This window comes from Candidatus Thorarchaeota archaeon (assembly GCA_021498125.1).
Classification (GTDB): Archaea; Asgardarchaeota; Thorarchaeia; order Thorarchaeales; family Thorarchaeaceae; genus B65-G9.
The window spans coordinates 115344-173014 of sequence record JAIZWL010000004.1 but is presented as its reverse complement, the minus strand read 5'-3'; the positions used below and the strand labels follow the sequence as shown (position 1 = coordinate 173014).

Here is a 57671-nt window from a genome sequence, read left to right as displayed (position 1 = left end):
AGGCACTAGGTCCCTTTGGTCTTATCCGAGAGGTGGCATACCGTGTCAATACACGCGGAATTGATTTCTTACAGGCCACCCGCGAGGCCCGTGATCTTCAGATAGAGATGACCGATCTTCTTCAAACGAGGACTGCTCGTGATATTGCGCGTGAGCTGAACGCCTCCATGGACTCGATCTACTCGTTGATTGAGAAGTGGGACGACCTATCGTTTCTTGATATCCAGAGATAGAAGATTTTTATTATTGTTTTGACAGGAACGAGTCTACGTGCTCGTTGAATTCTTCATGATGGTCAACTATGACGAGGTGTCCTGCTCCCTTTACAATGACTATCTCCGAATTTGGTAGCCACTCGTGCAGCATCTCCGAGGCCCACACAGGGGTCGTGATGTCTTTCTCTCCAACAATTAGAAGAGTTGGTACTGTTAAGGATCGTAGCCGCTCACAGATGTTGAAACCTGCTGAGGCCGCTGTTGCATATAGTGCATCCTTTGTCGTCAAGTGATCGGTCACCATTTTTGCAAGCCATTTCGATGCCTCTTCATCATACGGTGAGAGTCCTCTCTTTCCGATCCCAAAGGCGAATTTGTCAAGCGGATTACCCTTCACTCTTCCCAACACATCAGTCATGGCCTCGTTGCTCACAAAGCAGTACGAGCTTGCAGCAACCAACTTGTTTACTTGCGTGGCATTTTCCAGTGCGTACACAAGTGCGACCATCCCCCCAAGTGAGTGGCCTACGATGTTCAGGTCACTGGTCCAATTCAGGTGCTCCAACAGGAGTTTCATGTCATCAACATAGTTGCGGATCGTGAACCGCTTTTTGGGAATGATTGACCTTCCGTGGCCATGAAGATCAAATCGCAATATCCGATACTTGGACTCAAAATGTGCAAGTTGATATCTCCAACAGTCCGCGTTGAGAAAGAGGCCGTGGATCAGAATCAGTCGGGGGCCCTCTTCAACACCTGTTATCTCGTACGCGATGCGAGTCCCGTTTTCTTCAAGGATCTCCACGATTTACCACCATCTCACAGTCTGTCAGATCTGCCTTTAAATTGAATGACCGTTCAAGCCTTTTCGATGTATTAAAGTAGGAGAATGTCTGTATTAGTAGTTCGTATCTATTTGCCTGAGGTGAAAACTATGGCATTAGCAGGAGATAAGGTGGGCGTACCGGAAGTAGATGAAGCTCCGGTAGTCGTTCTCCCACGTTGGAAGCAACCTATAGCAGGTGTTGTGTCACTCCTCTTGACTTTTATTATTGCAATTGGAGTCTGGCTGATCCCTGGTATGAATCTTCTAGGTTCCCTATTAGGCGGCTTTGGTCTAATGTCAGTTCTCTTTTCTATCTGGTTTGAGAATTGGCCGTTCTATCAAAAGCTGCGTACGCCTTGGAAAGTGGGCCTAGCAGCAACAGTGGTTAATGTGATCGTGGCTTTCCTATTGTTCTATATCGCCACTATGTTCGGTGCGATGTACGGAATGTCCCTTGGCATTGCTGATCCACTAACGGCCACAGCAGTCGGATGGGCCATATTTGGTGCTCTGTCCGCATCATGTTTCTCCTTTGCAGTATTGTGGTTGGCTGGGACTATGTACTGGCCCTGGTTTGATAAGAAGCAGCCGGGCCGTGGTGCTCGGGTATTCTTGGTCGGGATCATTCTCACATTCATCGTTTGGTATTTCCTCTTCTACCCCTACGGAAATCCCGCCGCCACACTTGGCGACCCTCTCTCATGGGTCCTTCCCATGTACGGGATTAATATGGCTTGGACACAGTGGACTATCTTCTTCTCTCTGCTAACCTTGATGGTCTTTGAGTATTCCCCATGGAATAAGGCTGGTAGACAACCACTTATCGGAATTATTGCCTTTGTCGGTTGTGTGATCCTTGGTCTGGTCTGGGTGTTTGTGGCCGGACTGGTCGGGTTTAGTCTGACCCTTCCAATCTTTCTGATGTTCTATCCCGATCCAGGGGATTCTGCCTATGTCGGTGCTGTCGGGATCTGGAATGTCGCCTATGCCGACTGGTTGATCGCTGCTGTCATTATCGTTGCACTCTTCTTTGACAATTGGCCGAAGAGTCACAGTCAGGGAGTGAACTTCTTTATTCGTCTATTTGTCGTTCTCTTCCTTGGGACTCTCTTCTTCTTCGGGTTCTATCTCATCGCACCGTTCATCAATCTTGGCAGTAGTCCTTTCACTGTTAATCCAACTCCCTTCCTCCTCGTCCTTCTATGGGTCGAACTGGTGTTCGCGTATCTGTGGCGCAAATGGCCCGTCTATACAACAATGGAGTAATTGGAGTGGGCGATCGCCCCTCCTCCTCCTCCTCTTTTTTTCACTTTTTCACATCGTTAGTCTTATATGCTATATATCTCATTGAATATATCGTGCTGGATACATCGCCATCTTTATAACAAAAGTTAACCATTGTGAACTAAAGGAGCGAAAGAAATGACGAAGGATCCGAAAAGAGCCGAGCGGATGTCCCTGCGAATTGAGGGGATGCATTGTGCGTCTTGTGTGGCATCGATTGAAAAATCCCTGCTGGATAAGGATGGCGTTATTCATGCGACAGTGAGCCTGCTTGATGGTAAGGCAGTAGTAGAGTATGATGCGAGTAAGGTCAAGCGTGAAGATCTGGAAGAGGCTGTTGAGGCAACAGGCTATCGGCCTCGGCGGCCGACGATGGCCCTGACAGTAACTCCCTCTCCAAAAGAGTCGGATTGGAAAATGATTGAGACCGACGTGGAGCGGATCAAGGGCGTAATTACTGCGAGAGGTTTTACGGAACTTTCTCGTCTCATTGTTGAGTATGATGACGATCTTGTCACTTTCACCATGCTCAGGCGACGACTCAGAGAGCTTGGATTTGATGCAACCACGGAGAGTGAATCGGGTGACCGTGAGGCGTTATCACGAACTCGCGAGATAAAATACTATACACGTCTTCTTGTATTCTCCACCATTCTGACGATTCCTATTGTATTGATCGCATTTGGTGTCTTGACCCCGCTGCTCCCTGTCGGGGTATCGCCTGATGTTATCATGTTCCTTCTTGCCACGCCTATTCAGTTCATTGCGGCATATCCGTTTTACAGGTCCAGTCTTCGTGTCATGCGTCATGGAAAGATGAACATGGACACGCTCATTATGCTCGGCACCAGCGCAGCATACTTCTACTCAGTCGCCACGACCTTCATTCTGACCGAGTATGCGAGCTTTTATGACACCTCTGCACTCCTCATCACGTTCATACTCTTGGGCCGATCACTGGAAGCGATTGCGAAGGGTCGAACATCCAATGCGATCCGGGCCTTGATGGATCTTCAAGCCAAGGTTGCAATTGTAGTGCGTGACGGAGAGGAGCTTGTCATCCCCATTGAGGATGTGGAAGTTGGTGATGTGGTCCTTGTAAAACCCGGTGATAAGATTCCAGTTGATGGTACTGTCATCGATGGTCGATCTACCGTTGATGAGTCTATGGTGACCGGTGAACCTCTCCCTGTGAAAAAGAGACCCGGCGATAGTGTCATAGGTGCGACCATCAACAAGAATGGAATGCTCAGAGTCCGTGCCGAGAAGGTCGGGCAAGATACGGTTCTCTCACAGATCGTCAAGCTTGTAGAGTCAGCCCAGACCAGCAAGCCACCAATTCAGCGGAAGGCTGATGCGATTGCTGAGGTCTTCACGCCATTTGTGATCTCTATCGCTGCACTGACATTTATTGTATGGTTGGTCTTTGGAAGCGCACATTGGACACACTCTCTGAGCTTTATGATAGCAGTCCTAGTAGCAGCCTGTCCCTGCGCGTTAGGACTTGCCACACCTACCGCTATTATGGTTGGGCTCGGTAAGGGTGCACAATATGGTGTGCTGATCAAAAATGGTGAGGCGCTGGAATCAGTCCCATTGATCGATACAGTCGTCTTTGATAAGACCGGAACGTTGACCATCGGCCATCCTACTGTCACAGATGTTATCGCTGCGCGCGAGACCTCTGATGATGAACTGATACGCATGGTTGCGGCTGTGGAAAAGAATAGTGAGCATCCGCTGGCCGAGGCTGTGGTCCACTATGCTGAAGATTTGAATCTTCAACTTGGAGCATGCACTGAGTTCGACTCGGTCTCTGGAATGGGCGTCCGTGGACTTGTAGAGGGCCATTTGCTATTTGTCGGGAAGGTTGACTATCTTAGAGCTCAGGGGATTGATACGACCGAACTCGAAGTTCATGGTCCGATGCTTGAGTTACAGGGTAAGACTGTGATTTATGCAGCCATGGATGGGCGTGCCTTGGGTCTGCTGGGTATTGCTGATAAACTGAAGGACGGGTCAGCCGCCGCTGTTGATGCTCTGAAATCAGAAGGTATCGATGTGTGGATGATCACTGGTGATCGAGCGACCACCGCACAGGCCATAGCGCGTAGTATCGGTATTGATAATGTGCTTGCAGAAGTGATGCCTGCGGACAAGGCCTCTAAGGTTGTAGAGCTTCAGGAGCAAGGGCGCAGAGTTGCGATGGTGGGTGACGGAGTTAACGATGCACCAGCAATCGCTCAGTCAGATGTGGGTATCGCTCTGGGCTCCGGAACAGATGTGTCGGTCGAGACCGGTGATATTGTATTAGTACGTGATGACATACGTGATGTGGTCACTGCTATTGAGCTTGGTCGCAAGACCATGTCCAAGATCAAACAAGGTTTCTTCTGGGCTCTCATCTATAACATGATTCTGCTTCCATTTGCCGCAGGGCTTCTCTATCCCTTCACGGGATGGGCGCTGAGACCTGAATGGGCCGGACTTGCAATGGCTCTTTCGTCGGTGAGCGTAGTAACGAATGCTCTCTTTCTCAACAGATTCAGGCCAACAAAAATTGATGTTGCGGTGCCTGTTGAGACTGCCGTTCGAGCAGTTGCAGTCGATCCAATTTGCAAGATGGATGTTGATATAGCGACGGCTGGGCTCTACTCTGACTATAAGGGGAAGCGCTATTACTTCTGCAATCCGTACTGCAAAGAACAGTTTGATAGTGACCCTGCAAAATATGAAGACCAAGATGTGCGAGATGTGCCCTCAGCATCGACCCCCTAGACTATAGAAATATTAGTGGCTCTTCATCAATTTATACGAATCACAATGAAAGATGTCATTGTCATTGGTGGAGGCCCTGCTGGAAGCGCCACCGCATTTCATGCCTCTCGGTTAGGAATGGATGTTGTTCTTCTTGATAAGGCCAAGTTCCCACGCTTCAAGTCTTGTGGAGGGGCACTCTCACACAAGGCACTTCCTCTGATTGGTCCTAAGGCTAAGAAGGCCATTAATACGCAAGGCAAGGGTCTCGTAGTCTATTCCCCTAAATTGAAGAGTGTTCGTTGGGAGTCGCCGCAGAGTGTGAACCTTGTCGTGCGAACGAAATGGGATCACCAGTTTCTCTTGGACGCTGCTGATGCAGGTACAGAAGTTCACGAAGAGAGCATGGTCACTACGGTTGAATCCCGAGGTGATCATGTTACCGTTGAGTCAAGAAATGGGCTCTCTTTCGATGCGCGCTATGTTGTTATTGCAGATGGTGCAGGTCTACGATCCTATAAGAAGAAACTTGGCTTCACCCAGCCCTACGACCATATGGCACGTACTGTGTGCTGTGAAGTTCCAATGGATGATGATCTCATTGATGTATATTTGGGGTCCGGTCGTGAGATACACATCTTCTTTGGAGTTGTTCCTCGTGGTTATGGTTGGGTGTTCCCAAAGCGCGGGTATCTCAATGTGGGAATTGGGTTTGGAAATGAGGCCCATCCGGATAGAAACCAGTTTGAAATCTTTGATGATTTTGTGAAGACTCTCAAGGAGCGGAAGATTATACCCGAGTCTTTTGATGGCACAACACGAAAGCCTGCTGCAATACCTTTCAAAAAGCCCTTCACCCCGATTGGCCGAGATAATATCTTGCTGGCTGGAGATGCAGGCGGTTTTGTCTCCCCTGTCACTGGTGAGGGTATTTACTACGGTATTGTCTCAGGGCAACAGGCTGCCGAGACGTTCCATGATGATATGGATGGCAATCTGGAGCAGGACATTGTCAGTTCTTACACTCAACGATGGATGGAGATCTTCGGTGATGATATGATTAATCACGGTCTCCCACTTGCCAATATGATCTACAAATCGCTTCGCAGAATGGAACTCGTGGTACGGCTCATGGGTGCTGATGAACAGACGCGGGATGCCGCCTCAAGGATGATTCTTGGTCTTGAAACCTACAAGGCTGCAACATCCAAGATCTTCAGACGCGCCCCATTATCTGTTCTCAAATCGTTACGTGGTTAGTAGTCTACAAATCCCAGCTGGAGATCCTCAAAGAGTTCAGGCATATGCTCCTTGAGCACTTCCAGTGGGGTTTCTTTTTTTACCAACACGAGGACGTATTCACAGGCATCGGCGCCTTGTGCCTTGCATTTTACTTCCCTACTAAGAACATGATATGCTCCATCGTTCATTAGGGCCGACCATGTCTGGGCCGCTCCTTGAAACGCTCCTGCTGGAAATGCACAGAACTTTTTTGGAAACTGAATATTTCTGCAGAACGGACAGTCGTCATCAGCCCAGCGGTAGATCCATACCTTATGACCATCGAATTCTGTCTTCTCCCACTTTTGCCATGTTGGTGCCTTCCCGGCAAACAGGAGCCATGCCGCCTCACCATATGCTGGCACGGTTTCAATGTCGTTAATGAGATGTGCTGAGAGTTCCATCATGAATTCATTTCCTAGCTTCATTCCACCTTTAAACACTCTCTGGATGGTTTCTTCTTCTCCAGCCATCTCCGTCAAATTTTCAATAAGAAGTTCATTGAGTTTTGTAATCGTCAATGAGAGGACCTTTTCTGATGTGTACTTCTTTAATTTTGATCCTTGGATGATCAACCAATTCTTCACCATTATTCCATCACCACTTTGATTTTATCTAATTTTTTAAGTCTGACCAGTTGTTCACAGACAATCTTCACTCTCATTGCTGGGACCCCCAATATGCTCGCTAGCTCCTCGACGCTTGTACTGCCATCTGCGAGAGCAAGAATTTTCAGTTGCACTGGATCGAGTCCTTTCAGATTAGGAATTTGCGTCTTTGGGACTGGCACGTACCTTCTTGTGAGAGGCTTTTGTTTTGCCCGAGTTTCAGCGATTCTTTGTACTATGTTTGCACCGCTCACTGCTCGAACATGGTACTCCTTGTCTATAAACACGGTGAGAGCGTGTTCAGGGCTTCCGTGTGTGAATACGATTGGGACTGGATTGCGAATCGAGCTCTGAATCTTCTCCTCGTCAATTTTGATTTCCACATTCTTTGAGCAGACTGGGCAGTCCACATGAATTAGCACCATGAGCAATTCACCCCAATGATCAGACCTTTACGTATTGCCACAGACACCGTTTCCTTTAAGTGATTCCCAAAGGATATTCTCAAGTTCCTTAATACCTTTCCCGGTCACGCAACTGGTCCGGATTACGGGGAGGTTGTATTTTTTTGAAAATTCTTGGATGTCCTCTTCAGAAACAATGCTGGAAATATCCGCCTTGTTGGCAACTAATACCCTACAGTTCTCAGGGATATCTTGTACGAATTCCATCCACTCTTCGAGCTCAAGAAATGATTCGTATCTGGAAACATCAAACACTATTATTGCAAATTGCGCCCCCTTGACAAGTTCTTGCTGAAAAAATCTGAATTGCTCTTGGCCTCCCAGATCAAACGACACTATCTTAATGGAGGTCTTCTTGGTAGAATCCTCTACAGTCCATGTGTCAACATTAAGTCCCACTGTCATTGTGGTTTCGACATACGCCCCAGTTATCAGACGTGTCGCAAGTGTCGTCTTGCCGACTGCGCCAGATCCCACAAGAATCACTTTCCTTAACGGTACGTTGTTGTTTTCGCTACCGGTCACTAATTGCACTCCAATAATTCAACTCACTTTTTATTTGATATGGGCGGCGGATAAATATTATGCCTATATAGTCACTTATACGAATGATTGTTTAATGGAGAATATTGTACATTCTATTTGTTCGCATCCGTGGCCGCCATGCGGATTACTATTGGATAAATTAGAAAAATAATACTATTTTATTAATCTACTAGTTTCAGAACAATTTAAGATATGGTTTGCGAATCGACTTCCCACTGTTATCAAGAAGGCAATACCTCATGCTTACACGATTCCAGAAGATCTACTTCGGAATGGCCCGACTTGGTCCGAGCATGATGCTGGACTTTATCTCTCTTGCTACTGCTCTTTTCTATTATTCACTGAATGATCTACCAGGCATCTATACTGGGATCTCGCTGGCCATTAGTTACATTGTCATCGCAATTATCCAATTTGGATTTGGGTATCTAAGTGATCGTACGCCCACGGAACGGTTCGGACGGAGAAAACCGTATGTGATTATCGGTGCACCATTGATGGCACTCTCGTTCCTTTTTGTGTTTACTCCAAGTTGGTTCATTAACCCCAGCGACACTATTGGTCTCTTTATCTATGCCACGCTCACTCTAAGTATGTTCAAGGTATTTTATGGCATGGTGACCACGCCGTTCCAGTCGTGGATGCCTGAGCTGACCGAGCCCGAGGAGCGACCCTCTGTATCAAGTTGGCAGAATGTGGCCAACTTTCTTGCCTTTATCATAGGAACTCTTGTCACTTCATTGCTTGCCGGTCTTTCTATCGGTTGGGGATTGCCACCAATTATTCTCGACATCATCATTATCATGATGATCATTGAGATCGTTGGCTTCCTTCCTCCACTCATCGGTCTTCACAAGGAAGGGAAATTCATTCCACAGCCAAGCATGCGAAAGGAACTGGGTATCGTTCTACGTAATCGTGACTTTGTTGGCTGGCTCGTCGCACAGGGCCTATTGTCCATTGGCTTTGCCATGGTCTCTTCAATGGCATTCCCGTACGTAAATGACTTTCTTGCTTTCAATCTTACCGATCTGGTCATCTTCGGTGTCGAGCTGCTGGTCGTAGTGTTCTCGTTCTTTCTGGTCTGGATGTGGGGAATCCGGCGTTTCGGAAAACGATACACCTTACAGGCAGCAATGGGTCTGGCAGTCGCGGTTCTCCCCTTCACGCTCTTTGTGGCTAGCAAGACTGCGGGATTCATATTGATTGCGCTCTTGGCCGCTGCAATCGCGGGGTACTTCCTCTTCCCGTATATCATCTATGCTGACTTTGCGCATAAAGATGAACTGATCACAGGTGAAGGCCGTGCAGGTGTCTATACAGGATTTCCAGCAATTCCCCTTAATATCTGTCAAGCATTATCTGCACTGATAATGGGGTATATTCTCGATCTACCTAAAGTGCTAGAGGTGATCGGTACACCCGGCAAGTATGTGACCATTGGCTATCAGTACTGGGGACCAGTCGCGGCCATATTCATCCTGCTTGCAATACTGGTGCTCGTGAAGGTGGATCTCGATCCGGACTTTGAAGCACTTGCAAAAGAGCATGCGTCCTCGGACGAACCTCTAAGCGGGGCTGCCAGCGATCTCCCACCCCTCCCTCAATCTTCCGAGGAACCTGATGAGTAGTTTCTTACCACTCTTCACGCCACACAGCTTCACTCGGCTGTGTGGTCCATTTTTATTTCTCATCAAGTGACGTAAAATGAGTCTGTGACAAATTGCAAGTGGTAGAACAGTTGTTTATCCTTTCTCCTATGACAACAATTAGTGATTTATTTGGTGTATGTTCAAAGATATTATATATGCCCTTTTTGTTTTACTAACACTCTGGTTGTCTAGTTCCATGAGAGATGCGACGCAAATTGACACAAAATCTCTCGAGGCAGCACTCGAGTCAATTGACACAGGAATCATCTTCTTAGACTCGAATCTAAATGTTCTCTATGCCAATGCTTTCAGCAGGCATATTGTGGGGGAGGATGCTATTGGTCGTCCTCTTACCGAGCTCTTTGATGGCCTGCATCGCAGTGATTTTGAGACATCTGTGGGCACTACGATTATTGTCAATAAGAGGGATGATACAACAGTACAGTTTAGCGTCGTGATCCGGGCAATAGCGGATACTCCTACTGTTCGATACTTGGTTCAAGTCAACACATTTACTAGTGAACGTGTCTCTCTAAGTGTTGACAAGTTCGAAGGATCTCTTGCATTCGCCTTCAAGACCGCCCAGGCTGCTCTCTGGAGTTGGGATCTTCAAAGCAACTCGTTGGAAATCGATTCGCGATTCAGTGATATATTTAATATTGATATGCAAGAGCGTGTCACCGAGTTTGGGCGATTAATTCAAATAATTCATGTTGAAGATGTGACTCGCATTGAGCAGGCGATGAATGAATATCTCTCTGGTAAGACATCCGAATTTCAGGTAGAGTTCAGGCTTCTGACGGGTGGGAATGAGTGGCGATGGGTCAGGGGAAATGCTCAGATACTTGAGCGTGACTCCGATGGTCGTCCGCTGAAATTGGTCGGTCTACTTCTGGACATTGATGACCTAAAACATGTAGAGGCGGAATACAAACGCATTGCTTCATATCTTGATCGCATAATCAATACCATACCGTCCATGATCTTGATAGCCGATGAACAAATGGAAATTCAGAGATGCAATCGTGCTGCCATTGAGGCTCTTGGATACACTGAGGGTGAATTGAAAGGATTACCATTATACAGTCTTTTTGCACGAAACACATCTCGAGAAGAGGTGGATGCAAGGGCGCAATTGCTGGGTCGAGAAGGCATGCTTCGGAATATTGATCTTCTGCTGCGAAGAAAAGATGGTTCCACTTTTCCAGCTCTTGTGACCTATGTCAAGCTAGTCACTGAAGAGGGCAAGGCCGATGGAATTCTGTTCAGTGCTTTGGATGTTAGTGAGCGAGAGGAGGCATTGAAGACTCTTCGGAACTCCCAGGAGGCTCTGCGTGCAGAGCGTGATCGGATTAAGATGTACTTTGAGTTGTCACAGGTCTTTCTGATTGCACTTGATGTAAATGGGACGATCATACTGATTAATCGTGAGGGTTCTGAGCTCCTCGGAAAGACCCCGGAAGAGCTGGTTGGCACATCTTGGTTTGAATTCGTACCTGAACGAGAGCGTAAAATTGTGCGTGAACGATTTCAGAAACTGGTTCGTGGCGAGATAAAAAAAATTGATGGAGTTCTCCGCCCCGTTATCACAACAGATGGCGAAGAACGGATAATTCGCTGGCGAACGACGGTGACCTTTGATGCGGAAGGGAATATCAATGGCATCCTCAGTTCCGGTGTAGATGTAACAGAGCAACTTAGGATCGAAATGGTGCTCAAACGTGAGCGCTCCGCTTTTCGTACAGTGGCCGAGGTGGCCATCGAAGAGAAGCTCACACCTGCGTCAATCACAAAGAAACTACTAGATACACTCTCACATGCACTAGGATTTTCTGTGGGGGTCATAGGTCTGTACAATCCAGAAGATAATGTTCTGAGCTATACTGCTCTTGTAGGAGTCGATCCACAAGATTTCCCCCTAACTCTTCATCTGACCCCTGAAACAGCTCGTCACTATCTTGTAGCCCGTGCGGCTCTCACCCGCGAACCTATAGTGTGTTCAGATATTCGCTCCTGCGAGCCTTATTCCAAGTATCGGAGCAAAATCGGCAATCTCGATTTGCGTGCTATGGTTATCCTTCCAATAGTTGATAGTACAGGCTTGCTTCTTGGAGTGATCTCCTTCACTTCATCAAAACCCATCCGTCATCTTGAAGAGGACTTTCTGTTCTTTAAGACTCTCTCAGGAATGATTGCGACCGTTATCGAGCGGGCTAAGTCATTAGAGGCACTACAACGTTCTGAGCAAAAATTCCGATCTCTCATTCTTGAGATGCCTGAGGGAATTGGTTCTACTGATTTTGACAATCATTTTGTATTGGTGAATAAAGCATTTGCCGACATGCTAGGTTACACTCCTGAGGAAATGATTGGGACTAGTGTCTTTGATTACGTGAAACCTGACGATCTCGAACTTGTCACTATGGAGTCTAAAAAGCGGAGGCAGGGTAAGACTTCAACTTATCTTCTTAGACTGCGTCATAAGGACGGTAGTTATCGAGTTATTCGAGTATCAGCAATTCCTTCTCGTGATCAATCTGGGAAGATTGATGGCACCATTGCGGTTCTTGTTGATGTCACTGAGCAGATCAAGGTCCAAGATAATCTACGTGCCTCTGAAGAGACGTGGCGCTCCCTTGTAGAGAATGCACCAAATGTGATTGCAACTCTCGACTTCGAAGGCCGGTTCCAATTTGTCAATCGACGATTTATGGGTCTTGAGCCAGCAGAACTCATTAGCAAAAAGGTCACAGACACGCTTCCCTCAGACATTGCGGATACGATCATTACTGTGATCACCGAGATCGAACAGACGGGTGCGACCTTGGTCTTTCTTAGTTCCTACACTGATGCGAGCGATGGTTCAACAAAATGGTATCGTATCACAGCAGCACCAATTTTTCATGGGACAACGCCTAAGGAGATTCTGATGATTAGTACGGACGTTACTGACATCAAACGTGCGGAGGATGAAGTCAGGCGTCTGAACGAGGACCTCTCGCGTTTAGTCGATGCTCGAACAGCAGAGCTTCAGGCCACAAATAAGGAATTGGAGGCCTTTGTCTATTCTGTGTCTCATGATCTGCGGGCGCCACTTCGAAGTATTATCGGATTCAGTCAGGCTCTTCTTGAAGACCATCGAGAGTCTCTTGATGATGAGGGCACTGATTTTTTGGCCCGAATTGTCAAGGCGTCTAATCGAATGGCGCGACTGATTGATGACCTGCTCAAGCTATCACGAATAACTCGGCGGACCTTGGATCGTAAGGTTATTGATTTGAGTGCTATTGCAACAGAAATTATTGACGATTTAAGAGCGCAGGAGCCTAAACGGAAAGTTCGTTTCACTATCCAGAAGAACCTGCTTGCATGGTGTGATGAACGGGCATTCAGAATTGTTCTTCAAAATCTTTTGTCAAATGCTTGGAAGTTTACTAGCAAGACATCCAATGCGCGAATTGAATTCTCTTCGCAGATTATTGACAACGAACAAGTATTTTTAGTCCGTGATAATGGTGCAGGGTTTGATATGCATCTCTCCGCAAAATTATTCCAACCATTTCAACGATTACACCGTTCGGAGGACTTCGAGGGGTATGGTATCGGTCTAGCCACAGTAAAACGATTGATTGAAAAGCACGGTGGTAGGATATGGGCTGAAGCCGAAATTGGTAAAGGCGCAACTTTCTATTTCACAATTCCAAAGGGGGCGAGCCAAAGTGGATAAAACAAAGGTGATTCTACTTGTTGAGGACAATGAAGATGATGTCATTTTGACACAGCGTGCACTGAAGAAGGCAAATATCCTAAATGATATTGTTGTAGTGGGCGATGGGATCGAAGCATTACAGTATCTTCGATGTGAGGGTCCGTTTAAGGATCGGGATTCTAACGCACTCCCTGTAGTGATACTTCTCGATCTCAATATGCCTAGGATGAACGGACTCGAATTCTTGCGCGAATTGCGATCCGACGAGGCCCTGCGACTTCTTCCTGTTGTAATGCTCACTTCTTCTGCTGAGGAGCAGGATGTTCTCAAGAGCTACGACTTGGGCGCCAACAGTTTTGTGAGAAAACCAGTTGATTTCAATCAATTTGTTGACAGTGTCAGAACTTTGGGGCTCTTTTGGGTATTACTGAACATTGCCCCCACTGGAGGGACATGAGAGTGCGTTCGATACGTGTCTTGCTTATCGAGGACTCGGAAGATGATGCTTTACTTATTGAGCGCAATCTGAAAAAGGGGGGTCTAGATCCAGAGATATTCCGAGTCGCAGATGCAGATGCGTTATCCGCTGCTCTTGATGATGGTTCATGGGATGTGATCCTCTGTGATTATATGATGCCCGGTTTTTCAGCGGACTATGCTTTTGAAATAATCAAGTCCCACGGTCTGGATATCCCCTTCATCTTAGTGTCCGGAACTATTCCTGACGAGGTCGCAGTGAAATTGATGCGTCGGGGTGTTCATGACTATATCCTGAAAGAAAATCTCGCGCGGCTCCCACCAGCCATCATTCGTGAGATCGATGAGGCACAGGAACGATTACGAAAACGACAGGCCGAAGCGGCGTTGAAGGAGAGTGAGCAGCGGTATCGTCTTCTCGTTCATTCAATAACTGATACTGTTCTCATTCTTGATGATACCGGACACGTTAAAGAGATTTATTCCAAGGGGACTATCATACCTCAGACCGAAGGTCCTGCTGATACCCACCTCTCTGACCTTTTTTCCGCAGACCTCTATGACAATCTACAATCCCTAGTCGACCAAGTTCAGAAGAATCGTTCTGACGTCTCCATAGAATTTGTCACTTCGGTCCAGCGCAGTCCCCGGTGGATCTTGGCGATAGGAATCCCCTATGAGGACGAAAAGCATATCGTTGTATTTCTTCGAGATATGACAGAGCTGCGAAAGATCGAAGCCCAGAAGCGTGCTGCTGATCGAAGTGCCTCTCTGTATCTTGATCTTCTCAGTCATGATATTCGGAATCATCTTCAGGCTATCCTCATCAATGCAGAATTACTCGAAGATGATTTTCACGACCCTAAGGTCCTTGATGTTGTGAAAGGGATTCGTGACTCGATCAACAAATGTACCGAACTCATTGACAGTGTTCAATCCTCTGAAACACTTCTTGAGGCCCCTCTGCAAGAAATCGAGATCAATCCGATTCTTGTCGAATGCATGGAACAGATTGCCACAACAAATGAAAATGTGATAATCGAGAGCCATATTCTTGTATCTCATGCTCGTATTCAGGCTGACTCTTTTATCAAGACCGCCTTCATGAATATCATTGATAATGCAGTTCGGCATAATCCAAAGGATAATCCGCGAGTGTGGGTTTCGTTGCGCGAACTCCGTGATGGGTTTGAAGTAACGATCTCTGATAACGGTTCTGGAATTCCCGATGAGCAGAAGAATCTCATATTTGATCCCTCTGCGCGGTCTAGTGGTGTCGGTATTCATCAGGCTGTTCAGATCATTGAGAAATATGGTGGGCGAATTGAGGTCCTTGATCGGGTACAAGGTGACTATACTCAGGGGTGTGCTTTCCGTATCTGGTTGCCCAAGATCAGCTCAGGTTCTTTATAACACACATGTGATTTTCGGCACAGCATGCATTTGCACGTATGATCGGACGATTGGTCTAGGGCCCACCGAATCAATTACGAAATAATCCTCTTATCATTGGTAATATTTTCGTTAAATCATCCGTGTGATTTTTATCTTAGTTTGCAGACCAAGGAGGTATCGTACTGACCTTGTGGTCAGTCCGCGTGGTGTAACTTCCAATGAACCGTAAATTGGTCCTACTATCGGCCTGTTTTTTGGTGATGTTCGCCACTGCTCTGTTACCTAATGTTGTGACTGCAGTTCCGACAAATTCTGTCGGTCAAAAGACAGTGACATATCAAGTAACGCGAACAGTGGAATCATATGTGGTCGAGTCAGAACATCCTTACTCGAACAATTTTGATTATACTTGGACGATCACCAAGACAGGAGCCTCTCAGATACGCGTGCACTTTTCAAAGATTGATGTTGAAAACAACTACGATTTTGTCTACGTGTATGACTATGCTGGGAGTCAACTCCACAAACTCACTGGTCTCTATTCAGATGGTGGATGGTCTTCGTGGAGCAACGGCGACACGATCAAAGTCCGCTTGGACACGGATTACTCTGTGACCAAATGGGGTTTTGCAATCGACCAGATTGAATATGAAAGCGGCGGTGGCGGTGGCGGTGGCACTGGTGATCATGTGCTCACTAGTGGTGAGACCGCAACTGGAAGCCTTTCCGCTGCTGGAGAGACCGAGATGTGGACAATCGAGGTTGAAGCGAACGCTGAGAGCATGCATTCCGTGCTCACCTGTGGTTCTGCTGACTTCGATCTCTATGGAAGACTCGGTGCTGAACCAACTACTAGCACGTATGACTGGCGTGGGTACACGTCTGGTGGCGAGGATGTCACTTATGACAATCCTGGTGCCGGAACGTGGTACATCATGGTCCGCGACTACAGTGGCTCTGGTTCTTATGAGCTCACAGTCACGATCACCTATGGTGGTGGCGGTGGCGGTGGTGGCGGCAGCGGTGATGGGGTTGTTCACAGATGGGCAGTCATTGTTGGTATTAGTGATTACAAGTCGATTAGCGATCTCTCCTATTGTGATGAGGACGCGACTGACTGGTACAACTACCTGACAAATGTCATGGGCTACGACTATGTCCGTGTGCTCGGTGATACCCATTCATCGAATTACCCGTCATACTATGCATTGGCTAAGGAATCAAACGTCAAGGCCGCCTTGAACTGGCTTGGTGGTGCTGATGCCGACGATCAAGTTGCCTTCATCACATCTGGTCATGGTTCAGGTGATGGCCAAGGCTCTTCTTACCTGTGCATGTGGGACTGCAGCAGTGGTGAGGACAATGAGGACGGCAATCTGTATGATACAGAACTTGCTGCGATTGTTGGCACTTGGGCTGCTGACAAGATCTTCATCTTTGTGGATCATTGTTACAGTGGTGGTCTGATTCCTGAAATCCAGGCATTGTCAAATGCAGCTCACGTCTACATGACGACGACATGCACTGACAACGGCTACGGATATGATGACTCCACTCATCAGAATGGAGCATGGACCTACTACTTCTTGGAGTACGGTCTCATCAATCATTACGGCAGCAGCACAAGCACACTCATGGAGGACTGCTTCGACTATGCGGTAGCGGCATATCCACACAGTGGTGGTGACACTCCGCAAGAGTTCGATGGCAATACCAGTGTTGGATTCACACTGTAAGGTTTTTTCCCGTTTCTTCCAGCGGGCCTTCGGGCCCGCACCCACGCGGCAATTATTATTTTTCTGGAATCTCTACAGTCTAATCATCCGCTGCTTTTGTTGGTGTAACTATGTATTTGCCATTTCTCCTGAGAATAACAAATCTGATGATTGCTGTAGGTATCACAATAGTCAGCCAGATTATGATGTCGCCGACTGTTGCCAGTAGAAAACTGGTCCCTGATGGATCGAGCCACATCTGTCCGAGTTTTGCCATCTTGATCAGTGGAAAGACCAGTACAAGTCCAAAGATCTGTTTGAGACGCACCGCATCGATCCGGCAGGCTACCTTCGAACCGATCTGACCACCAGCAATCATCCCAATACCCAGAAGAACCCCATAGAGGATGTCAACCTGTCCGTAGTAAAGATTCAGTGCGGTTCCTGCGGTAGTGGTAAACATCATTGTAAACATAGAGGTTGCAACTGCTGCATGCATTGGTAGTGCCATGATCACACTCAACACAGGTACGACGATTACGCCACCCCCTAGACCAAGTAATCCTGCAGCTACTCCTCCTACAAATGCACCGCCTAGCGCCGCGCCTAATCGTCTTCTGGAGAGTGAGTCAAAGTCAAACGAGAGGATCTGTGAGGCCATGTCCGTTTTTCCTTTGCGACGGGCATTGAGCATCTTGAGTGCTATGGGGAAGAGGAGGATAGCGAAGATGTACCGTAACAACATGTCGTCCGTGATGACTCCCTTTAACCAGACTCCCGTGAGAGATCCCGGAATTGTTGTCATTGCCAAAAACAGACCCGCCTTGTATTGAGTGGGTCGCGGTTTTTGTCTATAATATGATATGCTGCTGGATATAGCTACAAAGAACGCAGCGACAAGCGCAGTGGCTGAGGCCTCTCTTGGTCCAAACATGAATATAATCACAAGCAGTGGTGTGTTGATGATACCACCACCTATCCCAAGCATCGAGGCTATGATTCCAACAAGTAGTGCGAAAATAATAATTGTAATTGCGAGGGTGGGGTCCATTACAAATTGCATAGTCTTCGCCTGCCGATGCGCTCCTCTCTCCTCATGGGCCTTAAAAGATGTGTTCTCTGTGCCATGTGTCAGTTCATTTTATGATGACGCTGTAAGATGTGTAGATGTGAGATCCGATATCTTTATCACCATTACGCAGGTTATAATTATATTATATGGCGTGTCATTTTTAGGCCATCTCTTAATAATTTATATTGTTTCAGGTGTGATGATATGAACGAGCTAGTTCTTGTGCGGCATGGAGAAGCGGAACACCTCACGAAAGGTATTATTGGTGGATGGACCGACCTACCATTAACAGATCGAGGAAGGAAACAAGTCGAGGTCACCGCCAGACGGCTCAAAGAGATACTTGGGGACAGGATTGAGATCATTTACACAAGTGATCTGAAACGGGCCTATGAATCTGCAAAGATTATTCGTGACGAACTCGATGTACCGCTTGTCGTGGAACCTCAGCTGAGGGAGATGAACATGGGCGTTTCACAAGGCAAGACCCGAGAAGAGGCTGCGAAATTTTGGAATCCTCCCTCTGAGCCTTTACTTGATTATATTCCATATCCCGAAGCAGAGAGCTGGCGAATGCTACGGAAGCGAGCTGCATTGCTGATGGACCGTCTAGACAAAAAATCTGAAGAAGTTGTTCTTATTGTCGCACATGGGAACATAAACGCAACAATCATCGAATGGTGGTTTCGACCTGATAAGTCTGCTCTGACCTATTATCGCTGTCATGCAGCCAGTATCTCGTGGTTAGGAATAAGTGATTGGGGAACTCGTGAATTGAGGAAGTTGAACGAAACCGCACATTTGGCACCTATGGGACTTGATGACTCTGTGATTGGCCGATAAATTATTCCATTCATTCGTACTGAGGTACAAGTTTACACTACTAGGAACAGGGATTGTTGTATATTTATAATATTTGATCCTTATATTGGCAACTCACTATCTATGGTGTTGGTTTCCTTCCGACATAGTAACATCCGAATAAGATAGTGGTCATTCCCATTAGTAGAGTGTAATAAAATACCAATTCCAACTCATACCGTCCACTTCCTAGAAGAAATGGACGCAAGATACTTACAACAATGATAGCGACGAAACCAACAAGAGCAGCCGCGATTCCCGGACGTGAGTCGTATTCCATGAACTCGAGTGGTATCTCCTCGTGATGTATCGACGAGATGAGACTGTCTATCTGCCTGAAGAAACGTGTTCCATCATCAGAGATATGGCCTTTGAGAATGCCTTCTTGTATCATCTCTTGGATGATCTGGGTGACCTCTTCCTCAGGCAGACTCATATCTTCACTCGATAATTGAATTGCACTGATCTTCTTGATACCGATTAGTTATTTCAACTTCTCTTGAATCTCATTTAAGAGCAATCGCCGTGTTTCAAGGGCAAAAAGTGCCCTTAAGCCTAGCGAATCAATCATTCCTTGGTGAGAGTTTCCGTGACCTGTTCGATCGCCAGTGCCGTTTGTTCAATGTCCTGCTTGGAGTGAGCAAAAGACAACGCACCGAGACCATGATATCCGAAGACTCCCTGTTCCATCAGGAGAGCTTGGAACAGATTCTGTTTCTGATGGTCGGTGGCCTCATTGAGTTTGAAGCTTGTGAATGGTTTCTCGATCGTGTGCTTGAGCCACGTGATGAAGATGATTGACCCCGTACCAGTTGCCAGTGCTGGTGCTTTTGCGTCTTCGAAGATCTTGTTGATGCGCTCACGGAGAGCATTACCTGCATCATTCAGACCCGAATACATGAGGTCTCGTAAGGCATCCATGACGGCAGCCCCTGCGACCATGGTGAGAGGGTGGCTGGAAAATGTACCGCCTCCGACCCAGCGGCCGCCTTTGGCTCCGGGACGGGCCAAGTCCATGATGTCTTCACGCCCACCGTAGGCACCAAGAGGCATGCCTCCGGCTGCGATCTTTCCAAGAGTGATGAGATCCGGTTCTACTCCAAAGACCCCTTTGCCCGCCGAGCCATAACAGAGTCGAAAGCCGGTTATGATCTCGTCAAAGATCAAGAGAATGTCCCGTGCCTCGGTCTCTTCTCTCAGGTAGGGGAGATAGTCCGGTTCCGGCGCGAGACCGCCTCCTGCTCCAAGCACTGGTTCGATGATTAGCGCGGCGATCTCTTTCCCATGCTCTCTTAGAACCTTATCGACGCTCTCTCTGTCATTGTAATCGAATGAGACCCCATTATAGAACGGATCATCGCTATAGGGATACTGCACATGAAACCCTAATGCATCATTGCCGCCATGCCAGCCGCCTCTCGCCTTTGCTATCAGCCGCCTCCCCGTGAAGAGTCTTGCTAGACGTGATGAGTACATGGTCGCTTCGCTGCCAGTTGTGCAAAATCTCATCTTTTTCATGAACGGGATCGCAGCCTGTATCCTCTCTGCAAAGAGCACTTGGGCCTCGTTAAGGGTGCCGAGATGGATGCCTCTTGAAAGCTGCTCGCCGACAGCGTTTATCACACCGGGTCTGCGATGTCCAAGGATCTTCGAAAAATGAGTCATCCACCAGTCGACATACCTGTTACCATCAACATCCCAGACATAGGCCCCATCTCCGGCAGCCATGAAGGGTGGGTAGATCCCAACCCGATCAAGTCCAAAGGTGCGGATATTATGGTTCACGCCACCCGGAAACACTCGTTTAGCACGCTCAAAGAGTTCCTTGGACTTGGGCGTCTTCTTCTTGAATTTCTCAAACATATTCTCTATCTCCTACCTCTCACTCATCGCGCCAGAGTCGTTCGGTGTTTCTGGGACACGGGAGATCCTTCATGGTGTAGAGACCGGGTGCGGCTCTGATGACCAGCGGGATCATGTTCAGTGCCATTGCTATCGTACCGTTATCCCCGTGGACTCCGCCCTCGATCCGTTGAGTGATGCTTGGTTCCCCGTTGATCTCAACAGCGTCATACTCGGGTTCAGCCCCTGCATGCGCAGTAAAATCGAGAGTCACAATGGTCTCACCATTTCTCTTTCCAAGACCAACACTCTTGAGTCCAATGACATCTCCCTTCTTGACCGACACGATTGGCGTGGTGACCTCTTTCTCCGTGAGCACGGGCTCTGGTGGGATCTCCACGATCTCATCAAGTCCAAGATTCAATGCCGCATTTACCATCCAGAGCGATTCACTGAGACCTACATGTCCCGTTATCTTCCCGGTGCTAATGGCATCACGAAACTGTTCGACCGTCATACCCGTGCCGATCTTCAGCTGGAATGATTTTCTTCTCTTGCTAGAGTTGATGACTCGTGTCACTCTAATTGAATCGACATGCTTGATAGGTGCAGATAGTAGAATTGGAAGCGTGTCCATGAGAAATCCGGGATTGATTCCGGTCCCAAGGACCGATCTCTCTGTTTTCTTTGCGGTCTCGTCCAAGTCCTTTGAGATCTCAGGGTATCGCGTATGTGGGAATGAGAGCTGTTCGCAGATCGATACAACATCCATTCCGGCCTCGAGGCAGGTCTTAATCGTGGGGGCCACAGTCTTCAATGATGATGAAGTCGCAACTAATGCTGCATCAACAGGGCCAATGGCATCGATCGCCTCTTGGAGGTCTCCATAGATGGGTGTCCTTGTGTCCTCTTGGATCGAGAGTAGGCCTTCAACGGTCTGTCCTCTCAGATCCGGACTTATATCGACTACTGCCTTGAGTTCTAGATTCTCTCTTCTAATGATGTTCTCCGCGATCTTGACACCTATTGAGCCAAGACCAACCTGCAAGACTCTAAATGGTTCTCCCATGAGTGTGACCTCTAAATTCTATATGCCGTTAAGACTATGTATCTCCTACTTGAATCAATGGGATGCACGCAATATGCTCTCATTCTTCATGGCCAAGATTTGCATGTCTGCTCATCACAAACAGAAGATCCGAGAGTCTGTTCAGGTATTTGATGATCTCTTGATTGATCTTGTAGTCTTTCCTCATGGCAACTACTCGACGTTCTGCTCTTCTGCAAACAGTCCTTGCTTGATGGAGAAATGACGCAGCTTTGGTCCCACCGGGGATGATGAACTTGGAGAGTGGCGGTAATTCCTCGGACAGTTCATCAGCAATATGTTCCAGTTCCTCAACATCTTCTGCCGAGATTCTGGGGATCTTTGAGAGGATGTCCGTTCCAGTTGTTGGATCCACTGCCAGTTCGGCTGCTATGTTTGAGAGACTTGCTTGGATAGACTGAATATAGTCCGCAAGCCGTTTCTGTGCAAATACTTTTGCGACACCAAGGACCGCCATGAGTTCATCCACGGTTCCGTATGCTTCAACGTGGACACTATCCTTTGCGATCTCTTCTCCCGAGAGAAGTCTTGTAGTCCCGTCATCACCATTGCGTGTGTAAATTCGCCTTGCCATAGTTTTCATCGTCCGTACTAGTTCTGTTGATGTATCCCTTAATGATTTACGTCCTGTCCTTGGGGACACGAACTGAATAAACTCCCTCTTCTGCGTTTCTCATCATCCTCATCATACTGATTCCCACACCGAACACATGGATTTTCTCGATTGGCCTGACCCTGATAAAGACCGCATTCATCTCGTTTTCCTCGCCCATCTTGATGTTACCTCGCAGAATCCATTTTGTTGAGAACGCTCTTCTTGCAGCCTCATCATTCGGAGGCAAGATCTCCGCAATTCCCTGAAAAAAGATCATTGATGCTGGCACAAACCAGAGTGCGTGATGTGGGAACGGTATTGCAAACGACACATTATGATTTTGTCGAATGTTCCTTGTCTTCTTGTATGCGGCTCCCGTCGCAACGTAGATAGCAAACGGCTCACTCGGATGTGATACGCCATAGAGTACTCCTGTTGTATGAGGTCTATTTTTTTCATCGACAGTGCCAATGATCCCAAATGTCTTCTTCCGAATTTGTTTCTCTATGTACTTGAAGTCCCGTGTCATACGATCTCCTTGCCTTATTTATAAGTGCGACAGGCCTTATCTCTATTGTCCAAAAGAGCGTCTAACCAAACACAGAAATGACTTTTCACTTTCTCACAAAAGTTATAAAGATTCGTTACGTATGAAAAACTGGTGCAACATTGTGGGAAACGCCGCGCTTCACGGGATTACCATAGACACAGTGCTATTGGTGTTCCTCTCTCTGATCGTTATTACACTTTCAGAGGCGCTTCTGTTTTTCTATTTAGGAGTCGGTCTCGTTCTTATCACATCCTTGCTGGCAGTGTCCAAAACCATTGTAGAATCTCGCATATTTTCGGTCCCTATTTTTGCACGCCAGTTGACTGAGACCTCCTATACATCTTGTAATCTAATACCCACCACAGAGAAAGGCCCTCTGAGTGTTTATCGTGATGAATGTCTTTCAATGTTGCACCGTACTATTGCTTATCATCTGATCAACGACGAGTCTTCTGTCAATGATAATGAAAACACGATCTCTCAAGAGAATGTCCGCAGGTCTATTTGGAGAATTACCGATGGGCGAGAGAAGGTCACCACCAATTCTCTACTCTCATCACCCTTGGGGAACGCATCAATTGGTTCAGAGGAGGAGATATGGCCGGACTTGTTTGTAGGACCATTTGAGACCGTCTATTCTGGTCGTAGCCAAGAGGTAGAGTGCTATGACTAATATGGGAGGCAGTCGTGGGCGGGGCCTATTTTCCCCGCCCTTTTTTACTATTTTATGGCAGAAGGATTTTGTCTTTGGACTTGATGTTAAACACACTTGGCAGAGGTTGGACCGAAGCCCGATTATCAACCATTCACCTCTACGCATAGATGCACAGCGATTTTCTCCAATCGTTTACATTGACCCATTTGCTCTCCACAACACCACATTATTTTTCTGGTTGAACTTTCATAAAAGAGGTATTGATTTGAGATAATGTAAGAAAGGAGAAAGAGTACTTTGGGGAAGAACTTCATCTATGGAATAGGATCACTATTGTGCATACTTGGTTTTGTCACAATAATTATAGCAGGCGTCTTGAAAAATAGTCCACTTGGATATCTAAGTGTTGGATTATTGATTTTTTCGTCCATGCTGATCTGCGTTAATGCAACCTCTGATCATCTGACCAATGCGGTTCGCATTCGGCAAACGGTGTATTACCGATATAGTAGATTAGGTCACTTTGATGTTGATGAAGCTCTGGACGAGCAAATGGACAAATCTCCGGAGGGAGCTTATCACAGTGTTGACACTTCTACAATCCATCGTGTGATTGTCGATCCCGCAACGAAAGAGGAGATAGTGGTTCATGGACGTGATAATACAACATTTCGGGATGCGGTTCGAAAGTATTGGGGTTTCTCTCAGATTGACCGAGGATCAAACTGGATCATCACAGATGAACGTGGGAATGACATCTCCGATTCATCACTCTCGCTCTTTGACGGGATTGCGAAAATTCGTATAGTAGGCGATCTACCTGTTGATACACCGGAGTCGAGTGAAGCGGACTATTCCAGTCTTGATTCAAGTGTCGAGTACTATGATTAGCCGGGAAGCAGTTCCCGGCACGGTTTTTTTTCTAATGCCTAGTGATCAAGAACTTGGTAAAACCTTGGCTGATTACGAGTAGTATCGTATACGGTGGTGCAATCGTTGTCGGAAACCTTCGAGTATGATGCGACTTGCATTGCTATGATGCTTTCCCCACTTGTTATTCTGATAGCTTTGGCATTCATAGTTAGTGGTTCGAATATTAACCTGGGCATCTTAATCGCGCTTGTTATTGGTTATTTTACAGTTCTTGAATTGTTTCTGGAGTTTTTTTACGACGTAGATTCTCGATATATTACATCCACGCCACCGATAGAAGTGGATGTGGATCGGGAATATGTCCATGAGTTTCTCAAGTTCCCAGAAATGGACATGTCAGTTCTGCACCGTTTTGTTATTGACAAAGTCTCTGGGGATGAGATTCTTATCCACGGTTCACCCGAGACGACTTTTCGTGAGGCGCTCTTGGAGTATTGGACTTTTTCCAGAATTGCTCGTCATGCACATTGGAACGTCTATGATGCTCATGGTGAGAATATCACAAATGCGCCATTGGCATCATATGATGGTCCCGCATATATTACTTTAATATAAATATCGGGCAGTCTGATCAAGTTCGGCAACTCTGATCATATGTGATGATACTGCTTAGTAGATTGGTCAGTGGAGTGGGGACGGGAAGACAAGTCTCCCCGTCACAGTAGAGAAACTACTTGCCTTACATTTCCCAGAGGTACTTGCCTTTGGAGTAGATCACTTCGTCGCCAGCGATGACCTCGCCTTCTTTCATGCTCTTTATCATGTCAACATGTACGGCACTCTCATTACGGCCGTTGCATTCTTTGTATGCATTGCCGAGTGCACAATGAATAGTGTCACCGATCTTCTCATCAAAGAGCATGTTAAGGGTGTACTTCTGGATTCCTCGGTTAGTCCCTATTGCCATCTCACCGAGTCTACGGGATCCCTCATCGGTCTCGATGATCGATTTCAAGGTGGCCTCTTCTTTTTCTGCTGAGAAATCGACAACCTCTCCCTTCTCAAATGTCAGGCGGACTCCCTGAATGACCTTGCCCCTCTGCATGAATGGGATATCGAAAAAGATCTTGCCTTCCACGGTGTCCTCTATAGGTGCGGTGAAGACCTCACCACTTGGAAGGTTGTGTTTGCCGTCAGACGCGATCCAAATCCTGCCTTCGGTCTTTGCATAGAGATCGGTTTCAGGGCCGACGAATCTGACATCGCTGTGGCGCTCCAAATGTTCCTTGAGGACATACATCAATTTGCTCTCTTCTTTCCAATCAAGGAGAGTGGCACCGTATACGAAGTCCCTGTATTCTTCAAGGCTCATGTTGGCCTGTTGTGCAAGAGAGTTGCATGGGTGGACAGTCACGGTCCATCGTTTAGAGAGAATGACGTTGGACATCGGTCGCATCGCTTTACTGAGAGTGACCAATTTTCTCTGATCTGCTCCAGCCATCGCTCTTGTATTGGCCGGGGATCGGATCATGACAATCGCATCGCTATTCTCGTATAGAGCCTTTACATGGTCTGGTATTTCTTGAAGGGTCTCTTCACTTGCTGCATCAATATATGCTCTTGATGCCTCTTCCAACTCCATTAATGTTACAGGATGCGCTCCTACCCGTGCGAGCTCACGGTTCAGTGCGACAACCAGTTCTTGAGTTTCAGGAGTGGCTCGGATGATGACCTTATCGCCTTTCTTGATCTCAGCGCTCCACTCAACAATTATCCTTGCATGTTCGGCAACTCGTGGGTCCATTTTCAAAATTCGCCTCAAATGGACACAAATGCTTCCACCTAATAATTCATCGCTTCGGTATAATATGGTTCAGAGGAATAAGGTGATAGAGTCAACTTGCTGAACTATTGAAGCAGCAGCTGTTATGCTGGCTGGCCAATACGGCTCCAGTTTCGCTATTTTTGATGAAATGATCCGATTTTGCCTCCGTCCTATAGTCTATAACACTAGAATACTACTGTTTTCATAGAAGATTTATCAAATGCGTAAATTACAATCACTTGTCGGTGTTTCTCTCTTAGGTATTATTTTTAGTATATTCTCTATCCTTTTCTTCATTCCAGAGTTTTTCGTTAGCTCCATTGCGGCAATGCTGTTTTACCCTGTCGTATTGGCTGCTACGATCTCCCTGTTTGTGTTGCTTGAGCGTGGTCCTCTACATGGGAAGGTATATGGCCCCGATCGCGCTTTCAGATTCCACAATCCTGCGATATCTGTTCGTGCGATATTTGACCAAAATTCAGGCGAGCAACGCATAGTCCGTGGATCCCCGGAATTGACCTATCACGACACACTGGAACGTGGTTGGCCATTTGCAGACCGCCCGGTGGATTCGGAATGGCTTCTTGTTGATGAACACGGGAGCGATATTTCACAGCGCACTCTAGCCTCCTATGATGGGCCGGTCTATATCATCGCGCAAGAGGATCGCTCGTAGGTCCGTCGAATTGCCCATTTTGGGCGTCCGAATTACAAATAAGGCAAAAAGTCCATACCACAAATAACATATTGGGACACCCTCCGGCACGGCTCACCGGAGTACCAATGTGTGAGGCATAAAATTGAGTGGAGCACTCTCCCAACTGACCTCGCTCTTAGATGATGAGAATCTCGACAAGATTCGTCGGATTAGACATCCTAAGGCACATGAGTTCTTGATTGACGCAATTAGGCTTTGCGAGCCTGACTCGGTCTTTGTTGTGACCGATGATCCTGTTGATATTGAACGAGTTCGTCAACGGGCTATTGAGACAGGTGAGGAAATCCCCCTGAAGCTCGACGGCCACACTGTTCATTTTGACGGATACTATGATCAGGCACGCGATGTTGAGCATACTCGTTATCTTGTTCCAAGCGGTGAATCTCTTGATCGGAACCTCCGACAACTGAACCGTGAGGAGGGTATTGCTGAAATCCGTGAGATCCTCAAGGGGAGTATGCACGGAAAAGAGATGATCGTGCGGTTCTTTTCTCTGGGGCCGACAAATTCTCCGTTCTCTATCCTTACTATGCAGATCACAGACTCGTATTATGTGGCTCACAGTCTGGATTTATTGTATCGTTCAGCATACAAGCAATTTGTTGAGCAAAATGATGTTGATGATTGTTTCTTGATTCTGCACTCTGCTGGTCGCACTGAGAATATGATCCCCGTAGATATAGACAAACGGAGAATCTACATCGACTATACTCGGAACACTGTGTATAGTGCCAACACGACCTATGCAGGGAACACGGTGGGCCTCAAAAAACTGGCCTTCAGGCTGGCCATCAGAAAGGCTGATCGTGAAGGTTGGCTTGCTGAGCACATGTTCATCATGGCTGTTCATGGGCCGAATAATCGAAAGACCTACCTTGCGGGTGCCTTTCCGTCTGGCTGTGGAAAGACGAGTACTGCAATGGTGACTGGTGAGACCATTGTCGGTGATGACCTGGCATATCTGAAGAGATTTGGTGACGAGGTACGCACGGCGAATGTTGAGTCCGGGATATTTGGCATCATTCGTGGTGTCAATGAGAAAGACGATCCTGTCATCTTCAAGTGCCTCACGACCCCGGGTGAGGTCATCTTTTCAAACGTTCTCGTCAGCTATGGAATCCCGTACTGGCTAGGTGACGAGCGCGAGCATCCCCGTCATGGTATCAATCACGCTGGCGAGTGGCACAAGGGCATGCTCGGTCCTGATGGAAAGGAAGTCCCCGAGTCCCATAGAAACGCCCGATATACGCTTCGGTTGTCATCGATCAATAACCTTGACACTGCCGCTGATGATCCCTCTGGCGTGCCACTTGGCGGCATTATCTATGGCGGACGTGATCCTGATACCTCAGTCCCCGTCTGGGAGTCATTTAATTGGGATCACGGAGTTGCGACTATAGGTGCAAGTCTCGAGTCCGAGACCACTGCGGCCACTCTTGGTCAAGAGGGGGTTCTCAAGTTCCAAGCATTTTCCAATCTCGACTTTATCTCAATTCCTCTTGGCAAGTATATCCAGAACCACTTTGATTTCGTCAAGGACCTCTCTAACCCTCCAAAGATCTTCGGGGTTAATTATTTCCTGAGAGGCGATGACGGAGAGTATCTGAACAGTAAGCAGGCAAAGCGGGTCTGGTTGAAGTGGATCGAACGGAGAATCAATGGTGACGTGGAAGCATTGCGTACACCTCTAGGCCTTATTCCACGGTATGAGGATCTAAGGGCATTGTTCCGCGAGGTCCTTGATCGAGAGTATACGCTGGACGACTACATGGAGCAGTTCACAATTCGAATTGAGAAGCTTATTCCAAAGTACGAGCGGATTCTAAAGATCTATCGGGAGGAGGCCGAAGAGACCCCTCAGCACCTCCTTGATATTCTGGAGGATCAGCTCTACCATCTCAAAGAAACTCGTAAGCGCTATGGGGATCGGGTCGCGCCTGATCAGTTCTCCATTTGATCTATCGCTGGGATAGTCTACAGATAGAACCGCATTGCGATACAGTGCGTATCGTGACTGGCCGTAGTATGATGATTGTTGGTCGCATCTGATACTACGGCCGAGACCCGCTGATGATTCCTGTAGTGAGTTTAAGGTATTGTTCATCCAATTATGCTGTGGTAACTTGGTCAAAATACCTATATGGTAGTTTGTTTCCATATCATACTGGTGTAGCGGTTGAGAAGGCAAAAACGACTCGTACTCTCTATCATTTTGCTGTTCGTGATCTTCGCGTTCTCCTCACCCGTCCAACCAGTTGTTGCATTTTCGTCTGGCGGTACCAACCAAGTAAGCAATCTCGGGCTCCTTCCTGGGGACATAATCATACTTGGAACTCCTGGTTCCTTGACTGACTATCTGATTCCTGGCGACTTCTCTCACTCCGAGATGTATTGTGGTCTGGTCAAACCCGGCGAGTTAATCTGGGATCGAACGCACAAGAACTACATGCCAGTGAACACACCCTACGTCATTCATTCGACAAAGAGTGCTGAACAAGGGAATGGACTTGGCTATGATACTTGGGCGACTGCGGTCAATGAACATGCTGAGAATGTGCTTGTGTTGCGAGTACTGAAAGGAAACGGTGTTCCACTCTCTTCATCCGAGCGGGAAGCAGTTGTTAACTTTCTAAAGTCGCAGCTCTCAGGTGGGACTGACGGTTATCCCGTAGGACCAGCGTATGATTGGGGCTGGACCTCAAAACAGGTCTACGCAAGTGAGACTAACCCTCTCTCGGGCGTCAAGGGATACTATTGCTCAGAGGCTGTCTGGGCTGCCTACTATCACGTCCTAGGAATTGATCTTGATAGCGATACAAGCACGCTTGGTCTTGGTGTGTCACCTGATGACCTGTGGCACAGTCAATACACTTCTGTGATTGCAGGTGAAGTGGGGACTACGACGTGGTCAGCCTCGGCTGGGCTCTACAAGCTCACCGTGTTTGTTGACGAGATCTATTATGACAACGACTATGATCCGTGGCCGAAAGGCGCAGGTGAAGAATACATCAAGAGTTTCAGTGGAGATGGTGTGTATCCAACTGCACAAGGCTATCCCGGTAATGGGAAGATCGGTGACTCACCTGATGGCTATTGGCATCGCAGTGGAAGTGGTGCTCTCGATTGGAACAAGTACTTCTACACTGTTATTAACTACAACCGATATACGAAGATCCGAATAGAGGCATGGGAGCAAGATAGCGTGGACTCGGATGATCAGTATCCAGTCTGGCAATGGTACTGGAGCCCCTCAACATGGCATCAGTATCTCAACCATGGTTGGTATTGGTCTGGTTACCGAGTAGATTTGGGAGATTGTCGATACACTGTCTACTTTCGTATCGATTCGGTGGCCTGGTGATGATCCAGGCCGCCTGTTTTTTATTTTTATACGGTCTTAGTCCTCATACACTTCAAAGTGAAATCCTTTCTCCTGAAGTGCAGCAAGTAACTTCTTCAATGTTGCTGGTTCGGGAATCTCAAGCACCATAATAAGCTCGGCCTTGTTCGGTGCAATATCTGGGTCGGCTCTATCATGAACGATCTCTATGACGCTGACACCCGAACCTGAGACCACCTCAATGATCTGGTTGAGTACACCCACCCTGTCGAGAATGGTACCACGGATTCTGACTGAACGACCGAGTCTGAACAGCTCCTTGTTGATTACTCGCGTGAGGAAGCTCATGTCGATGTTACCACCCGACAAGACTGCAACAGCCTTCTTACCCTTGGCATCGATTTTGCCGTACTGGTAGGCACAGAGCCCTACGGTTCCAGCAGGCTCAACAACGCTCTTTGCACGTTCAAGCAAGAGAAAGAGCGTTCTTGTCACTTCGAGTTCCTCAACAGTCACGACACCCGTCAGTTTGTCCTTGGCAATAGCGTAGGTCAGTTTGCCGGGTTGTTTCACAGCAATTCCATCGCAGACCGTATCCAAGCGTTCTGCCTTTACGAGATGTCCTGCAGCGAGAGAACTTCGCATTGCATCTGCGCTTGCAGCTTCTACCCCATACACTTCGACTTCGGGATTGATGTGTTTGGCAGCAATGGCGATACCTGTTGAGAGACCTCCACCACCTACAGGAACTGCAATGACCTCAACATCCGGGAGCGCATCCATGATCTCAAGCCCGATTGTGCCCTGTCCTGCAATCACATCTTCATTGTTGAATGGGTGGAGGAACGTTGCGCCGGTTTCTTCGGCGAGTTCTTTAGCCCTTGCCAATGCGTCATCAAAAGCTACACCATGAAGAACCACGTTTGCACCGTAACCTTTTGTCGCATGGATCTTTGCGATTGGAGAGAATATCGGCATGACAATCGTCGACTTGATTCCAAGTCTAGTTGCCGCATAGGCCACGCCCTGTGCATGGTTCCCTGCCGAGGCTGCGATCACTCCTGCTTTTTTCTCATCGTCGTCTAACTGGGACATAGCATAAGCCGCGCCTCTGACCTTGAAGGAACCCGTCTTCTGTAGGTTCTCTAGCTTCAGATAGATCTCGCCACCGGTCATCTTACTGAAGGTGGTTGATCTGTCCAGAGGTGTGATGCGTGCGATTCCCTTGAGGACTCTTCGTGCGTCCTCTATCTTCTCATACATCTTTTCATAGTCTACCATTATTGCCGCCTGTCTTGACACGAGGCACCATTGACGTTTATGCCTTTGCCTCATCAATCGATCAGTAGACACGCTTGCTGATGTCAATGCCTCGTTGTTCGAGACCGAGAATGAACGGTTCCGGCGGTATCGATCTCTCCGGTGGTAATACCCCTTTCTCGGAGATTGTTCCATCAACCATCATGACTGCTGCCAGTGCTGCTGGGAATGACGTTGTTCTCATCATCGAGGTAAGCCCTGTCGCGTCATCATAATAGTCTATCATCTCATACTCGATGGTCCGCGACTCGGTGCCCTTCCAGCCTTCAATAATAGTACGCATCAGCGTGACATCCTTTCCGGAGGGCGGGAGATTTCTTTCAAGCAGTCGTTCCAGTACGGTTCGAGGGGCTATTTTGACCCCATCAAACTCTTGCTCCTCCTGATTCATGAGACCGAGCTTCATCAACGTCCACATCTTGTGACCATGACCGGGATATCGGATGGTCTTGTAATCTAGGTTCTTGACCTTGCCCTCGTATGTGAGCGGAAGCGTGGATGTTCCACCGCTTGTATTGAATGCCTCAAGTTTGCCAAAGGGTTCAGGGAACTCGATCTGTTCGAAACCAATTAATGGTTCTTCGTAGGTGATCTTCCCATCGCGCAGAACCATGCAGGGCTCCACATACTCGTTGATGAGACCCTCGACACTGAAGATGAGTGCATAATTCAATGGCGGATGTGGTTTTTGTTGGAGACCCCCTACACGGATCTTCACAGACTCTACACTGTCGAGATAATCAATACCTGCACGGGCAATGACACTGACCATACCCGGTGCAAGACCGCAATCTGGAATGACCGTGATTCCGGCATCACGTGCCTTGTCATGAAGTTCTAATTGTTTCTTGACAATATCCAAGTTGCCTCCAAGATCGCACATGTGAGTCCCAGTGGCAATGGCCACCTCCGTATGTAGGATATTGACCTTGTAACTGACACAGCTAATCACCGCATCTACTTCTGAAAATGCCTTTTCTAGACTTGCACGATTAGAGGCATCCAATTGGCGACCAATTACTTTTGGTCCCATATCGTCTGCTAATTTTTTCGCTTGCTTCTCGTCGATATCGCCAACAATGACCTGTTCCACGGCATCATTTCGTGCAAGATCAAAGGCGGCGCCACGACCCATCTTTCCGGCTCCGACTACGAGTATCTTCACGTGAGCAACCCCATGCTAACCTTCAAGACATATATGCAAAACGCGAATATTAATAGTTCCGACCAGCGCTGTGAGATGCAGATAGGTGTTTTAGGAATTGGAGTCCGTGAGGTCTCTCTCAAATGTGTATTCGATACAGTATGCACGGATCACGTTCCGTGGCCTTTAGTGCTTTAACCAATATCTTATCAGCCGTATTGCTTATGGAACTGGTATGAAAGAATACGATCTTATTGTGCTTGGTTCTGGTGCTGGAATGAATCTGGCATCCACGGCTTTTGAGCAAGGGCTAAAGGTTGCAGTTGTAGAAAACGGTCCTCTTGGGGGGACTTGTCTGAATCGGGGTTGCATTCCCACAAAGATGCTCACGTATGTTGCTGATGTGATCATGGAGATGCAACACGCAGAGGCCGTTAATCTCAAGGCTCGTGTAGAAGAGGTCGATTTCAAGGGTCTTATGGAACGAATGCGCCATGAGACAGTGGGCGAGTCCGAGCAGATGGGTCGTTCTGTCCAATCAGTAGAAGGTCTCGATTGGTATCATGTGACTGGTGAATTTGTAGAAGACTATACAATGAAAGTGGGTGATGAGACCATTCGTGCACCCTACATTTTCATTGCTGCCGGATCGCGTCCAGTCATCCCTCCGATCAAGGGACTTGATGATGTTGGTTATCTGACAAACAAGACGGTCTTAGAATTGACCGAGCAACCAAAGTCGATGATCATTGTTGGTGGTGGCTATGTTGCTGCCGAGTTCGGTCATTTCTTCTCAGCAATAGGGACTGAGGTGACCATAGTCGGTCGAAATCAGTATCTCGTTAAGAATGAGGACCATGATGTTTCTGAGCTGTTGAAAGAAGAGCTCTCCAAACGGATGGTCGTCTTGACGAATCACGAGGTTACTGAGGCGAGTGAAAAGAACGGTCTCAAGGCAATAGTTGCAAAGAACCGCGACACTGGTGAGCTGGTGGAATTGTCAGCCGAGACCCTCTTGATCGCTGCTGGTCGGCGGTCCAATGCGGATCTCTTCAAACCTGAGAAGACGGGAGTCGAAACCGACAAGCGAGGGTATGTTATAGTGGATGATCATTTCCAGACGACAAAGAAACATATCTGGGCCTTTGGTGACGCGATTGGCAGGTACATGTTCAGACATACCGCAAATGAGGAGTCCGAGATCGTCTGGTATAATTTTGCTTACACGCTAGAGGCCGAGCGTACTGGGAAAGAACCCAAGCTTCTCTCGATGGACTATCATGCCATTCCCCGTGCGGTCTTTTCATATCCTCAAATTGCAACAGTGGGTATGACTCTCTCAGAGGCTAAAGAATCCGGACGCGAACTCCTTGTTGGGGAGATTGATTATTCCGGTTCTGCAAAAGGTATGGCCATGGGTGTCCCTCCCGGTTTTCTCAGGGTGATATGTGATGCTAAGAGTCGCCGAATCCTTGGTTCAACCATTATCGGGCCACATGCACCGATCTTGATCCAGGAGATCGTCAATCTGATGAACTGTGGCGATGGGACCTACGTCCCAATGTTCAAGGCCATCCACATCCATCCTGCTCTTCCCGAACTTGTTCAGCGGGCCTTTGGCAGGATGCGTCCACTCAACGAGGATCACGAACATGCTCACTAACTTTGGGCTCTCCTATGGACGTACTCAATCCCTTGGCTTACAGTATCTGGAGTAATATAGTGATAACCGATAGAGAAAGCAGCGGGACCGAACGGTCCCATACCTGCTTGTCTTCTTAGTATTTGATTCCAAGACGTTTAGATAGTTTCTCTAACATGTCTTTGACCATTGCCGATAGGTCATAGTCTGGTTTCCAACCCCACTCTTCACGTGCGACACTATCGTCAATTGATCGTGGCCATGACTCGGCGATCTGCTGTCTAAAGTCCGGTTCGTAGTCGATCGCAAACTCGGGGATGTGCTTCTTGATCTCGGCTGCAATATCTGCTGGAGTGAAGCTCATTGCAGTGACGTTGAAGCTGCGATGCTTTAGTTTTCTAGCATCCGCCTCAATGAGATCGATGGTTGCCTTGATACAGTCTGGCATGTACATCATTGGCAGTGCCGCATCCTCTGCAAGGAAGGAAGTGTACCGTTTGTTCTTCAGTGCCTCATAGAAGATCTCGACTGCATAGTCTGTTGTGCCACCACCCGGCAGTGCCTCTGAGCTGATGATCCCGGGATAGCGCAGAGATCGAAAGTCCACGCCGAACCGCTGTGTATAGTACTCGCCCAAAAGTTCAATGAAGACCTTTGTCACACCATACATGGTTGTGGGTCTCATGATCACATCGTTCGGGGTATTCTCTTTGGGAGTAGATGGACCGAACGCAGCTATGGAGCTAGGAATCATGACCTGATCAAGCTTGAGAATTCTGGCTGCCTCTAGAACATTGTATGATCCCTCAACATTGGTCCTGTACGCGAGCTGTGGATTTTTCTCACCCACGGCTGAGAGGACCGATGCATTATGAACAATGATGTCGATATCAAGATCCACAAGTAGCTGATGTAGTTGCCCTGTGTTCAGGACATCAAGCTGGTAGTATGGGCCGTCCTTTTTTAGGATCGCTGGAGGTTTCTTTCTTCCAGTGGCAACAACATTGTCACCACCATATTTTTTTCTCATTGTTACAATGAGCTCGGTTCCAATCTGCCCGTAGCTCCCAGTCACAAGAATGCGCTTGGTCATATCTTTCACCTTTTTACCATCGCCGCGCATGTGCAGCATAATCGTACGATGCTGTGCGCAGCGCTAAGTCGGTGGCATTTAAAGGCTACGAGCTGGTAGTGAGGCCGTCCGCCACTCTCATTGTGCTATCTATAAGGTGCTCATTCATTAGTTGCTTCGTTCTATCTTGGCAATTACAATAATCCTCTTTGAGAGTTACATGCTCCAATACAGAGCAGAGTGACTCCCAAAATGACTACGAACACATTTGAGATCATCATTCCGATTGCGCCTAAGAGAATTCCTCCCGCTATCATGGCCCCATAGTCCACTCTGGTCGATCTCATAACTGGGGGCCATTTCAACGGTTCCCGCATCTCCTGATTAGGATGGTCCGATGCCCAATGCATGGCATAGCACGACTTGTGTACCGCGGCCCCACATGCTGGACACAGGACACCTTCGTCGTCGCGAAGTTCAGAACCACAGTAATCACATGTGACCATATCACTCGCCTCGAAGAGAGTGCTCCACCTCATGTCATAATATACCATTTCTTGTTATGATATTTGCGTTATTATCAATCTCAGTATGCTCTGTCAGAGCGGTCTTGCCACGCATTAGACTAATCTGTTTCCGAACGCGGTACATAACATATATAGAGCTGTGACAAAACGAAGATGCAATTCATGAATTTCGAATCGAGGTAGTCAAAACGTTAGCAGCAGTTACCAATTCCTCATCTGTTTCAGGTTTCTCTCGGATTCTTGTCATTTTCACCCTGTTTATCTTATGCATTGGAGGAATTCAACCCGTTGCTGCTCAAAACACACTCACCCCAAACGAGTTTCTGATGACCCAGTATATCTTTAGCCGTAGCGACCCGAGCTATGTGCCACTTGATTATGTAGTGGATCTGGAGTCCGGTAAATGGCACGTCGTGGTCACAGAGATCTCACATGACCTTCAAATTAAGATCATAGTTGCTAATGATGATAATTTTACTGATATTATTGCAATGAGTGGTACTGGTCGTGGTAATTTTCCAAATGTCACATTTGACATAACCGAAACAAGTGTGCTTCGGATCCGTGTCGAGGAGAATTCCGAGAACGGGACAACATCAGGCGCATTCAATATCGGGGTCTTAGACTCGGAGCATCTTGCCACCCTGACAACATCTACTTCTCTTCCTCCTCTTCCTCCGCAATCCCCACTGGCAAAGGCGTTCATACTGTCTGCTGGCCTTGTGGTGATCCTTGCTTTCGGATTCTATGTGTTCAATTCGGTACGGCGCATCTCGGATTCCCAATTTGTCCCGATCCATATTATCGAAAAGCACGATCCGGAGACCGCCCCTGATGCGATACTCGAACTCCCTGATCATTGTCCCTCTTGTGGGCATCTGATAGGCCCCGCGGATATTGAATGGGTGGGTGTACATGAGGTGCGTTGTGTGTCTTGTGGTTCCGTCTTTCACACGGCTACAGGGCAAACGTAATCCTCATCGGTTCTAGCAAAAAATCTATTTGTGTTGGTCTCGACTAGTAGCATGAGGAAGTTATGGTGGTCAGGTTGCAGAAGATTATGGTACTGCTAACTCTTGTGGCAGTCTTTTGTATGATCCCTCCAGTATCTGCGGATACCACACTCACTCCGGGTACAACAATCTTGTCCGAGGTCATGTATGGTAATACATCGGAAAACTATACTGATCATTATTATACTGCCAACTTGACCTCTGGGTATTGGAAAGTAGTTGTGACCGTCCATGGGATTTCTATTGTACCTTATGTCAAAGTTTCTACGAACGAATCTTTTAATAATAATATTGCTCAGGGGAGTTCCTATTCAGGAAATATTTCTCTATCGTTCATACTCTCATCCGCTCAACTTGTTTACATTAAGGTCTCCAACTTGGTGGATCATAATACGACAGGTCAATATTACATTGGCGTATTCGAACAGGCACAACCCACGCAAGCTGAGACTACTGTCTGGGAATTTATTCCTTCAACGGTGATTTATCATGCGCCTCCCGTGATGCCGAATTTAACAACCGACTTGATTTTTGGTGGGGGTGCAGTTATTGTTTCAGTGATACTGCTTCTATTTTTCGCGAGTCAGTCCACGACTACTAGGACTCCCAAGCTTCCTGATCATCAACTGGTTGATTCACCTTCATTTAGCTCTCACGGTGGCTGGTCCACACAAGTCTATAGTGGCCGAGTCCTGCGCCTTCCGCTAAAATGTCCTTGGTGTGGAGCCGACGTGGATCCTAAAGAGATCGAGTGGGTCGCGCCTCTTGAGGCCCGTTGTGCATACTGCGGTGGGCTGTTTCATGCAACGTGGGAAAAAACGTAGGCTCCTTAGAAGTCTAGAAACTACCTAAGGAGCCTGTGGGGAGATGCCGGAGAACTGGCCATCTCTTCCTACTATTTCTTTGCGATCTCTTCTTTGATTGCAGCCTGAGCCGCAGCAAGGCGTGCAATGGGCAGTCTAAATGGAGAACACGAGACGTAATCGAGTCCTATCTGATGGAAGAACTCAACAGACCGTGGATCGCCTCCATGCTCACCACAGACTCCCAGTTTGATATCTGGCCGAGTCTTTCTTCCTCGCTCGATCGCTATCTGAATGAGTCCACCAATTCCACGTTTGTCGATACTCTGGAACGGATCGTTTCTCAGCAGGTGGCGATCAAGATATTCAGGTAGGAAACTATCTATGTCATCTCGGCTAAATCCAAAGCCCATCTGGGTCAGGTCGTTCGTCCCGAATGAGAAGAACTGAGCCGTGTCGGCCATGTCTCCTGCGCGCATGCAGGCACGTGGCAGTTCGATCATGGTCCCGTAGAGAAACTCAAAGTCAACACCCTTCTCGGCCTTGACCTTTTCATAGACTCTGTCTACGACCATCTTCATGGCCTTGAGTTCGGCTGCGCCAACGGTCACTGGGATCATGATCTCTAGCTTGATGCTCTTTCCTTCCTGCATCAGTTCGATGGCCGCCTCGAAGATCGCACGGACTTGGGTTTCGTAGATCTCTGGATATGTGATGCCCAGACGTACACCTCTGTGGCCCATCATTGGATTGTTCTCGTGCAGAGCCTCTCCACGTTTACGCACTTCTTCGAGTTCGATTCCAAGTGCGTGTGCGAGTCGCTCCTGACCGATTCTACTCTGAGGAACAAACTCGTGAAGTGGTGGATCAAGGAGTCGTATGGTGACGGGTAGTCCGTCCATGACCTCAAGTGTGGCCTTTACATCCTTCTTGATGTGTGGTGCGAGTTCATCAAGGGCATCGAGGCGTTCGGTCTTGGTCTGACTGAGGATCATCTTTCTGAGCAAGAACAGTGGCTCATCGCTTCCTGTTCCATAGAACATATGCTCTGTTCGAAAGAGTCCGATCCCTTCGGCACCAAATTCAAGGGCCTTTTTGGCGTCTTCGGGGGTATCTGCATTGGCTCGTACTCCAAGTCGTCGATACTTGTCAACCAGTCCCATGAACCGTTGAAGTCGTGGGTTGTGCGTTGAATCGATCATGGGGAGTTGCCCCTCGTAGACAAGGCCCTGAGTACCGTTGAGCGTCAGCATATCGCCCTCATGGTACACCTTGCCTTTGATCGTCACTCGCTTTTGGTATGGGTCAACTTGAATGTCCGCTGCGCCAACTATACAACACTTCCCCCAGCCTCTGGTCACCAGTGCTGCATGGCTTGTCATTCCTCCTCGTGCAGTGAGTAACGCGGTTGCTGCGCGCATCCCCTCGATATCTTCGGGACTGGTCTCTTCACGGATCAGGATGACATTCTTTCCTTTCTTTGCCCATGCGATTGCGTCCTCTGATGTAAACACGATTGCGCCAGATGCGCCACCTGGACCTGCAGGAAGTCCACGAGCAATGGGCTTGTGTTTCTTCTCCTCTTGGGGATCAAGTATTGGGAACAAGAGTTGGCCGAGTTGATCAGGAGTGATTCGCATGACTGTCAGTTTTTCGTCGATGAATTTGTCTTCAAGCATATCAAGAGCAATGTTCAGAGCAGCAGTAGCAGTCCGTTTCCCCACACGATGCTGTACAAGAAAGAGTTTGCCTTCTTCAATGGTGAATTCCAAGTCCACCATGTCACGGGCATAGTCTTCAAGGACTGAGCGGATATTTACGAGTTCTTGATAGAGTGTTGGCATCTTCTCCTCAAGAGTCGGGAGATCTTTGTTCTGCTCGTTCTTTGAGACCTCATTCAAAGGATTTGGTGTTCTGATCCCTGCTACGACATCCTCACCTTGGGCGTTGAAGAGGCACTCGCCATAGAAGTGATTGTCACCAGTTGCAGGGTTCCGTGTGAATGCGACACCTGTGGCGCTGTTATCTCCCCTATTACCAAAGACCATTGTCTGTACAGTGCATGCAGTTCCCCATTCATCTGGAATGTTTTCAATGCGTCGATAAGCGATCGCTCGCGCGCCATTCCAGCTCTTGAAGACCGCAGTAATGGCACCCCATAGTTGTTCCATCGGATCATCTGGGAACTCCTTTCCAAGAACTTCTTTCACGCGCTCCTTAAATGACTTGACGAGATCTTTGAGGTCCTCGGTCGTGAGATCCGTGTCGCTCTTAGCACCCACAGATTCTTTCTTATGCGCCATAATCCACTCTAGCTGTTGGCGGATGCCTTTCCCCTCTTCAGGTTCCAGACCTTCGGCCTTTTCCATCACGACATCACTATACATCATGATGAGTCTTCGATATGTGTCATATGCAAAGCGCTCATTCTTTGTGGACTCGATCAGGCCCGGGAGTGTCTTTGTGGTCAGACCTACATTGAGAACGGTTTCCATCATACCCGGCATGCTCTGCCGTGCACCGGAACGACACGAGACAAGCAATGGATTTGTTGGATCTCCAAATTGTTTCTCCATGGTCTTTTCCAAGAAATGGAGTGATTCGATGATCTGTTCCTTGATATCATCTGGAAGTTCACCCGTCTTCATGTAGATGTTACAGACCTCTGTGGAGATCGTGAAACCTGGTGGAACAGGTAAGCCCAGTAGAGTCGCACTGGCGAGCGAGGCTCCCTTGCCTCCCAAGATGTCCTTCATTTCGCCTGTGCCATCTGCTTTTCCTGCGCCAAATTTGTATACATATTTTTTTGCTGTCATATAATGCGCCTACCCTAATTATTCAGGACTTGATTCATTGTGAGAACCGTCCGAATTTTGTAATTGCCTAGTCTTAAATCGACTATCTTCGAACGTCGCCCCTCAAAACTCATGCATCTTCGTTTAAAATATGTCCCTTCGGGCAGTGACTTGTGAAGCTCTGACCGATCGCATCACCTCGTTCGCAGTCACAGGCTCCCCTCTTGAGAACGTTCATACCACACAAACAGAAGCCTTTTGTGGAACTCAGTATCTCATCCAAGTCCTTAAGCTTACAGTGGTATGACCAGTGATCGATCTTACTATCCACCCAGAACAATTGGAACGTACTGTCCAGAGGTGTCGCGAGCGCAATATTGTGATCCCCACTTTTGCTCAGATGAAGAATCCCACCGAGTTGGTCCCTGACACGATTAAAGAGCAGCTCAAGAGTATTGGGCTCTGGGATGTGGTCCCACAGAACCTCTTCAGGATCACGTGGAAGAATGAGCCTGTTGAGACTGGCGGGTTGTACCGCTCACTTGCCAATTACATTGAGATTCCTCCCGAGCTCTCAGGTGTAGAGGCTCGTATCATCGGCCTTGTCGGAAAATGGTTTCCTACTGGCGCTCATAAAGTTGGAGCCACATTCGGTTGTCTTGTTCCCCCACTTGTCACTGGTCAATTCGATCCCACACATCATAAAGCGGTCTGGCCAAGCACTGGGAACTATTGTCGCGGTGGTGCATATGATGCTACACTATTGGCGTGCGAGAGCATAGCCATCCTCCCCGAGGAGATGTCCAAAGAACGCTTCGATTGGCTACGAACAGTCGCTGGTGAAATCATTGCCACTCCCGGATCGGAGAGCAATGTGAAAGAGATTTATGATAAGGTCTGGGATCTGCGTCGTACACGTGACGATATTTTTGTCTTCAATCAGTTCAGTGAGTTTGGGAACTATCTCTTTCACTATGATGTTACTGGTCACGCAATGGAGGAAGTTCTCAAAAAAGAGGGCGGCCATTTTCAGGGAGTCACCCTTACGACAGGTTCTGCTGGAACGATTGCCTGTGGCGACTATCTTAAACAAGTGTATCCAGCATCTAAGATCGTGGCAGGTGAGGCTCTACAATGTCCGACACTGCTTCTTAATGGGTATGGTGCACATCGAATCGAGGGTATTGGTGACAAACATGTTCCTTGGATTCATAATGTTCGGAATACCGACATGGTGATTGCAATCGACGATAATGACACCATGGATCTAATCCGGCTCTTTAACGAGCCATCTGGCAGAGAGTATCTCATCAAAGATGTGGGGGTCTCTGAAGACCTCGTCTCGCACCTTGATCTCTTGGGCATCTCTTCAGTGGCTAACATTCTCATGGCAATTAAATTTGCTAAATATTACGAGCTTGGGCACAAGGATGTTGTCATGACTGTGTTCACTGACTCCATGGAGATGTACAATTCACGTCTTCGAGAAGCTCGTACCGCTCGTGGCGAATATACTCGTGATCATGCGATTCGTGATTATCATGCACATCTCTTGGGGCAAAAGACAGACGCCATGCAGGAACTGACCTTTTACGAACGCAAGAGAATTCATCATCTCAAGTATTTCACATGGATCGAGCAGCAACATTTTCCACTTGACGAATTGAATCGGCAATGGTATGAGCATAAAGAATACTGGTCCAATATCCAAGGACTTGTTCCAAAGATCGATACACTGATCACGCAATTCAATGAGCGTGTCGGATTGATATAGCCGCGTAGCTCATCACTCTAGGAGTGGGAGCTCTATCTCAAATTTCGCTCCTGTTCCCGGTTCGGAGATTGCTCTGATTGAACCGCCACACGCACGAATGATGTTTCGTGTTAGATACAGTCCTATACCGTTGGTCTTTGAGTGAGTATGCTTCTTGAATATCGTCTTTATTTTCTCAGCAGGAATTCCCGCCCCATCATCTTGAATTGTGATCAAAGCTTTTCCCTTTTCCCGTCGGAGAGTGACACTGACCTGAACAGAAGGCCCACCGGCATGTTTTGCTGCATTCCGAAACAGATTATGGAATGCGCTTGCTAAGAGTGGAGTTCCAATGACCGTCATCGTCCCGGACTCTTCATCAATTTGCATATTGATGTCAAGTTCCATGTGCGTTGCTGTTGATTCTTGTATCACACGTTGGAGTAGAGCGACCAAGTCAAGTTCGATAAACTGATCCGCTTGATTAAATGCTGATAATATTCCCGCCATCCGAAGCACTGTGCTTCGGGCCGCAACTAGCATGCTCTTCGATGCGGGGGGAAGATCTGTACTGAGCATGAGTACTGATTCAATATATCCAATAATTACTTGAATGTCATTGAGCAGATCGTGTTGCAGTAGATTTGTGAAGACTTGGATAAGGTTCTGATGTTGTTCAGAGAGATATTCTCTTCTCTTCTCTTCTGTGACGTTGATGACAGTCCTTAATATCCCCACTTGGCTCCCATTGCTGTCAGTGAGCCATGTCGTATTGACCCGCACGGAGATCTTCTCGTTTGTGGAACTCTGAAGGAATGTATCGTATATTGCACAGCAGTCGTTATTATTTTTCTCCGCTTCCATGACTCGTCTTACTTGTCTATTGCCTGCAATGAAGTCCCTGAACATCTTTCCTTGAATGTCCTTGTTCTCCATATTTATAATTCTACAAAATGCATCATTTGCAAAGATCACCATGTCCTCAGAATCACTGAATATGATGCCCTCTGGCAGTGCTTGAGTGATCATGAGAAGGATGTCAGTAATCTTTTGCATGTTCTCGCACTCTTTTTTTAATATTCATTCGGTACCGCTCTTTACGGTTCGGACTCTCATATTCACTACCGGAAAGCAATTGTTTGATGATTGACGAGTTTAGGCGTATCCATGCTTTCTCAACACAATCTGGTGGTATCGTCGAACGTATATCAAGTCGCGGCATATCTACTTATAAAACATTAGGATATAACATTATCTATTACCGCCTATTCACAAAGGCCGGATTCATCCAAAAATGATCGGCCATTAAAAAAATATGTGATAACACGCAGCTATCGCTGCTGTTGTGATTGATTTCTGTGCTCAGATCTTTCATAGTATGACCAGACACGGGACAGTGCTTCGATTGCCTCTGGCATATTCCTGAAAACGGGGAGACCTGCCTCTACAAAGATCTTCCAAGTCTTGGCGCGTGCCTCGGGGAACGCAACATCTGGTATTGCAACAAGTACTGGTTTGTCATGCTTTTTCATGATATCGGAGCCAGCCTCAGCCATTGCCTGCCAGAAATAATCTGTGACGTCAAGTGCATCCATGATTGAGGCTACTTGATAGATATTATGAACATCCGCCTCAATGATGATCGAATCGAATTGAGGATCATCACCGACGATCCTGATGACCTCTGAAATGGTCTGGTCCTGATAGTAATCTGCTGCGAGGTCAATAGGATTCCCCAATCCAGTCCCGACATCCGCGATCAATGGGTCCAGTTTCTTGATGGTATCTTCTGAGGTGCGTGGAACCTTGAGACCGTTCTCTATGCAGAGATCGGTATAGACCACACTCGTCCCCCCACTTATTGCGACGATGCCGACAGAATTAGACCTTGGTCTTGGGCACTGAGAGAACACGCTGAGGGTGGCTACCATATCTTCCAGCGTTGTCACGGTTGGAACATTGGCCTGTTTGAATGCTGCCTGCCAAATCTCATTAGATCCCGCAAGTGCTCCTGTATGAGACGAGGCTGCCCGCGAGCCTTCATCGGAACGGCCCCCCTTCAAGACCACAAGTGGTTTTTTGCCAGCAAGTTGTAGCATGGCATCGAGAAATTCTCTTCCGTCTTTCGTCCCCTCAATGTAAGCTCCGACCACGGTGGTTTCCGTATCTTCCGCGAAATAGCGCATCAGTTCTGGCTGAGTGATGTCGATTTGATTTCCAAAGCTGAATAGTTTGCTAAAGCCGATTCCTGATTCGGCTCCCGCCGTGTAGACTGCGATGGCAATCCCCCCAGACTGTGACAGGAATCCAACTGGCCCGACACTTCGCTGTGCTGTTGGCATAAACGCAAATCCGATCTTTGGATAGGTGAGACCCATACAATTAGGGCCAAGCACCCTGACCGGAAGTGAATGAATTAGTTCATGAAGTTCTCTCTCTCGCTCTCGACCTTCCTGTGTTCCCAGTTCCGAATAGCCACTTGTAAAGATTGTTGCGCCCTTTGCTCCCTTTTCTACAGCCTGTCGAAGGATCATTGGGACGTACTTGTTAGGGACGGCAATGATCACATAATCAATAGGTTCAGGTATATGATCGATGTTCGAATAGATCTTATGACCAAGGACTTCGCCTTCGTTTTTAGAGACCAACCACACCTTGAGATTGTGAGGCCACTGAAGCATTGAGTGTACCCAATAGTATCCCATCTTGGCAGATACACCTACAATCGCTACAGATTTGATATTTAGCACATCTCGAATCGGGTGTCTCTGAACGGTTGTCATCGGTAAGCTAAAAGTCAGTATACGCCGGATTTAAGAATAGCGACACAACCGACATGCCTCTCCTGATGGAGGCTGTGCACGTTCATGAGAGTTTCAGCCTCTAGTAGATGATCCGCAAATTTGAGATGGCGGATATGTCCATTGGATAATCCTTAAAATGAAAGACCTGTTGCACCACTATACCACCGCAAGGGGGACCATTATGTCTTTTGAAGCAATCACAACAGTCTTGAACACCCAAAAGAAGAAACGGTTGTTCATTGTCTCGCTTGTGATCAGTCTGCTGCTGGTTCCCGTCTTCGATTCGTTAGTCATTCAACGCGATAGGAACAGAAACATGGCTTATGGTGAAATATTCTGGCAGAAGGGGTTTGGTGTATATGATCTCACAGACAATGATCTGAATCAGACATACGACGTTCCTGCGGATCATCTCTTGTTGGGTAATGTCAATGTCTCATACGAATATCCTGTGGTTGCGCTTCTCTTCTACGCGGGCCTTGCGGCGATAGAACCTGGATCTTTTCAACCAAGCCATATAATTGTCAATGTCGTATTATTGTTCATTCTGCATCTCAATTTTATATTATTTCTGGCTATTGGACGTGAGTATTGTGACCGCCGCTGGTTCCAAGAGATCTTCTTGCTCTACTATCTGTTTGAGTCGGCTCTCACAATTGTCTTTGCTAAGATAGAACCGCTGGCGGATCTATTTCTCCTCCTCTCAATATTTTTTATTAAAAACAAGCAGGGTCACAAGGCAGGCTTGGCCCTCGGACTTGCTGTCCAGACAAAATTCTATCCTACTCTGGCTCTGCCGCTAATGATCGCTGAAGCCCCTATTGTCCTTGTGGGGGTTATTGGGATCTCGGTGGTTGCTATGGTCCCGTACCTCATGAACGATCTGGCTTATACATCAGTCCTTAATCATTTTACCAGTAGCCCCGCCTATTCCGGAATGATTACTAATCCATACTATATAGGTCTCGCATTCACGAATCCATTGGGCATCGTTGCTCCATTAGTGATCTTGGCAGCTTTTCTCTATGCAACTTTTGAGACCCGTAAATGGCGTGGCCTTCTAATCCCGACTGGCCAACTGCGGACCCATGATTGGAGAGCATTGTACGCATACATCACACCAATGGTTCTGGTGCTTTTCGCATGGACCATGGTATGGTATCTCATGTGGTTTATACTGTTGTTCTTTCTCCTGAAGACCGATTCGGACAGGGAACGGTTTCGTTGGGTTATCGCGTCTATGTGGATCGCCTATGCATTAGGTTACCTCTGCAATCTCTCATATTTTCTCGCAGAGCCGTTTCGGATTTTACTGCTAAACTTTCGTTTTCTGTGATGCGGGTTGCGAATAATCTCTTCAGTGATCCACGACTTCCGATAAGGAATTCAAACGCTTCGTGATTTTAGGGTTGAAGACGGCCACAGAAGACTTGACATTAGAAGACGTTGTGAATAAGATTTTAAATACACCCGATTACATTACCAGTATGTCTTTCCCATGATGGTGAGGTAGTTGCTGTCCACTGCCGTTGGTGGGCAGACTCTGGACCTACTGTCCAAAATCGTCCAACTTTCAATCAACGGTTAAACCCAAGAAGCGATTGGTACAAACGTTATGGCTATGGTTCTGGTCCAGTGTTGGCCTATCGAAAGGGTTTAATTCTGCGACCCTGCGCTCATTATACTAAGTCAGCTCAGCAGTACCTGAGGAAAAAAAGAGTAGTCGTCAAAAGGAGTAAAGATCAATGCGTGCATATTTGGATGCAAATTTTTTCATTAGTGGATTTAGTGACAGACCGAAAGATGTCTATGCTGTAAAAGAGGCTGCTGACATTGTTGGAATTGAGTTGTGGATCACACGACAGGTGTTTCACGAGCTCCGTTGGTACCTACGGCGAGAGGTTGAGAATATCATCAATATTGATGAAACCTTGAAGAAAGACATCAAAGAATTCATGCAGAGTCTTCATCGTCCTGAGTCCTCACTTCCACAACCGAATGATATGTCTCTGGTACTTGCAGCCATGCGGGCCAAGAACTCCAAGATTGTATCGAGTGATCTCAAGTTGCTCAACACGATTCAGGATCTTAAAGTCGAGGTTGAGGGGATTGTAGGTTCGGCCTTCATGCTGGAGCTTATCGAGTCTGTTGATGATGAGAAGATCAAGGAGAAGCTCAGGCCAATCCGTGATAGGATCTATGCCGAAGAAGTACGGTATAGTATTGCACGCAGAGAGTCTTATGATCCGGTGACTCGTATCAGAATCATAGAGGAGCATGCTCTACGAGTTCTGCGCACGGTCAAGCAATCGACCACGTACGATAAAAAATTGCAGCGCGGTCAGAGTCTTTTTGTCCTTGACTTTCTTGATGACATAAAGGCAAGTATCCCCGGAATGTTTGAAGATTTCAAGGCTGGAAAGTACGAGACACTGGCACAGGAGATCGAGGCTGTTCAAAATGAGATAGAGCGTCTCCTGATCGTGTCCACGCTCACCGAGGCTCCCGACACCCATCGTGCTCTTGTCGAGCACGCTGCTGATCTGACCTTGTTCCTGTACTACTTTGAGATGATGTGTCATCTCTATCGTGGCACACGTGAGGGTGTTCATGATGCTGTACAGATCTCTGAGGAGGCAAACCGCCTACTAATGTTTGCCACAGTCAAAGATGATGAGCTGAAAGCCTCAGTCTTTTTCCTCAGGATCATTCTTGGACTTGTGCGCCATGACTATGACGACATTGATTATTTCTTCTCCCTCTATGAAGGAATGCTGGACAGGGCTGGACTCGATCACATGAAGGAGACCTCCGAGGGTCTCTATGTGACCATGCAGATCCTCCGAAAATTCATGGGGGGATTCTCGGTAGCAAAGGCCCGGCTCAAGTATCCGGGTGTCACTATCGATATGCTAAACGACTTGGCAAAATACTATGTTCAATTTGATGAGCAAGATAGTGCATGGCAGCTCTCTGCGAATGCGTACAAGATCGGCGTTGCATACGGTAATGAAGAAGGAACGCTTCAGTCCTTCCTCATGCTCTACAAGATCTCCTCCTCGGTCGGTGATCGCTACCACCAGAACCTTGAACGTATTGCCGAGCATGCTCTCAAGATCTTTGTAAAGAAGGGCTGGAACACCAGCCAGATCACACCGATACTGAACGAGATACAGGGCAATCCCGATCCGATCCCCGACATGACGACCGAGTCTGCTGTTGCCGCCTCAAAGCTACCTGCTGAGCTCCGTGGGTGGATGGATGTCCTCTCAATCCAGACGATCAATGGTGAAAAGATCTTGGTAGTCCGGAATAATGAACTACAGGCCCGAGTCGGATTGAGTGTTGCTTATCATCCTGAACTCACAACTTTGAAGACCGGTCACAAGATCGCACTGGTCACAGGAAAGTACAGGCTTGAAAACGCTCCCGATTCCGTGATCTCCAAGTATCGTGTGATGCTTCTGGTCTATCCCGAGAAGCGTGCAGAGATCACCTGTGAGGGCGAGTACGGTTTTAGCAGGATGCATGTTTCTCGTCCAGAAGATGAATGATGCGTGAACGGAGGACTTGGTTGAAGATGGACCTAATGCTTCTGTTATCGATCAGTGCAGTCACTATTCTCATGGCCATCTTCAACTACTACCTAAACTATGCTCCAGGAACAACTCCTGAAGATTACGCCCTTGGGCCGAAGGGTGCATCGCTCCAATGTGATTGCTGTCTGAACATGGTTCTTATTGGAGCAATTGCTGTTGCTGCACTAGCAGTATCTTCAAGTTATTTTGACTCGCGAACAGAGCTTTATTCAGTTGCCATTATTGTCTTTGTTGTAATTACCGTAGCTGGATTTTTAGGTCGTAGAAGACGATACCGTGAATGGAATGAAGATTATGACCTGTTGCAGCGTGTCTTGCCTGATGGAACAGTAGTACTCGATGAGCACGAACGATCTTATGATGATGATCTCAATGATTTTTGAATCATTGGTCTTGTTCCGGTCTTTTGTCTTTTTTGTGGATTCGCATAAATCCCAGACCAATACTTGTGATTATCCAAAATGTGAATAACAACCAGTAGAGACCAAAACCAATGAAATCGATCAACTGGAACCCTAACGTCTGCCCAATCACGTGACATCCTGCAACAAAAGCGCCGAGGGGAAAGATGAACGCCCACCAGGTCATTGCATACGGGAGTGTCAACCTTCGAATATAGTGAACTGTCATGATGATTGCCATGAAGAGCCACCAGATTCCAAAACTCCAGAACAGGAATCCCATGATGAAGAAAGGCTCCTTAACTGTTACAAATGATGAATTGGTTATCACATTTACAACGGCAACAGTTCCAGCACCAATAGGTCCAAGGCTTATCCATACTGTTGGGGCCATTGTGTTTGGCATCGGGTGATGGATGATAAACCTGTAAAGGCAGATTGCGAGGAGTGAAATATATAGTAAAAATCCTGCACCGAAACCGAAGTAGTTCAGTAGAATCAAGAACTCCTGCATAAGGCCGCTAGCCTGAGCGATAAATGGTCCTCCCACAAGAGGAATGACAATCAGAGCAACTGGAGGGATGAACCATGCTGGTGAGATATGCTCAGGAGCAATTTCCTCTTTCTTGAACATCTCATATGGAATTAGTATACTGAAGATAACTGTACCAAGTGCCCCGAGAAGCCATGTTCGGAATGCAAGACTACTGAATCCGAACTGTCCAAAATGGGCTGCAAGAACCACAAGTGCAATCGTCATAGTGGGATAGAAATTACTCATGTTTGGATGTTTTAGATCGTCTGATGCCTCCTTGGGATAGAAGATCCATCTTAGTATCCAAGGAATCAATAAAATAAAGAAGACTATTATATTAAAAATAGCCAATCCAGACGCCACAAATCCAAGTAAAGGCAACATTGTTGCGTATTGAAGGCTTGTCATTGCAAGGATACCTGTCCCCATCACTACAGCAAACCATGAGGGGGCGAAGTTTTGAATCCACTTTGAATCCATTTTATCTCCTTCGTTGCATTTTTCGGGAAAATTACTATATCTCAATATTTCGATGTACACACTACAATGTTCTTTTTTATTGCTATTACCTCATTTTCATAAATTATAATCATGGTGTGTCTATATCAGCATCATCCTCTTTTAGAGAGAAAAATGATTTGACGCGATCTGACAGTCTTAGATAGCCCATCAAAAATGGAGCTTGAAACAGAGACATTATTGCGGGGGCTACTGCCATGTACTGTCCTACCTCTCCGAAGACTGCAATGAAGATGGCAATTGCTAGTGCAACATTCTTGCTCACTGATGTGAAGACTACGGATTGATGCGTTCCATATTCTAGATTTAAGATTCTCTTGTTGACATGTGTAATCAAGTAGGTCGTAAGTGGATAGAAGATGAGTGCCACCGGGGCTATCATGAAAAATATCGTGTATTTTTCGAGGATAAGATGGGCTTTAGAAGCAAAGATCAAAAACATTAGAACATACAATGCAGCCAGAGTCGTTGTTGAGAAGTACGCTTTTATTTCTCCATATTTTTTAATTCCATGATGTCGTTCGATATACTCGCGAGTTCCGATCCCAAGGGCAAAGGGCAGGACGATTACTATTATCAGGTTTTGAATGAGCAGAGCTGCTGGTATTGTAATGTGCCCTACTCCTGCGAGATATATACCAAAGATTGGATAGGCCACGAGTGAAACAAGAAAGGCAGTTGTCACGATGATGGACCCCGTCAACATATGCCCCTCCGCCAGTCCGATGTAGCCCAAGCCCATACTTGACGCTGGTGCAATTGCTAAGAATATCAGTGCAATTGCAAGATCAATATCGGGTACAAAGATGTCAACAAGAAAGTACATGATGATCGGTGCATAGACAAAATTGAGAATAAGCGCTAAGATTAATGGTTTAATAGAACCCTTGACTTTCTTAAGATGTGAGATAGACATGTTGATCATCATGGGGTAGATCATAATGAAGACCACTGGCAACACTAGTTGTGAGTATATTTTACTTTGAAAATAATAGCCAGTAGTAAAACCAAGTAGCATGACAATAAATGTGTACGGTAGCAGATATTTTGAGAGATTGTTCTTGATTCTATCAATGGATCTTGTATTAGGATTTTCGGATGATTCTTTGTTCATGACTGTTTATTCCCCTGAAGACTAGGAGCGTGGCTTTCAAGTGCTAGAACTCATGGTATGTTGATTTCGGGGAACATCTCATAATGTATTTACATATTCCGATATAACAATGTATGGATATATCGAAGTTCCCATCATATGTCAACTGGTCGGATACCGTTTTCATTATCTCGCACAATGACTTTTGGGTTGACTCTATCGAGGTACGTAGCACTGAAAACGCTAATGAGTCCGCCATCAAAGAAGATTTTGTAGCCCTCGGGAAAAACTTGATGCGCTCTAATCATAGTATGGATATTTAGCCTCTCTTGAAATTCGGCAAATGCAATTCGGCCAAAATAGCGAGAGTTACCGCCGCGAATATTATCTGTAAATCTAAAATCGCCCTCCGAAGGATCATTCCATAGGATCTGGAAAAGCATTCCCTGTTCGGGGTCTATTTGATGCCGGTCGATTGATTGTAGCTGAGAGATAGAGGTTACGCCCTCAGGAACACCCCCATGACAGCAAAAGAGGCCATCTCTGGATTTGCCCGCGATAGGCAGGGCCGCAAAGACGTTGCAATATTCATCAAACATCTCTCCACCGTACACCTTTGAAATCGCATCGCGGAACCCATATCTCGAAGCAACACTCATTGCCTCATGGTTTCCCCTTAGCATGGTGATTCGTTCTGGGTAGGTGGTCAAGAGAGCAACGACAGTATTGAAGGTCTCAACCTGAAGTGGGCCACGGTCACCATAGTCTCCAAGAAACACAATATGTTTTTCAGTAGATTTTACGAACTGTTCTATGACCGATCTGAGACAATTCAGCTCGCCATGAAGGTCTCCGACAAATACGACATCACGATCAGGAATTCGTACGACGTTTTTCTTTTTCTTATTGAGTTCGATTGCTTTATGTAAGAGTCGTACAGCTTCGTCCCGTTCCAATTTTCTCTGACCAGTACTCAAGTCTTCAATAAATTGTTCATTCACTTGTGGGAACCCTCTGAATCTCTTTGAGTATGTACTCGACAGCATCGCGGGCCGAGGTTGCAGAATAGACTTGATCCGAACGTCTTTCATCGATGCGTTCTCCTGCAAGGCGTTTGGCCCAGCCGCCGGATGAGACAAGTCCGGCTATCGGTCGATTCGAGAACCATGCAATGGCCATCTCACTAAGTGTTCCTGCCATACCCGCTATTGCAATGACCCCCATTCCACTCTTTGCAACAAGCACATTTCTCCCATACCCTAGACCTGTTGGGATGGCGATGTCTACATATGCATTAGCATGGTCGTGGTCATCTGTGGGGAGTATGCCTACGGTGATTCCTCCCTCGGCCTTCGCCCCACGGCAGGCAGCCTCCATGACTCCGCCGAGTCCGCCGCAGACAAGCACTGCTCCATTACGTGCGATTTCTCGTCCGACTTCTTCTGCAAGAACGAGTACCTCCTCATCTGCGCTAGAACCTCCAACTACTGCAATCATTGGTTTTACCATTGGTGATTCGACCTTCGTGCCTATCCCTGACGTGCACTTTTCAATCGTTTCTTTAACATCTCAAAAGTCTCACGATTTAATTTACCGCTTCGTAATCTCCGTAGCGCAATTTGCATGAGTGACTCTTGAAGGTGAGGATGACCTTGAGGTGGCATGATTGCTCTCTTCATTTCATTGTCAAAGCTATCAATCGGGTTGAACTTTGAGCATTGGACCGCACGTAGCATCTGTGACTCTACGTCTTGCGGAAGATCTTGAGTTGCGAAGGCGTACAATTTTGCGATCGTAAAGAGGGCCCCCGGACTGAATGGTGTGTTCGTCCACCCCGAGTCTGCCGTGACGATACAGAGTCTTATTTTACGTTTACACGTGTTCTTGCACAATTCACATGCGGTAGGGTAGAATATCACTGACCCTGTGACAATGTTCAATTTGACCTTGCCCAAGGGCAGAGCGAAGATCACTTCCGTTTCGTCGTCGGAGATTTCAAGTTTATAACCTCTTGCAAGATGAATGATTGCCTCAACTTCTTCTGGTGTATTGGCCGGGAATTTTTCTGTGCCCATGGTGGCCACGAATGGTCTACAAATCTCAGGGCTTAGCTTGACAATGAGTGGACTATCTGGTTTCTCACTGAAGAATGAAAAATGCTTGATCATATTTAGTACCGTATCAATGACTGAGTTATTCACACCTATGTTGACCGAACGGTCAAGCGTTGATTGGAGACGTGTGATTGCTTCTGATGCTTCTGGTTCATCTCCGATAATGACATACATGATACGTTCGTGATCCGTGATGCCGCTCGCGTTGAGAATCCTCTGTACCTCTTTCACTTCTTCGGGCCGAAGTACTATGATCACAACATGGCGTCCTCTCATGAACGATTGTGTGAGACCCTGTAATCGTTCTTCTAGCGGTAATGACCACATCTGAATTGCAACACGTTCGTGTTCCTGCTGGACATTCACCACTCCAATGCAGACGCCAACTGCATTGAATAACTGGTGGGAGAGATTAGACCCAGCAGCCATATTGAGATAGCCCGCCTGAAGTGCAGGATCGAAGCCGAGGACCACTGTCTTGAGCAGTATTCTCTTGGTGGTCCTTGAATGCTTCACTTGCACAGAATTTTGCTCCGTTTTCTTTGTGATATCATTGTACTGGGCGCTTAAGATTCCACTGGTGTATGATACTTTGTCTATGGCGTAACACTAATTTAAGCATATGATGTCTGCATCATGGGAACAATCAATGGCTAAAATCTTTCGTGCATCATCCAATCCACCTCAGCGCCGGCATGGGTATAGCGCCCAATATATTGCCGATGTTGTCTTTCGGGAACCGATCACAACAGCAGGGTTCATACTAGTCCGGGTTCCATCGGGCGGACGAACTTGTCCACATTTTCATGAACACGTTGATGAAGTGATGGTCGCCCTGACTCCCGCACGCATCGGTATCGGTTCAGAGATGTATTCCCTAAATGAAGGGGATGTGGCAATTGTGGATCGCGGACAAGAGCACTGGTTAGAGGCCGAATCAAATACTGATACGTTGATTCTTGCCGTCAAGATTCCAAACATCTCCGATGACAAGATTGAGCACTAATCTGTGACTTGGCCCCCTTTCAATCTGAATTCTTACGTTGCCATGGAGTTACTTTCTTAAGGGATTATATCCGCATTAACTTAGGATAACTCGTTAATGATTTCACTTCAACGAGATGAATTACTATGGTCAAAGTTGCAGTTGTCAAGACAAGTCCAAAGACCATTTTTGATGATATCGCCCGTCTGATGGACTTGGCTGATTATGATAAGCACATCGATAAAAACAAGCTAACCAGTATCAAACTTAATCTTTCATGGAGCAAGTTCTATCCGGCCTGCTCGACGAACCCGTATATTCTTGATGGGTTCCTCAAAAAACTAATTGCTGATGGCTATGAGCCACGACGAATACAGGCGGTTGAAAACGAGACCGTCGTGACAAATATCTTTGAAGGCACTCGACAAAATAACTGGTATCCCGTCCTGCGAAAGCACAAGATCAAATTCTTTCCACTAATCTATGCTCACTACGTTCCTGTCAAACTCTCGCGAAGAACACTCGAGCTGGAGAACATATTTGGAGAAGTCATCGCTCCCAAAGAGATCTTCGGGACAAACATAGTCCACTTGCCTACAATTAAGTGCGTTCATCCCGATACCCAGGTTCATCTTGCAGATGGACGCATCTTGCCCATTTCCGATCTTGTGGATGATATCCATGAGAGCACCGATGTGATTGCTACTCCCGATGGGGATGCTGTCGCAGAATCTCGTGTGGGTATTGTTACATTGAATCCGGATGGGTCGGTCAAAGAAGGATTCGCCTATCAGTTTTGGAGAACTCCTTCTCCAAAGAAGCTCTATCTAGTTAAGACAAAGACCTCTAAGGAAGTCAAAGTTTCTGGGCGCCATCCATTTTTGACACCAACAGGCTGGAAACGAGCTGATCGTATTACACAAGGTGATATGATCGCAGCTCTTCAAAATGAAGAGATTACGTTCGACAATATTGCATGGGATCATGTGACTGAAGTAACTCAAATTGACAGTGATGTTAAATATCTATACGATTTGAGTGTTACCGGGACTAACAATTTTGTAGGAAACGGAATTGTTCTTCACAACACACACGGCCACACGGAGATGACTGGGGCTCTGAAGGACTCTTTTGGTCTCTATTTGACCAAGAATCGGCATCTTGCTCATCTGAAGATCCATGAGGTGCTAGTAGATCTTCTTTTCCTTCAAAAGACAATTTCCAATTCCGAGTTTGTGCTCACCGACGGTACCATTGTTGGGGATGGGGCGGGTCCGCGTACTATGATCCCAAAGGTCGGAAATATACTTCTTGCAACGAACGATATGGTTGCAGCCGATACTGTTCAGACTCGGATCATGGGTCTTGACCAGAGGCTTGTCAGAAAGCTACAGATCGCAAAGGAGTTAGGCCTTGGCGAGTCGGACCCCGAGAACATCGAGCTCGTTGGTGATTTCGAGTCGTGGAAAGATCTTCCGAACTTCCATCTCTCGACTGGTCGAAGTCCTGTGATCACTTGGAATCGTGGCTTTCTTCGCTTCCCGGGAATGGAATGGCTTCTATTTAGATCGCCATTGATGTGGCTACCAACTCAACTCTCCGGGCTCTATCATGACGGTATTTGGCTCCCGCTGAAAGGCAAAAAATGGGTCAAATGGTTCTTTGAAGAGACCGAGTGGGGCGAGTTATGGAAGTCCTATTCCGAGTAATTCACTGGAGTTGTTCCGATGACCTTTCGAGATTATGTCAATCTTATGCGCCCGTGGCAATGGTACAAGAACCTGTTAGTGTTTCTTGCTATCATCTTTGTTGGTATTCCAAAGCAGTGGCCTTGGGAGACCTTACCCGCAATCTTTCGATGGAATTACTATCCGCCACTAATCATTGGTTTTCTAGTGTTCTGTGCGGTCTCCAGTGCGGGATATATCCTCAACGATATTGCTGATCTCGAAAAGGATGCGGCACACCCCGAAAAGAAGAACCGTCCGCTTCCTTCTGGAAGTGCCAGTGTCCATTTTGCGCGGCTATTGGCGGGAGTTCTATTGATTGTGGGACTTGTCGTCGGTTACATACTCGACCCGGTCTTTTTCATTCTAGTAATACTGTATATTATTAATTCTCAGCTGTACAATCGGTACCTTCGAAATTGGGCCATCGTTGATGTGATCACAATTGCAGTCGGTTTTATCATCCGTGCAATAGCTGGCACTTTTCTTATTGATGTGCCGTTTACTTCATGGCTCGTCATCGGAGTGTTCTTCTTTGCGCTCGTCTTGGGTTTTGGGAAGCGTAAGAATGAACTTCAACTTCTGGGTGGTGATGCGGAGCTGCATAAACCCGTGTTCAGGCAGTACACTGAGGCGATGCTGGATCAAGGTATAGTCATGTCCGCAACGTGGGTGGTCTTCTTCTACACGATCTATTGTTACGAGAACTTCAAAGATGTCATGCAGGCTCAACCGATTCTGCTCACGGTTCCTATTGCTGCTGGTCTAATCTTGAGATACGTCTATCTGATCCAGTCGGGGAGCCCAGTGGGACGGAAACCGCACAAGGCTTTCAAGGACAAGGGCATTTTTCTTGGCGCTATGCTGTTTGGCCTCGTCCTATTATGGACCCTGTTCTTCTGGCAGCCTGTGTTCCAGTTCTTCTACGAACTCTTTCCTCCGCTGTTCCCGCCGACCCCGTAGGTGATTGTGATGGTGGAGTTCTCGGCCTTTGACCTGCATACGCATACCATTCACTCAAAGGATGGCCTCACACGGCCAAAGACCCTCTTCTCACTCATGAAGAAGCACGGTCTCAGAGGGATTGCTGTCACTGAACACTTACGTCCCTCTTTTACAAAACCGATCGTGCGCGGTAACAGATTCCTCATTCCCGGGTGCGAGTACAAATCAACTGACTACGGTGAGATAATCGGTCTGTTCATCACGGAGCCTGTAGAGAACCGCTCCTTTGAAGAGATCGCTGAAGACCTCCGCGACCAGAATGCGATCACGATCTTGCCACATCCACGAGACCCACTACGGAAGCATACAGCAATGCGTCGAGGTCTCCCGGAGAGATTAATTGTCAAGTACATCGATCTCATTGAGGGTTTCAATTCTCGATGTATCCTCCCTGTGTCTAACAAATGGGCACAGCGTCTTGCTAAACGACTTCACAAGCCGATGACCGCTGG

50 protein-coding genes (2 of these 50 cut by a window edge) are annotated in these 57671 nt (G+C 47.1%); 27 read left to right on the top strand and 23 right to left on the bottom strand.

What is annotated here, in order from left to right; genetic code table 11:
- Nucleotides 1-233: the 3' portion of a hypothetical protein gene (locus K9W43_10790; protein ID MCF2137705.1), read on the top strand. Its footprint begins 352 nt before the window's first position; 233 of the gene's 585 nt are visible here — the last part of the coding sequence; its start codon lies beyond the left edge, outside the window; it ends in the stop codon at nt 231-233.
- A 10-nt stretch (nt 234-243) separates the two neighbouring features.
- On the opposite strand, the gene K9W43_10785 is transcribed toward K9W43_10790, so the two are convergent.
- Nucleotides 244-1020 (bottom strand): alpha/beta hydrolase, encoded by a 777-nt coding sequence (locus K9W43_10785; GenBank protein MCF2137704.1) that lies wholly within the window; start codon nt 1018-1020, stop codon nt 244-246.
- 129 nt (nt 1021-1149) lie between these two features.
- On the opposite strand from K9W43_10785, the gene K9W43_10780 reads away from it, so the two are divergent.
- From K9W43_10780 to K9W43_10770, 3 genes are all read left to right on the top strand, one after another.
- Nucleotides 1150-2307 (top strand): hypothetical protein, encoded by a 1158-nt coding sequence (locus tag K9W43_10780; GenBank protein ID MCF2137703.1) that lies wholly within the window; start codon nt 1150-1152, stop codon nt 2305-2307.
- 156 nt (nt 2308-2463) lie between these two features.
- A complete protein-coding gene (locus K9W43_10775) occupies nt 2464-5103 on the top strand; it encodes a heavy metal translocating P-type ATPase (GenBank protein MCF2137702.1) in 2640 nt (879 codons plus the stop codon).
- A gap of 45 nt (nt 5104-5148) precedes the next feature.
- The gene (locus K9W43_10770; GenBank protein MCF2137701.1) at nt 5149-6342 is read left to right on the top strand and encodes a geranylgeranyl reductase family protein; all 1194 of its coding nucleotides are present in this window, start codon (nt 5149-5151) and stop codon (nt 6340-6342) included.
- Here the strand turns inward: K9W43_10770 and K9W43_10765 are convergent.
- Genes K9W43_10765 through K9W43_10755 form a run of 3 tightly spaced genes read right to left on the bottom strand, consistent with a single transcriptional unit; the run spans nt 6339 to nt 7960 of the window.
- Nucleotides 6339-6953 carry a 4-vinyl reductase gene (locus K9W43_10765; GenBank protein MCF2137700.1) on the bottom strand — a complete coding sequence of 205 codons (615 nt, stop codon included), beginning with the start codon at nt 6951-6953 and terminating at the stop codon, nt 6339-6341. The genes K9W43_10770 and K9W43_10765 overlap by 4 nt on opposite strands.
- Entirely contained in the window at nt 6953-7396 is a 444-nt protein-coding gene (locus K9W43_10760; protein MCF2137699.1) for a hypothetical protein, read from the bottom strand. The genes K9W43_10765 and K9W43_10760 overlap by 1 nt, the downstream gene beginning before the upstream one ends.
- Before the next feature lie 27 nt (nt 7397-7423).
- Nucleotides 7424-7960 carry a GTP-binding protein gene (locus K9W43_10755; GenBank protein MCF2137698.1) on the bottom strand — a complete coding sequence of 179 codons (537 nt, stop codon included), beginning with the start codon at nt 7958-7960 and terminating at the stop codon, nt 7424-7426.
- 260 nt (nt 7961-8220) lie between these two features.
- Between K9W43_10755 and K9W43_10750 the strand changes: the two genes are divergently transcribed.
- The 5 genes from K9W43_10750 (at nt 8221) to K9W43_10730 (ending at nt 16950) form a co-directional block, all read left to right on the top strand.
- Nucleotides 8221-9612 (top strand): MFS transporter, encoded by a 1392-nt coding sequence (locus K9W43_10750; GenBank protein MCF2137697.1) that lies wholly within the window; start codon nt 8221-8223, stop codon nt 9610-9612.
- A 217-nt stretch (nt 9613-9829) separates the two neighbouring features.
- The gene (locus K9W43_10745) at nt 9830-13360 is read left to right on the top strand and encodes a PAS domain S-box protein (protein ID MCF2137696.1); all 3531 of its coding nucleotides are present in this window, start codon (nt 9830-9832) and stop codon (nt 13358-13360) included.
- On the top strand, nt 13353-13799 hold the full coding sequence (locus tag K9W43_10740; protein ID MCF2137695.1) for a response regulator: 447 nt from the start codon (nt 13353-13355) through the stop codon (nt 13797-13799). Before K9W43_10745 ends, K9W43_10740 begins: the two co-directional genes overlap by 8 nt.
- A 2-nt stretch (nt 13800-13801) precedes the next feature.
- Nucleotides 13802-15232: a response regulator gene (locus K9W43_10735; protein ID MCF2137694.1), complete on the top strand. Its 1431-nt coding sequence runs from the start codon at nt 13802-13804 to the stop codon at nt 15230-15232.
- A gap of 200 nt (nt 15233-15432) precedes the next feature.
- Nucleotides 15433-16950 carry a caspase family protein gene (locus K9W43_10730; protein MCF2137693.1) on the top strand — a complete coding sequence of 506 codons (1518 nt, stop codon included), beginning with the start codon at nt 15433-15435 and terminating at the stop codon, nt 16948-16950.
- 79 nt (nt 16951-17029) lie between these two features.
- Here the strand turns inward: K9W43_10730 and K9W43_10725 are convergent, their stop codons facing one another.
- Nucleotides 17030-17992 (bottom strand): sulfite exporter TauE/SafE family protein, encoded by a 963-nt coding sequence (locus tag K9W43_10725; protein ID MCF2137692.1) that lies wholly within the window; start codon nt 17990-17992, stop codon nt 17030-17032.
- A gap of 213 nt (nt 17993-18205) precedes the next feature.
- Between K9W43_10725 and K9W43_10720 the strand changes: the two genes are divergently transcribed.
- Entirely contained in the window at nt 18206-18844 is a 639-nt protein-coding gene (locus tag K9W43_10720; protein MCF2137691.1) for a histidine phosphatase family protein, read from the top strand.
- Between the two features lie 100 nt (nt 18845-18944).
- On the opposite strand, the gene K9W43_10715 is transcribed toward K9W43_10720, so the two are convergent.
- The 5 genes from K9W43_10715 to K9W43_10695 all read right to left on the bottom strand — a co-directional run bounded on the left by K9W43_10715 (nt 18945) and on the right by K9W43_10695 (nt 22936).
- Complete coding sequence (locus K9W43_10715) at nt 18945-19298, bottom strand: hypothetical protein (GenBank protein MCF2137690.1); 354 nt, start codon at nt 19296-19298, stop codon at nt 18945-18947.
- 131 nt (nt 19299-19429) lie between these two features.
- Nucleotides 19430-20725 carry an aminotransferase class III-fold pyridoxal phosphate-dependent enzyme gene (locus tag K9W43_10710; GenBank protein ID MCF2137689.1) on the bottom strand — a complete coding sequence of 432 codons (1296 nt, stop codon included), beginning with the start codon at nt 20723-20725 and terminating at the stop codon, nt 19430-19432.
- A gap of 19 nt (nt 20726-20744) precedes the next feature.
- The gene (locus tag K9W43_10705; GenBank protein MCF2137688.1) at nt 20745-21773 is read right to left on the bottom strand and encodes a dihydrodipicolinate reductase; all 1029 of its coding nucleotides are present in this window, start codon (nt 21771-21773) and stop codon (nt 20745-20747) included.
- A gap of 79 nt (nt 21774-21852) precedes the next feature.
- The gene (locus K9W43_10700) at nt 21853-22386 is read right to left on the bottom strand and encodes a cob(I)yrinic acid a,c-diamide adenosyltransferase (protein MCF2137687.1); all 534 of its coding nucleotides are present in this window, start codon (nt 22384-22386) and stop codon (nt 21853-21855) included.
- Between the two features lie 46 nt (nt 22387-22432).
- Nucleotides 22433-22936, bottom strand: coding sequence for a pyridoxamine 5'-phosphate oxidase family protein (locus tag K9W43_10695; GenBank protein ID MCF2137686.1), 504 nt, complete (start codon nt 22934-22936; stop codon nt 22433-22435).
- A gap of 142 nt (nt 22937-23078) precedes the next feature.
- Between K9W43_10695 and K9W43_10690 the strand changes: the two genes are divergently transcribed.
- The 3 genes from K9W43_10690 to K9W43_10680 all read left to right on the top strand — a co-directional run bounded on the left by K9W43_10690 (nt 23079) and on the right by K9W43_10680 (nt 25100).
- Complete coding sequence (locus K9W43_10690; protein MCF2137685.1) at nt 23079-23630, top strand: hypothetical protein; 552 nt, start codon at nt 23079-23081, stop codon at nt 23628-23630.
- Between the two features lie 279 nt (nt 23631-23909).
- Nucleotides 23910-24503, top strand: a complete 594-nt coding sequence (locus tag K9W43_10685; protein ID MCF2137684.1) for a hypothetical protein — start codon at nt 23910-23912, stop codon at nt 24501-24503.
- A 105-nt stretch (nt 24504-24608) separates the two neighbouring features.
- Nucleotides 24609-25100 (top strand): hypothetical protein, encoded by a 492-nt coding sequence (locus tag K9W43_10680; protein ID MCF2137683.1) that lies wholly within the window; start codon nt 24609-24611, stop codon nt 25098-25100.
- Nucleotides 25101-25224: 124 nt separating this feature from the next.
- Here K9W43_10680 and K9W43_10675 read toward each other — a convergent pair whose 3' ends face one another.
- Nucleotides 25225-26289, bottom strand: a complete 1065-nt coding sequence (locus K9W43_10675; protein MCF2137682.1) for an aminopeptidase — start codon at nt 26287-26289, stop codon at nt 25225-25227.
- A 241-nt stretch (nt 26290-26530) separates the two neighbouring features.
- Here K9W43_10675 and K9W43_10670 point away from each other — a divergent pair, with 241 nt between their 5' ends.
- The 3 genes from K9W43_10670 to K9W43_10660 all read left to right on the top strand — a co-directional run bounded on the left by K9W43_10670 (nt 26531) and on the right by K9W43_10660 (nt 30389).
- Complete coding sequence (locus K9W43_10670) at nt 26531-26986, top strand: hypothetical protein (GenBank protein MCF2137681.1); 456 nt, start codon at nt 26531-26533, stop codon at nt 26984-26986.
- Nucleotides 26987-27110: 124 nt separating this feature from the next.
- Nucleotides 27111-28985, top strand: a complete 1875-nt coding sequence (locus K9W43_10665; GenBank protein ID MCF2137680.1) for a phosphoenolpyruvate carboxykinase (GTP) — start codon at nt 27111-27113, stop codon at nt 28983-28985.
- A gap of 219 nt (nt 28986-29204) precedes the next feature.
- Nucleotides 29205-30389, top strand: a complete 1185-nt coding sequence (locus tag K9W43_10660) for a hypothetical protein (protein MCF2137679.1) — start codon at nt 29205-29207, stop codon at nt 30387-30389.
- 36 nt (nt 30390-30425) lie between these two features.
- On the opposite strand, the gene ilvA is transcribed toward K9W43_10660, so the two are convergent.
- Together ilvA and K9W43_10650 are read right to left on the bottom strand one after the other, a co-directional pair.
- Nucleotides 30426-31649, bottom strand: a complete 1224-nt coding sequence (gene ilvA, locus K9W43_10655) for a threonine ammonia-lyase (protein MCF2137678.1) — start codon at nt 31647-31649, stop codon at nt 30426-30428.
- Between the two features lie 61 nt (nt 31650-31710).
- The gene (locus tag K9W43_10650) at nt 31711-32853 is read right to left on the bottom strand and encodes a saccharopine dehydrogenase NADP-binding domain-containing protein (GenBank protein MCF2137677.1); all 1143 of its coding nucleotides are present in this window, start codon (nt 32851-32853) and stop codon (nt 31711-31713) included.
- A gap of 214 nt (nt 32854-33067) precedes the next feature.
- Between K9W43_10650 and K9W43_10645 the strand changes: the two genes are divergently transcribed.
- On the top strand, nt 33068-34495 hold the full coding sequence (locus K9W43_10645; GenBank protein ID MCF2137676.1) for a dihydrolipoyl dehydrogenase: 1428 nt from the start codon (nt 33068-33070) through the stop codon (nt 34493-34495).
- Nucleotides 34496-34610: 115 nt separating this feature from the next.
- On the opposite strand, the gene K9W43_10640 is transcribed toward K9W43_10645, so the two are convergent.
- Complete coding sequence (locus K9W43_10640; protein ID MCF2137675.1) at nt 34611-35567, bottom strand: NAD-dependent epimerase/dehydratase family protein; 957 nt, start codon at nt 35565-35567, stop codon at nt 34611-34613.
- A 173-nt stretch (nt 35568-35740) separates the two neighbouring features.
- Nucleotides 35741-36052 (bottom strand): hypothetical protein, encoded by a 312-nt coding sequence (locus K9W43_10635; GenBank protein ID MCF2137674.1) that lies wholly within the window; start codon nt 36050-36052, stop codon nt 35741-35743.
- A 347-nt stretch (nt 36053-36399) separates the two neighbouring features.
- On the opposite strand from K9W43_10635, the gene K9W43_10630 reads away from it, so the two are divergent.
- Both K9W43_10630 and K9W43_10625 read left to right on the top strand, forming a co-directional pair.
- On the top strand, nt 36400-37047 hold the full coding sequence (locus K9W43_10630) for a hypothetical protein (GenBank protein MCF2137673.1): 648 nt from the start codon (nt 36400-36402) through the stop codon (nt 37045-37047).
- Nucleotides 37048-37121: 74 nt separating this feature from the next.
- The gene (locus K9W43_10625; GenBank protein MCF2137672.1) at nt 37122-37910 is read left to right on the top strand and encodes a hypothetical protein; all 789 of its coding nucleotides are present in this window, start codon (nt 37122-37124) and stop codon (nt 37908-37910) included.
- A 71-nt stretch (nt 37911-37981) separates the two neighbouring features.
- Here K9W43_10625 and ppdK read toward each other — a convergent pair whose 3' ends face one another.
- Nucleotides 37982-40705 carry a pyruvate, phosphate dikinase gene (gene ppdK / locus K9W43_10620; GenBank protein MCF2137671.1) on the bottom strand — a complete coding sequence of 908 codons (2724 nt, stop codon included), beginning with the start codon at nt 40703-40705 and terminating at the stop codon, nt 37982-37984.
- Nucleotides 40706-40994: 289 nt separating this feature from the next.
- On the opposite strand from ppdK, the gene K9W43_10615 reads away from it, so the two are divergent.
- Entirely contained in the window at nt 40995-42458 is a 1464-nt protein-coding gene (locus tag K9W43_10615; GenBank protein ID MCF2137670.1) for a pyridoxal-5-phosphate-dependent protein subunit beta, read from the top strand.
- A gap of 12 nt (nt 42459-42470) precedes the next feature.
- Here K9W43_10615 and K9W43_10610 read toward each other — a convergent pair whose 3' ends face one another.
- A complete protein-coding gene (locus K9W43_10610) occupies nt 42471-43493 on the bottom strand; it encodes a PAS domain-containing sensor histidine kinase (GenBank protein MCF2137669.1) in 1023 nt (340 codons plus the stop codon).
- 275 nt (nt 43494-43768) lie between these two features.
- Complete coding sequence (locus tag K9W43_10605) at nt 43769-45220, bottom strand: CoA-binding protein (protein MCF2137668.1); 1452 nt, start codon at nt 45218-45220, stop codon at nt 43769-43771.
- A gap of 202 nt (nt 45221-45422) precedes the next feature.
- On the opposite strand from K9W43_10605, the gene K9W43_10600 reads away from it, so the two are divergent.
- The 3 genes from K9W43_10600 to K9W43_10590 all read left to right on the top strand — a co-directional run bounded on the left by K9W43_10600 (nt 45423) and on the right by K9W43_10590 (nt 49223).
- Nucleotides 45423-46577: a hypothetical protein gene (locus K9W43_10600; GenBank protein MCF2137667.1), complete on the top strand. Its 1155-nt coding sequence runs from the start codon at nt 45423-45425 to the stop codon at nt 46575-46577.
- Nucleotides 46578-46986: 409 nt separating this feature from the next.
- A complete protein-coding gene (locus tag K9W43_10595; GenBank protein MCF2137666.1) occupies nt 46987-48795 on the top strand; it encodes a hypothetical protein in 1809 nt (602 codons plus the stop codon).
- Nucleotides 48792-49223 carry a hypothetical protein gene (locus K9W43_10590; GenBank protein ID MCF2137665.1) on the top strand — a complete coding sequence of 144 codons (432 nt, stop codon included), beginning with the start codon at nt 48792-48794 and terminating at the stop codon, nt 49221-49223. Before K9W43_10595 ends, K9W43_10590 begins: the two co-directional genes overlap by 4 nt.
- Before the next feature lies 1 nt (nt 49224).
- On the opposite strand, the gene tdt is transcribed toward K9W43_10590, so the two are convergent.
- The 5 genes from tdt to K9W43_10565 form a co-directional block, all read right to left on the bottom strand.
- Nucleotides 49225-50256, bottom strand: a complete 1032-nt coding sequence (gene tdt, locus K9W43_10585; protein MCF2137664.1) for a tellurite-resistance/dicarboxylate transporter — start codon at nt 50254-50256, stop codon at nt 49225-49227.
- 109 nt (nt 50257-50365) lie between these two features.
- Nucleotides 50366-51409 carry an arsenic resistance protein gene (locus K9W43_10580; protein ID MCF2137663.1) on the bottom strand — a complete coding sequence of 348 codons (1044 nt, stop codon included), beginning with the start codon at nt 51407-51409 and terminating at the stop codon, nt 50366-50368.
- A gap of 134 nt (nt 51410-51543) precedes the next feature.
- The gene (locus K9W43_10575) at nt 51544-52389 is read right to left on the bottom strand and encodes a metallophosphoesterase (protein ID MCF2137662.1); all 846 of its coding nucleotides are present in this window, start codon (nt 52387-52389) and stop codon (nt 51544-51546) included.
- Nucleotides 52382-52897, bottom strand: coding sequence for a TIGR00725 family protein (locus tag K9W43_10570; protein ID MCF2137661.1), 516 nt, complete (start codon nt 52895-52897; stop codon nt 52382-52384). The genes K9W43_10575 and K9W43_10570 overlap by 8 nt, the downstream gene beginning before the upstream one ends.
- 20 nt (nt 52898-52917) lie before the next feature.
- Nucleotides 52918-54024, bottom strand: a complete 1107-nt coding sequence (locus tag K9W43_10565) for a hypothetical protein (GenBank protein ID MCF2137660.1) — start codon at nt 54022-54024, stop codon at nt 52918-52920.
- Between the two features lie 100 nt (nt 54025-54124).
- Here K9W43_10565 and K9W43_10560 point away from each other — a divergent pair, with 100 nt between their 5' ends.
- The 4 genes from K9W43_10560 to K9W43_10545 form a co-directional block, all read left to right on the top strand.
- Complete coding sequence (locus K9W43_10560) at nt 54125-54508, top strand: cupin domain-containing protein (GenBank protein MCF2137659.1); 384 nt, start codon at nt 54125-54127, stop codon at nt 54506-54508.
- A 125-nt stretch (nt 54509-54633) separates the two neighbouring features.
- Entirely contained in the window at nt 54634-56196 is a 1563-nt protein-coding gene (locus K9W43_10555; protein ID MCF2137658.1) for a DUF362 domain-containing protein, read from the top strand.
- A gap of 18 nt (nt 56197-56214) precedes the next feature.
- The gene (locus K9W43_10550) at nt 56215-57177 is read left to right on the top strand and encodes a UbiA prenyltransferase family protein (GenBank protein ID MCF2137657.1); all 963 of its coding nucleotides are present in this window, start codon (nt 56215-56217) and stop codon (nt 57175-57177) included.
- Between the two features lie 9 nt (nt 57178-57186).
- Nucleotides 57187-57671, top strand: the 5' portion of a protein-coding gene (locus tag K9W43_10545; protein ID MCF2137656.1) for a PHP domain-containing protein. The gene runs 184 nt beyond the window's last position; only the first 485 of its 669 coding nucleotides appear in the window; it begins with the start codon at nt 57187-57189; its stop codon lies beyond the right edge, outside the window.

Excerpts from the sequence above, each read along its gene's own strand:
- K9W43_10590 (MCF2137665.1), top strand. The coding sequence starts at position 48,792 with ATGATGCGTGAACGGAGGACTTGGTTGAAGATGGACCTAATGCTTCTG.
- ppdK (MCF2137671.1), bottom strand. The coding sequence starts at position 40,705 with ATGACAGCAAAAAAATATGTATACAAATTTGGCGCAGGAAAAGCAGAT.
- K9W43_10715 (MCF2137690.1), bottom strand. The coding sequence starts at position 19,298 with ATGAGTCTGCCTGAGGAAGAGGTCACCCAGATCATCCAAGAGATGATA.
- K9W43_10580 (MCF2137663.1), bottom strand. The coding sequence starts at position 51,409 with ATGAACAAAGAATCATCCGAAAATCCTAATACAAGATCCATTGATAGA.
- K9W43_10630 (MCF2137673.1), top strand. The coding sequence starts at position 36,400 with ATGACCCAGTATATCTTTAGCCGTAGCGACCCGAGCTATGTGCCACTT.
- K9W43_10750 (MCF2137697.1), top strand. The coding sequence starts at position 8,221 with ATGCTTACACGATTCCAGAAGATCTACTTCGGAATGGCCCGACTTGGT.
- K9W43_10780 (MCF2137703.1), top strand. The coding sequence starts at position 1,150 with ATGGCATTAGCAGGAGATAAGGTGGGCGTACCGGAAGTAGATGAAGCT.
- K9W43_10610 (MCF2137669.1), bottom strand. The coding sequence starts at position 43,493 with ATGCAAAAGATTACTGACATCCTTCTCATGATCACTCAAGCACTGCCA.
- K9W43_10675 (MCF2137682.1), bottom strand. The coding sequence starts at position 26,289 with ATGGACCCACGAGTTGCCGAACATGCAAGGATAATTGTTGAGTGGAGC.
- K9W43_10730 (MCF2137693.1), top strand. The coding sequence starts at position 15,433 with ATGAACCGTAAATTGGTCCTACTATCGGCCTGTTTTTTGGTGATGTTC.
- K9W43_10775 (MCF2137702.1), top strand. The coding sequence starts at position 2,464 with ATGACGAAGGATCCGAAAAGAGCCGAGCGGATGTCCCTGCGAATTGAG.
- K9W43_10595 (MCF2137666.1), top strand. The coding sequence starts at position 46,987 with ATGCGTGCATATTTGGATGCAAATTTTTTCATTAGTGGATTTAGTGAC.
- K9W43_10600 (MCF2137667.1), top strand. The coding sequence starts at position 45,423 with ATGTCTTTTGAAGCAATCACAACAGTCTTGAACACCCAAAAGAAGAAA.
- K9W43_10605 (MCF2137668.1), bottom strand. The coding sequence starts at position 45,220 with ATGACAACCGTTCAGAGACACCCGATTCGAGATGTGCTAAATATCAAA.
- ilvA (MCF2137678.1), bottom strand. The coding sequence starts at position 31,649 with ATGGTAGACTATGAAAAGATGTATGAGAAGATAGAGGACGCACGAAGA.
- K9W43_10645 (MCF2137676.1), top strand. The coding sequence starts at position 33,068 with ATGAAAGAATACGATCTTATTGTGCTTGGTTCTGGTGCTGGAATGAAT.
- K9W43_10720 (MCF2137691.1), top strand. The coding sequence starts at position 18,206 with ATGAACGAGCTAGTTCTTGTGCGGCATGGAGAAGCGGAACACCTCACG.
- K9W43_10705 (MCF2137688.1), bottom strand. The coding sequence starts at position 21,773 with ATGGGAGAACCATTTAGAGTCTTGCAGGTTGGTCTTGGCTCAATAGGT.
- K9W43_10760 (MCF2137699.1), bottom strand. The coding sequence starts at position 7,396 with ATGGTGCTAATTCATGTGGACTGCCCAGTCTGCTCAAAGAATGTGGAA.
- K9W43_10640 (MCF2137675.1), bottom strand. The coding sequence starts at position 35,567 with ATGACCAAGCGCATTCTTGTGACTGGGAGCTACGGGCAGATTGGAACC.
- K9W43_10555 (MCF2137658.1), top strand. The coding sequence starts at position 54,634 with ATGGTCAAAGTTGCAGTTGTCAAGACAAGTCCAAAGACCATTTTTGAT.
- K9W43_10710 (MCF2137689.1), bottom strand. The coding sequence starts at position 20,725 with ATGTTTGAGAAATTCAAGAAGAAGACGCCCAAGTCCAAGGAACTCTTT.
- K9W43_10725 (MCF2137692.1), bottom strand. The coding sequence starts at position 17,992 with ATGCAATTTGTAATGGACCCCACCCTCGCAATTACAATTATTATTTTC.
- tdt (MCF2137664.1), bottom strand. The coding sequence starts at position 50,256 with ATGGATTCAAAGTGGATTCAAAACTTCGCCCCCTCATGGTTTGCTGTA.
- K9W43_10695 (MCF2137686.1), bottom strand. The coding sequence starts at position 22,936 with ATGACACGGGACTTCAAGTACATAGAGAAACAAATTCGGAAGAAGACA.
- K9W43_10560 (MCF2137659.1), top strand. The coding sequence starts at position 54,125 with ATGATGTCTGCATCATGGGAACAATCAATGGCTAAAATCTTTCGTGCA.
- K9W43_10745 (MCF2137696.1), top strand. The coding sequence starts at position 9,830 with ATGAGAGATGCGACGCAAATTGACACAAAATCTCTCGAGGCAGCACTC.
- K9W43_10570 (MCF2137661.1), bottom strand. The coding sequence starts at position 52,897 with ATGGTAAAACCAATGATTGCAGTAGTTGGAGGTTCTAGCGCAGATGAG.
- K9W43_10700 (MCF2137687.1), bottom strand. The coding sequence starts at position 22,386 with ATGGCAAGGCGAATTTACACACGCAATGGTGATGACGGGACTACAAGA.
- K9W43_10770 (MCF2137701.1), top strand. The coding sequence starts at position 5,149 with ATGAAAGATGTCATTGTCATTGGTGGAGGCCCTGCTGGAAGCGCCACC.
- K9W43_10765 (MCF2137700.1), bottom strand. The coding sequence starts at position 6,953 with ATGGTGAAGAATTGGTTGATCATCCAAGGATCAAAATTAAAGAAGTAC.
- K9W43_10550 (MCF2137657.1), top strand. The coding sequence starts at position 56,215 with ATGACCTTTCGAGATTATGTCAATCTTATGCGCCCGTGGCAATGGTAC.
- K9W43_10670 (MCF2137681.1), top strand. The coding sequence starts at position 26,531 with ATGCGTAAATTACAATCACTTGTCGGTGTTTCTCTCTTAGGTATTATT.
- K9W43_10635 (MCF2137674.1), bottom strand. The coding sequence starts at position 36,052 with ATGGTCACATGTGATTACTGTGGTTCTGAACTTCGCGACGACGAAGGT.